This is a genomic window from Paenibacillus sp. FSL R5-0928 (assembly GCF_037970385.1).
In the GTDB taxonomy this organism is placed as follows: Bacteria; Bacillota; Bacilli; order Paenibacillales; family Paenibacillaceae; genus Paenibacillus_AQ; species Paenibacillus_AQ odorifer.
In genome coordinates, this window is the sequence record NZ_CP150225.1 from 3,517,957 (window position 1) to 3,575,627 (window position 57,671).

Sequence of the window (57,671 nt, forward strand, 5' to 3'; positions counted from 1 at the left end):
TCGAATTGACTCTTGGCTGCCTGAGCTGGCAAAGAATATTGCAGATTCCTATGATCCCAGCCGGGAGGCTGCTTATGCTCAAGCGAAAAAATTTATTAGCGAGCAGCTGCAGTCTTATCAGACTATGGGCTGTCCAGGAATCATGACTACGTTGCCAGCTTTTGAAGCCAAAGCTCATGATGTTTACAATCTTAGCAACGTAACTGGACCGGATGAAATCATGATGCTGCTCTTTCATCATATTTGTTCGGAACTGCAAGCAAGAGGAATGTTCTTGCAGTTGTTTCTCGGCGTCGAACGCAGATGGTGTAATACATCAGCTGCGCCAGTTAACGATTCGCTACGGATTGTTAAACTGTACGGTTTATTCGAACGGTATTCCATTCCGTTTGAGCTGGTGGTGGCTTCGGAATTAAATAACCTGGATGTTGTGCAGGCTGCATGGAATTTCCCTAACGTTCATGTAGGCGGGATGTGGTGGTATAACTTCAGACCCAGTACCTATTTGCAGAGCATGCAGTATCGGTTAGAGGCACTCGCCCCGCTCAAGTGTTCGCTCATTGTCTCGGATGCGCGCTGTATCGAATGGACATATGGCAAGCTGCTGATCGTTAAAAAAATACTTGCGCGCTTTTTGCAAAGTCAAATAGCGGAAGGCTGGATCAGCCGGGATGAGGCGCTGGATATTGCTGCGGAATGGCTGCATGGCAGTGCTGCTAAACGTTATAGACTAACGGATGTTAAGCAATAAGCCATGGAGGGAGAAAATGACTTTTTCATTAATGGACCGAATGTTGCCTGCTCCTTTGAACGGAGGATTCCGTATGGAGAATTGGTGGGTGTGGTGCGGATCAGCTGTGCGTGGCGAGGATGGGCGTTTTCATTTATTCGCATCCCGTTGGCCGAAATGGCTGCCGATGCATCCGGGATGGTTACTTCGCTCAGAAATTGTCCGCGCATCTGCCGATAACGCGGAAGGACCCTATACGTACGAAGAAACCGTACTACCCGCAAGGGGAGCGGAATACTGGGACGGACGAAGCACCCATAATCCGCATATCCTTCGGTATGGCGATAAGTTTCTGTTGTATTATATGGGCTCAACTCATCCATTCGCTGAGCCGCAACCTAATGAAACAGTGGAACTTGACGACTATCGGGTGATTGCCGCTCGTGCCAACAAACGTGTTGGCCTAGCTGTAGCCGACAGTGTATTCGGACCATGGACAAGGATGGATGCACCTATTCTGCCTACACGTCCGGGCAGGTTCGACAGCTTCCTCACATCCAATCCGGCTCCTTGTATCCGCGAAGATGGCTCCTTGCTATTGGTATATAAAGCCCGCAAATACGAAGGCAATTCCTATGGACAGATGACGCTTGGCATTGCCGGTTCATCTAAGGACGAAGGGCCATATAGAGTAATTAACAACGCACCTCTGTTTCCACCAGAGCGGTCCCATATTGAAGATCCATTTATCTGGCGGTCCGCGGACGGGTACCAAATGATCGCCAAGGATATGGATGGCCGGATATGTGGAGAAAAGCACGGTGGGATATTTGCATCATCTACGGATGGAACCGACTGGCAGCTGGCTGATTCAACGCAATCGTATTCCCGGCGGGTTCTCTGGGAGGACGGCACTGTGCAGTGGATGGGCAGCTTTGAACGTCCGTTCCTATTATTTCAGGAAGGGGTTCCTACCCATTTATTCGCTGCAGTAGCAGATGGACCGGGAGGGTTCCGAAATGCGAAGCACACTTGGAATATGGTCATTCCACTACGGACAACGTTTTAAGAAATTGAATTTCATAAATATCATCAGTGTTAACAGGAGGAACTAGAATGGGAGAAGTACTACCAACTCAACAAACTCGCGAACTGCTGATTTCGGAGTCTACTCTGGAATGGGCGGATAGCGCATGGCAACAAATTGTAAATAAAGTGGAAAAGAATAGTAAGCGAATTGGTGTTAGTTTTCCGCATGCTTCCGTGAGCGGAGTATACGATAACATGCGTCCATCGTGGTGGACAGCAGGGTTCTGGCCGGGTATTTTGTGGCAGATTGCCGCAGAAGGTAATCATCCGGCACTGCAAGAAATCGCCGAGCAAATTGAAGAGAAATTGGATGAACCTCTTTATGCCCTTACCGTACATCATGATGCTGGTTTTATATGGACACTCTCAGCTTTGGCCAATTACCGAGTGACTGGTAATGAACGCTCCAAGCAGCGCGGGTTGATGGCTGCCGCTCAACTGGCCAGCCGCTTTAACCTGAAAGGGTCATTTATCAGAGCCTGGCATGACACGGAGAAGATAAACCGGGCGGGATGGTCCATCATTGATACTGTAATGAATCTGCCCTTATTATACTGGGCATCGGAAGTTACAGAGGATCCGCGTTTCCGGCATATCGCCGCTGCGCATGCGGAAACGGTAGTGGAGCATTTTTTACGTCCGGATGGATCAAGTTATCATATTCTGCAGTTCAACCCGGAATCAGGAGAAAAAATCGGCGCTATGGCCGGCCAAGGTTATGCGGAAGAATCCGCTTGGGCACGGGGCAGCGCATGGATGATTTACGGTCTTACTTTGTCTTATCACTATACCGGAGAGAACAAGTTTCTATCGGGAGCTAAAAGAGCTGCGCACTTCTTCTTGGCTAATCTTCCGGAGGATCATGTACCTCACTGGGATTTCAGGGCACCTGATGCAGGCGAAAAGCCGCGTGATACCTCTGCTGGTGCATGTGCGGCATGTGGCTTGATCGAGCTGGCAAAGATCGTACCACAGGCAGAAGCCTCTTTTTACCTCCGAGCAGCAGAACAAATCGTTCGCTCACTTTATGAGAATTATGGGGCTTGGGACATTCCGGAAGAGGAGGGATTGATTCTTTCTGGAACATCCAATCTTCCAGGGGGTGTGCATATTGATACGCCACTGATCTATGGCGATTATTTCTTCGTCGAGGCTGTTTCTAAACTCCGCGGAGCCGTTCTTCAGTTATGGTAAGGAACGGAAAAACAACAGAAAACCTTCTCGATGATCCGTATAGTATACAGTCGGTCGACACTCCGATAGATAACGAGCAGGCTCGGCGTATGGAATGGTGGCAGGAAGCCAGGCTCGGCTTGTTTATTCACTGGGGCCCTTATGCCCTGCCTGCGGGTGAATGGAAGGGAAAAGAAATACAAGCTTCTTACAGTGAGCATATTATGCTACGCGCGAAGATCCCAGTTGCTGAATATGAGGAAATGGCCGCGGCGTTCAATCCATCAGCTTTTGATGCAATGAAGTGGGTGCGGACTGCCAAGCGTGCTGGCCTAAAATATATCATCTTTACAGCTAAACATCACGACGGCTTCGCGATGTATGACTCGAGTGTATCCGAATATTCGATCGTCAAGCACACCTCATTAGGCCGTGACCCCCTTCGGGAACTAATGGAGGCATGTCGTGCGGAAGAAATGGTACTCGGAATTTACTACTCCCATGCGATGGATTGGCATGATCCAGACTCTCAAGGGAATACCTGGGATTATCCACTGAATATCGGCGCTTATGATGACGTTCAAACTTGGTTAAATGATACCGATAAACACACCCGCTTTGAACGATATTTGCACAGCAAATCAATCCCTCAAGTCCGTGAGCTGCTGACGGACTACGGAAAAGTTGGTTTAATGTGGTTTGATTGCGGGGGCAAACTGACCCGTGAGCAAGGAGAAGCGTTTTTGGCGGCGGTTCATGCAATTCAGCCAGATTGTTTGGTCAATAGCAGAGTATGGAAAGCACCACTTGGAGATTATTCAAATACATCTGATAATCAACTTACGACTCGTAACCTTGGTAAGTACTGGGAGAATATTATTACGTTAAATGACTCATGGGGGTATAAGAGATCCGATCACCATTGGAAATCCCCTGTAACTATCATCCGCCAGATCATCGATGTTGTAAGCAAAAATGGGAATCTGGTTATCAATATCGGCCCAACAGCGACAGGGGAATGGGATCCGGTATCCGAATCGATTTTGCTTGAAGTAGGAGATTGGTTAAATACCAATGGGGATAGCATTTACGGTGCTGGAGAATCGCCCACAGCCAAACCGTCTTGGGGTAGATGCACTTTGAAAGGAAACACATTATATCTGCATGTTTTCGATCTTAAGAAGAGAAATAAGCTAATCGTTCCCGGTCTGAAGACCGCTGTTCAAAAGGTATTTGCTTTAGATGGAGGGGAGGAGCTGTTTTTCACAAAGCTATCTGAGCAGGATCTGGAAGTCGAACTCCCCAGCTTACCGAACTTTGCCGAAAATTCTAACAACATGCCGCTGGTCATCGCAATTGTCTGTGCAGAACCTGTAGAAGGTAATCCAGTCCGATTATTGGACTTTGGAGAAGATACCTTACTAGAATTGGGGGTATTTGAAAGCGAGATCTTTGGTCCAACCCTCCGTTACGATACAGGAAAAAAAGACCATGATAATTTGTTGGACTGGAAGGATAGAGAGGATACCACAGTTTGGCATGTCCGGACATTAGGTCCGGTAAGATTTCAAGTTAGTATCGCATATCGCAGCGAAGAAGGAGAGAATGGCGGTGGCGGAGTCTACCTCATCAAGGCTGCGGATCAAATTTTGCAAGCTAAAGTTATTTCTACCGTTGAGGTTAATAATTTTCAAAGCTTTCAAGTAGGTGAACTGTATCTCCCCACGGCAGGAGAATATACGATTCAATTGCAGGCAGAGCTTATTACAGGGGGTTATTTGATGCAGCCTAGATGTTTAAAACTACTGCAACTATGATATTTTTATATTGTAATAATGAAAAAGAACTCAAATCACTTGGGTTCTTTTTTTTGTTGATTTAAGGATTGTTGTTGACATATTGCCCTTGGGTAAATATATTGTATATAAGAATAAATGTTTACCAAGGGAAACAAATTGAACCAAAGGAATCATTGTTTCTATTAGGAAATAAATTAACCGGGTGAACAGAACAGTGCTACATATGAACTTAACAGAGATAAGGAGTTTTTTTTATGATTGAAATCAGAAACCTAAACGTAGATTATTTCGGTAATTCTGCACTAGAAAATGTAAATATTGATATTCCCTTTGGGTATTCAATCGGAATTATCGGACCAAATGGTGCCGGGAAATCTACATTTATTAAGTCATTGTTAGAGGTGATAAAGAAGAGAACAGGATCAGTTATGGTGGAGGGAAAAGATATTTCAGAGTACAAACGGAAGATCGCATATGTGCCGCAAAAAAATGACATTGATCTTTCTTTTCCAATCACGGTAAGGGATACAGTGCTGACTGGAACTTACCCAAATTTGCGAATCTTCCAGCGTCCCGGAAAAACAGAGCGGCAAAAAGTCGAGGAATGTATGGCGATGGTGGATATAAGTGATCTTGCGAATAAACAAATTAGCAATCTGTCCGGGGGACAACTCCAAAGAGTTTTTATCGCCAGGGCGCTTGCACAACAAGCAAATGTATTTTTTTTAGATGAACCTTTTGTAGGCATAGATTTAGTCAGTGAGAAAATCATTGTAAAGCTGTTAAAACAACTTCGCGAAGAAGGAAAAACCATACTCATCGTACATCATGATTTGCATGAGGTCGAAGAATATTTTGACAAAGTCATCATTCTCAATAAGAAATTAATTGCTTTTGGTGACGTTAAAGACACCTTTACGCCAGAGAATATCCTCAGCGCCTATGGTGCCTCCTTAGGTAATCTGGTGATCAAAGGGATGGGGGCGACAGATCATGATTGATTATTTCTCAGGGGTATTAAACATTCCAATATATGCACTTAACGCGGGATTATCTGCTATCATTCTTGGAATTGTATCAGGGGTTTTAGGAAGCTTTATTGTGCTCAGAAAGATGTCATTAATGGGAGATGCGTTATCACATGCGGTGTTACCCGGGGTGGCGTTATCTTATATCTTAGGAATCAATATCCTTCTTGGAGCTTCACTGTTTGGACTATTAGCAGCAGTTCTCATTCAATTTATAACAAGTCGCAGCAATATTAAAAGTGACACTTCTATTGGCATTATTCTTAGCTCATTTTTTGCGCTAGGCATTGTCCTAATTACTTTCGCCAAAAGCGGGCTTGATCTAACTCACATTCTATTTGGTAATATTCTGGCCGTCCCACAGTCGGAGTTAATGCAATCCTTTATTATTATGCTTGTTGTTATTGCCATCATTTCATTGCTGTATAAAGAGCTTTTAATGAGTTCGTTTGATCCGGTTGTTTCCAAAGCCTATGGGTTAAAAACAGGGTTCTATCATTATTTATTGATGATGCTCCTATCTGTGGTAACCGTATCTTCGTTATCTCAAGTAGGAATTGTGCTTGTGATTGCAATGCTGGTTATTCCGGCTGCTACATCCTATCTCTGGACGAATAAGCTGTTCCACATGATTATCCTAGCTTCTACAATCGGCGCTGTATCCGGGATTATAGGTGTAATTGTAAGCTTTAAATTCAATTTACCTACAAGTGCCACGATTGTTCTGGTCGGCGTAAGCATGTTCGGAATTTCATTTATAATCTCACCAAAAAATAATTTTTTCAGGAAAGGGTTGAAACAAGGATGAAGACCATAAAAATACTCTCTTTGACAATGTTTATCGTACTTCTTACCGCATGCTCAAAGGTTAGTGTAGGAGATGCAGACCATGATAAGCTGCAGATTGTTGCAACATACTCCATTATCGCTGATATGACCGAAAACATTGTAGGGGAGAAAGCTGAAGTTTACAGTATGGTACCCATCGGAACAGATCCGCATATGTACGATCCATTACCCAAGGATACAAGTAAGGTTTCTAGCGCAGATTTAGTGTTTTATAACGGTTTGAACCTAGAAACAGGTAAGGGGTGGTTTCAAGATCTTCTAGATGTGACTAATAAAAAGGATGTTGCTTTTGCAGTCTCAGATGAAGTATCTCCAATGTACCTAACAGAAAAAGGAAAAGAAACTCAGGTTGACCCTCATGCCTGGCTGGATATTCAGAATTCAATAAAATATGTAGATATTATCACTAAACGTGTAATCGAAAAAGATCCCGACAACAAAGAATTTTATCTTAATAATCAATCAGAATATGTTAAGAAACTGAATGAATTGGATCAATATGCAAAAGAAGCAGTCGAAAAAATTCCACAAGAGAAACGTATCCTTGTTACCAGTGAAGGAGCATTCAAATATTTTTCTAAAGCTTACGGATTTGAATCGGCTTTTATCTGGGAGATCAATACGGATAGTCAAGGAACGCCAGAACAAATGAAAAACATAATTAAGATCATTGATGAAAATCAAGTGCCTGCATTATTTCTGGAAACTAGCGTAAATCCAAAAACAATGGAAACTATCGCAAATGAAACGGGAGTACCGATACATTCTAAGATTTTCACCGATTCTTTAGCTAAGAAAGGCGAAGAGGGCGACACATACATTAAGATGATCAAATGGAATATTGATAAAGTTATAGAAGGTTTATCTCAAACCTAAATGCCTGGCTCCAAGCTTATATCAACCGACAGAAGGTTCAGTTTACAGCTGATTCCTATGTCGGTTTTTTATTGTATAAATGCTTCTATGGAGCCTCGAAATATTACGTTTATGCCTTGGGATAACCTGCTACAGGAAATATCTTCTTGTCTACTTTTCAAAAAAATCTTGGTAAGGTAGAGGCTAACACTTAATAAGAGGTGAAAAGTTGTCATGATTAAGAAACACTGTTTGTTCTGTGATGAGATTGTTTCCATTGAACCAGAAGGCGATAACGATAGATATATAGGCTGTTCTTGTTCACCAGGCGGGTTTTATAGTCTACGTAGAGACAGCTACGAACCCATTAATTCACTCCCGCATCAAAAGAAACGCGATATGCTGCATGTAGTATCGGCTTACATACGTGAGCTGACTGATTGTGATGAAAAGATCACTATATCTGCTGATGATTTAGAGTCCATTGTAAATTCACCCAAAATACCTGTGAGCATTGAAGATAAAGGAAACCGTCTACTGCAATATTTATATAGACATTCTGAAGGCCCGGGGGAAGCGGTTGTCATTCAACCCCTCTCTAGCAGCTATAACTTGACGTATTCTCCCAATCTGCAAGAGCTGGTATATATCATAGACAAGTTGATAAGTGATCAGCTTCTGATCAGGGAAGGCATGACCTTTAAGCTTACTGAAACCGGCTGGAATGAAGCTGCGGAAAGCGCTGGAGGTAAGAAACTAAAACCTTGCCTCGTGCTCGTGTCGGATGAAGAGAATTTGTCTACAACATGGCTGGAGAAGTTATTGCCCAAAATAGAGCAGTGTGGTTTCCTGCCGCGCTTATTAACACATACGAAAACTCAGAACGGTGAAAAATACGAGTTGGATCAAATCGCAGAAAGCAAACTGATTATCGCAGATTTAACGGGGCAATCCCCAGAGGTGTATTTCTCAACGGGATATGCACTTGGTTTAAACATACCCGTATTATGGACCGTAAACAGTATTGAGGCGGATAAACTTTTTGTACAGCTTAAGGATATTCGTCCTATTGTGTGGGATTCAGCAGAAGAACTAGCAATTATACTGCAGCAGAAGTTGAGTTAACCCGCATATTTCTTACCCATAACTCGTCAAACGAAGCTGAAATTCAAACAGGTGTCTTCTTAAATGAGGACGCCTGTTTCGTTTGGTACTGTAAGAACACTATCAAATTTTCTTAGGAAGTGATATTGTAACCGATATAAAAAAATGAGCAAATGTATGTAAATGTATGCTTCAGTTAATATTAGCTCATATTCATACTCTGGATAAGAAAGAGGGATAGAATTGTTTTCAAAACGGCAAAAAGAAATACTTTTATATTTAATTAATTCTAATCAACCTGTCACAGCTGCATGGATTTCTAAAGAACTGAATGTTAGCGATCGAACGATCCGTAATGATTTAAAGGAACTACAAAATATATCTTCCGTATTAGGCCTGAAAATAGAATTGATTCGTGGGAAAGGCTTCGCAGCAAAAATTACTGATATAAATCTATTTCATCAGGAATTTGGTGATTTAACAAGTGATAAGATCAGTTATACTACGATTGACTTTTCTGAACAAGACAATAGGGTCTTTTATTTGTTGAACCGTTTTTTGTTGAAAAATAACTATATCAAATTAGCGACGATTGAAGATGAGATGTTTGTTTCTAAATCCACAATACAAAATGATTTAAAAGAAGTGCGTAAAATACTAGAAAATTACAACCTGAGTATAGTAAACCGCCCCCATTACGGCTTGTATATAGAGGGGGATGAATTTATGAAACGAATATGTTTGTCCAATTATTTATACAAAAGAGAAGAAGAACTCGATCCAACTCACGTGAGCTCTAGTTTATTTGATAAAGATACATACAAAAAAGTAAAGGAAATAATCGTTGATAAAGTAAACAATTACAAAATCGAAATATCTGATATTTCTTTAGATAACCTTGCCATCCATTTAATTATAGCTTGCAAGAGAATTGAAGAGGGCTTTCTAATTGATAATCCTTCAGTACATCTAAAAGAAGATTATCCTTTTGAAAAAATAGTGAGCCAAGAAATTGTTAAAGAAATAGAAGACTTTACCGGACTAGAGTTTCCTGATTCGGAGATCAACTATGTTATTATCCATTTGGTGGGTACGAAGTTGCTTCCAAAAGAAAGTTTGTCAGAGTACAGTAAGCTGGATGAAGTGGGAACCATTGTAAGATGTATACTGAATAGATTAAAAAACGAATCTAATTGGGATTTTAATGGTGACGTTGAATTTATTCAAGCTCTGACCCTTCATATCAGGCCTGCGATGAACAGAATCAGGTATAAAATGAATATTCGAAATCCTTTGTTAAAAGAAATTAAAATAAATTTTCCGGCGGCTTTTGAAGGAGCTCTTATAGCCAGCAAGTGTATTAACAACTTTTTAGATTTAGAAGTTGGGGAACATGAGGTGGCTTTTATTGCTTTACACATTGGTGCTGCTTTAGAAAGAATGAAAAGTAAAAATAAAAAGGTCAAAAAAGTTATTCTTGTATGTGCCTCAGGTGTCGGAAGTGCAAAATTACTCTATTACCGTTTAATCAATCTATTCGAAAACAAGATTCATATTGTAAATACAATTAGCTATTATAAATTAGCAGAAACCGATCTATCCTCGATTGATTTAGTCATCAGTACAATCCCTATCAAGGAAAATATAGGAATACCTGTCCATGTAGTAAAAACCTTTCTAGACGATACGGATCTGGATCAGATCAGGAATCTCTTATCTTCTTCAGAACAGCCGGGAGAAGCTCATATTTATCTTGATCCTTACCGGATATTCGTGAAAAAAGAATTAACAACAAAGGAAAGTGTTATTCATTTTTTAAGTAGTGAGCTGATTAAGCAAGGTCTTGTTCCCGACCATTATGAATCTTTAGTATTAGAAAGGGAGGAACTGGCTCCAACAAGCTTTGGTAATCTGGTGGCCATTCCTCATCCAACTACTCCCGTAACGAAAGAAACCTTTTGGACGTTATGTACGTTAAAGCGGCCTATTCGTTGGAATGATAAGCAGATGGTGCAGTTAATATGTCTGTTAAATATAAAAGAAGGAAATAGTGGCGATCTAGATAGCATGTATAAGAAACTTGGTTCGCTTATTGATGATAAAGAGATCGTTGAGCAAATTCTTGTTAAAGATTCTGCGGAAGAAATCTTAGAGTTACTGAAATGAATCTGCGTTTTTACACTGCAAACGTTTCCTATTGTTTTTGGAAAAAGGTTCGCTTAAAAAGAAAGCTGTTTAGCGATAAACTGAGGTTGTTAGTAAATACAACAGTATTTAAGGGGGAGAACAATAATGAATACAATTATGTTAGCGTGTAATGCAGGGATGAGTACAAGTTTATTAGTAACTAAAATGCAAAAGACCGCTGAGGAAAAAGGAATACAAGCTAATATTTTCGCGAAACCAGTTACTGAAATTGAACTTACGTTACAAGAAAAAAACGTAGACGTCATCCTATTAGGTCCTCAAGTGAAATTTATGAAAAAACAATTAGAAGCTAAACTGGTCGGTAAAAATATTCCGATTGAAGCGATTGATATGCTGCATTACGGTATGATGAACGGCGAAAAAGTACTAGAACAAGCATTAAAGATAATTGAGAGCAAATAAGCAATTAAGTAAATAGAGAGAGACGAAGGGAGCGGTAAGTAATGGTAGATGAAGTGAAAGAGGAATACTATACTGTAGCATTTAACATCATAAGCAACGTTGGCGCAGCTAAAAGCTCAGTAATGGAGGCGCTTTATGCAGCAAAAGAGGGGGATTTTAAAGGAGCGGAAGAAAAGTTAGAAGAATCAAAGCAATTTTTTAGAGAAGGCCATAAAATGCATAAATCATTAATCAAAAGAGAAGCAAATGGAGAACAACTTCAATTCTCACTGATTCTTGTTCATGCTGAAGATCAACTAATGAGTGTAGAAACCATTTCTCTGCTTGTTACAGAAATGATTGAACTATATAAGCGTGCGAAATAAATAAATTAACGCTGCAAAATACCCCTTTCAAGAAAGGAAAGTGTAGCACATATGAAAATAACGGACTTCTTAGAAGAAAAGGTAATGCCTGTTGCGGGGAAAATAGCTGCACAAAGGCACTTATCTGCACTCCGTGATGCGATGGTCTTGACTATCCCATTTATAATTATTGGTTCAGTATTCTTAATACTAGCTTATCTGCCCATTCCAGCCTATTTAGATTATTTAACTGCTCATCCAGGAATCAAAACTGCCTTGTTGTATCCCTACGGTGGCACATTTAACCTAATTGCTTTAATTGCTACTATTGGCGTGGCATACCGATTAGCAGAGAGTTATAAAGTCGATCCGCTATCGTCTGGGATAGTAGCCTTATGTTCGTTCTTTATTATCACACCTAATTCAACCTTTACGGTAGATAATGTGACTACCACAGCGGTGAATGTTGTTTATTTCACTAGCCAAGGATTGTTCGTAGGATTGATCATTGCCGTTTTGACAACAGAAATATTCCGCAAGATTGTCCAAAAGGATATTGTTATCAAAATGCCGGACGGAGTTCCGCCAACAGTTGCGAGATCTTTTACAGCCCTAATTCCGGGGTTTGTAGCAGTCATGAGCGTTGTCGCGATTCGTTTGCTCGTTGAGAACTTCACCTCTTTTGAGAGCGTTCACAAAATTGTGGCACAACTTCTCCAAGAACCTTTAACTGCTGTTGGGACAAGCTTAGTAGGAACTATTATTGTTTTCTTACTTGCCAATTTATTGTGGGCTGTAGGTCTGCACGGTTCTTCTATTATCGGCAGCACCATTATGTTGCCCGTCTGGCTTCAGCTGTCAGCAGCCAATGCCTCTGCACTCTCTGCAGGCATGCCTCTTGAGAATATCGCTACTGCAGAATTCAAATTCTTTATCTGGATAGGTGGCGCAGGTACCACGCTAAGTCTAGTTGTTTTAATGTTCCTGTTCTCCAAAAGTAAGCAGATGAAGCAAATAGGACGAATAGGTATTGGACCAAGCTTATTCAACATTAATGAACCCGTTCTATTCGGACTACCGATTGTATTGAATCCGATTATGTTAGTTCCGTTTCTCATCACTCCAATCGTTACTGTTCTGCTCGCATATCTATCCATGTCTTTAGGAATCGTGGCCAAACCAATCGGAGCATTGCCACCTCCAACAACGCCGATATTTATTTCAGGATATTTAGTAACGCAAAGTATCTCGGGAATTGTCTTGCAGCTGGTTAATTTCGTGGTAGCGATTCTTATCTACTTCCCGTTCTTCAAAGTTTTAGATAACCAGAAATATAAAGAAGAACAGGATAGCCGTAGTAATGAAACTGAAAGCGTTTTAGCGTAGTAGCAAAAAAATAGATTGAGTAAAAAGAAGGAGGTAACAGCATGGGATTTCCACAGGGATTTTTATGGGGTGGTGCAACTGCAGCTAATCAATATGAAGGTGGTTACAATGAAGGAGGTCGAGGATTAGCCGTTTCTGATCTGATGACTGATGGCACAAAAGATTCTCCGCGCAAAATATTTTATCAATTTCCCGATGGCCGCGAAGGAGTAATTGGACAAGGTGCCTGCATACCAATCGGAGCTAAAGGCATTTTAAAAGAAGGATATTATTACCCAAGTCATAATGCGACGGATTTCTACCATCATTACAAGGAAGATATTGCTTTATTTGCGGAGATGGGATTTAAAGTTTATCGATTATCCATTTCTTGGACGAGAATTTTTCCAAATGGTGATGATGAAATAGCTAATGAAAAGGGACTGGAGTTTTATGACAATGTTATAGATGAATTGCTGAAATACGGCATTGAACCTCTGGTAACATTATTGCATTTTGATATGCCTCTTAATCTGGCTGATAAGTATGGGGGCTGGACCAACCGTAAGCTAATTGATTTCTATTTAAGATTCGCCGAAACTATATTTGTGCGTTGGAAAAACAAAGTGAAATATTGGGTCACTATTAATGAAGTGAATGTGCTTGGAGGCTATTGGACTTTGGGGTTAGCTTCAAATAATATCAAGGAAGGAACCCATTCTAATCAAGGCGAAACTCCCCTCGCTGATGCAGGTGACAAATTACAATCTATCCATCATCTTATGGTTGCTTCGGCTTTAGCTAATAAACTGGCACGAACGATTAATCCTGACTTTAAGATGGGAGCTATGTTGGCATTATCAGGGATCTATCCAGCAACATGTCATCCAGATGATGTATTTGGAGCCTATGAATTCAGAAGAAAAGCGTTAATTTTCTCAGATGTAATTTTACGAGGCTATTATCCAAATTATGCCCAAGCCATTTTTGATGAATATAATTTCGAGTTAAAAACAGAGTTTGGTGATGAAGAGATCCTAAGGCAGTATACTTCCGATTTTCTAGCGTTTTCTTATTACCGTACAACTGTATTTGATCGTTTTTCACCTAACACAACAACAACTGGTGGACAACAAGGTTCGCCTAACCCGTATCTTAAAGCAACACCGTGGGGTTGGCCAATCGATGCAAAAGGTCTGCGTTTTGTATTAAATGAGCTATATGATCGCTATCAAAAACCTCTGTTTATTGTTGAAAATGGAATGGGCAACATAGATAAGGTTGAAGAAGATGGTAGTATCAATGATGATGAACGTATCGACTACTTAAAAAATCATATCAAAGAAATAAAAAACGCTATCGAAATTGATCATGTGGATCTGATAGGTTACACACCTTGGGGCTGCATAGACATTGTTTCTGCTGGAACGGGTGAAATGAAAAAGCGTTATGGCTTTATTCACGTTGATCTGGATGATAAAGGAAACGGGTCGTTTAAACGTTCGAAGAAAAAATCATTTTATTGGTATAAAAATGTTATCGCTACTAATGGAGAACAATTAGATTAATTATTAAATCGTAAAACGAAATGATTCATCTGGAGGCATTATCAGGAGCAGTCCTAAGCTGGACTTGCTTTTGGTAATGCTTTTTTACTGGATTGTTGACATGTGACCATTTGGTGTCTTATAATCAATTAGACACCGAATGGTGTCCTATTAGGTAATAATGATGGATACTAGGTGACATTACAGGAAATATTACGGAAAAGGTGGGGGTGGTTGTGAGCGACAATAGTCAAGTGAGGGATGTTTATAACGCTGTTGCGGATCCAACAAGACGAAAACTTCTTCAAATTCTGGCTGATGTTGATGAATTACCTCTGTATGAGATAACGATTCATTTTGAAATGGGTCGTACAGCCGTTTCGAAGCATTTAAATATACTTAAAGATGCTGGTCTTGTAATTGCTCGAAAGGTTGGCAGAGAGACGAGGTATCGGTTGAATGCCAATCCTTTGAAAGAAATTCAAGATTGGGTATCTTTTTATGAAGGATTCTGGAAGCAAAGAATTGATAAATTAAAACTTATATTGGAGGAATAACTATGAAACCAGATGTATCATTAGATTTTCAATTTACAAGTTCGATCGAGAAGGTATGGAATGCTTTAACGGATTCGGATACGCTTGCGAAATGGATCTGGAGTAATGATTTTAAACCCGTCGTTGGTCATAAATTTCAATTCCGTGCTGAGCCAAATGAATGGTGGGATGGAATTGTAGATAGCGAAGTACTCGTCGTGGATGAGCCTCATACGTTATCTTATACTTGGAATAGTGCGGGAGAAAGTACTACTGTTACTTGGACTGTGAGTCAAGATTCAGAGGGGAAGGTTAATCTCCATCTAGATCAATCAGGATTTAGTGAAGAGACGAAAGCCCGCCAAGGAGCCATCGAAGGTGCTAAATATGCTTGGACAAATATGGGTGGTCAGCTCGAAAAGGTATTAGCAGAATTGTAATTCAAGAATAGGGCGCTTTTCTGGAACAGGGAAAGTGCCCTTTTTAATGGAATAAATCATGGCAATACTAGATGAAGAGAATGGAGATGAGATGAGCTTACTATGAAAATAAATCAATTAATTGCGAACAATATTAACAGATTGGAAACGGTACTGCCAGTAGATGAGTCGTTAGGAATTGCTGGTTTGTCTGGATCTGGTAAAACAACTTTTTGTCAAACGATTGGGGAAGAATCAAAAAAACGTCTCGTTTCCTTATTGCCAAAAGCTGAATACCAGTATTTATTCCCCAATATTATGGAGACTAATTTCAGTGCGATCAAAATGGAAGCAATGCCCCTTGTTCTTTTTCTTGGTAGGTCATCCATATCTTCAAATCCTCGGTCAACCATTGGCACACATACAGGTGTGTTTACTGAAATCCGTGTCACTCTTGCTGAACAATATAATCTCTCTCCAGAGGTTTTTTCATTTAATAATGAATTAGGTTGGTGTCCTGATTGTAAGGGGCGTGGAACTACAAAAAATATCGAGTGTAAAAAGTGTCAAGGAAAACGCTACAATCAAGCAGCTGAACAATATAAAATTGAATTATTGGATCAAGCACAGAGTATTTCCGATCTAAACGACTTTAGCATCGAAACCATTTTTAAACTAGCAGAAAAGCTTAAGATAAGTGAGGGTAAACAACAAATCCTGAAAAATATAATCAATATGAATATTGGTTATTTAACATTAAATCGTATTATGGGTACATTGTCAGGCGGAGAATTAACACGACTTTACTTGGCAGAATTCATGGCAACAAGTGAAAATACCGTGATTATCATTGATGAAATCTCCGTGGGTCTCGATCACCAAACCCTATTGAAGATTTTAGCGGAGATTAAACAATTGGGATATAAAAATCAAATTTGGCTCATTGACCATTCTGACACGGTGCTGGACACAGCGGATAAACACTTGTTTTTTGGACCTGGCAGTGGCAAATATGGCGGGAAAATTGTTGAGGAATCACCACGTCCTGAGCCCATCAATAAAGAACTAAATCAGGCAGCACCTGCAGAATATTATCAATTTCATGATCTTTATTGTCGTAATATTCAAATGGCCGAGATTCAGATTCCCCAAAATAGGCTGGTAACTTTTACAGGTGAGTCCGGATGTGGTAAATCTACGCTGGTTAATGAATGTATGGTCAAAGATTTTCTAAAGCGTTATTCCAAAGATAAGCTGGTGATCGTAGGGCAAGATCGAAATCAGTCGATTACCAGTCGCTCGACCGTTGCCACTTTTCTTGATATTAAAAGGAAACTGACAAAATACAGTGAGGATATTGATGATATTTTTGAGCGCTCGATTGAAGATATTATTGTTGAACTGCCAAATGAGGACATTGCTCATAAAAGACTAAGCTTATTGATCAAGCTTGGACTTGGTTATTTGACGTTGGAGCGAAAAACACAGTCCTTATCCACGGGTGAATTTCAATGTGTCCATTTAGTTTCTGAGCTGTTTGCGGGCTCAAGAAATCCACATACACTTTTTATTTTTGACGAGCCTTCCAAAGGTTTATCACAAAATATTTTAAATCAATTCATTGACAGCATTAGGGACATTTTGCAGGATGAATCTGTCTCCATAATCATGATTGAACATAATTCTTATATGTTAGATAACTCTGATTTTATCGTTGATTTTGGCAAAAGACAGCTTGCACCTGTGGAGCATCTTGATGTTCTCAGTCATGATGATTATTATCGTCAACAAAACAGTGCAGATAGCGTGGCGCCTGCGCACATTTCTTCAACACTCCAGCAACAAAATGGAATTGCCTATTTAAAAGAAGATCAGATCGCCTATTTTAAAAATGCAGAGAACATCTATAAAGGTGGCATATTAAAAAGCTTATCCTCCATGGCCCGCCTGATTTATGGTGAATATGAATCGGATACGATTGCACCTGTCATCGCCATTGATCTGGAACGACACTTGTATAGTCAGTTTACTTTCCTTTATGAAATGGGTGGCTTGATCAACCATATTGTGGCAGCGCATCCCACTAATAAGGATACAAAAAGCTTTGATTTCTATCAATCAGACAATCATTGTCCAAGCTGTAAGGGCCGCCGTGTGATTGAAGAATTTGATTTTGATATTGTACTTCAGGACAAGAACGTCCCCTTTTGGGACGGCTCATTACATCCAGATGCGATGGAGATTCTGAAATTCTATCAATTACCAAAAATAAAATTCATCTTTGATGAGTTAAAGAATGAGCTCGGACAAGATATTAGCAAAAGTTATAATGAGATGACAGAAGCTGAAAAACACACCTTTTTATACGGGTATTGGGAAAAGTCTTTCTATGATAAAGCAGCTAAAGCCTCGAGAACTTGGGAAGGCTTTAATACCATTATCGGGAACTATATGGTCATTTCGAAATCAATTATTAAAGAGCATATTAAAGCGTCCAAAAAAATGATTACTTGTCCAATCTGTCAAGGAACGGTGTTAAATCATCATAAAAAGCTTAAATTCGGCGACACTGATATTCGCGAGATTATTGGGATGCCCCTTGATCAAGTCATTAGCACCGTTGGTGAATTACAGGTACTAGAAAAAATGAAAGCCATCGTGGGCGGAGATATGGTTTTGACAGAAGAGGTCTCTCTATTACCCAGGGAATCACAAGTCGCTCTAAAAATGCTTGAACTAGAGTTAGGAAGTTTTGCGCAATATGAAATGGTGTTACAAAATTCCTTGCCATTCTGGGACAGCATTAGCAGCAGTATCGAATCCATCAGCAGGAAAAACCGGATTACGATCTGTGATTTTGCCAATATCCACGAAACAAGAGAAAATATCATAGATAAGTATTTCACTAATGGAAAATATAAAAAGCTGACTTATGTCTATGAAGCGTTTGGTTACAAAAAAATCGTCACCTTAATTAATAAGATTAAAGCAAACCATCCATGTCCATTCTGTAAAGGGAAAAAAGTTATTTCGGAAGATGGACTTCATGATGGCGTATATAAATTAACGATTCCTTGTGTAAGTTGTTATGCGAGTGGCATCAATGATGAAGGGCGTAAGGAAGTCGTTGAAGGTATAGATGTGCAAACTTGGCTAACGGGTAAAATAAGTGACGTTGTTTCTAAAAGCTTAAACATTGAGGCTGTAGCTGATATTCCAATTTTCAATCGTATTCGTGAGTTGAATAAACAAGAGATGATGGCAGTTTACCAATTTCTTGAGCAATAGAGTTTAGTTTTCTCAAAAAGACGATATAGAAAAGTAACGCATCGAGTCCATAGACCCGATGCGTTTTTTTACAATTGATTATAAAGCTTACCATCAACAGGTTCTAACCATTCTGTTTCTCCGGGTGAAATGGCTAAGTGGACAAACCAGCTGTCTTTTGTAGCACCATGCCAATGTTTTACGTTCGCTGGAATATTCACAACATCCCCGGTTTGGAGGAATTGAGCTGGTTTGCCTTCTTCTTGATACCAACCCTCACCACCGGTAACTAATAATACTTGTCCGATTTTATGGGAGTGCCAGTTATTGCGAGCTCCCGGGGCAAAGGTTACGTTCCCAATAGGCGCATTCAAAGGTGTCGCGTCAGTATAAATCATCTGCAAGTATGCATCACCTATAAAATTAGCTTCAACCTTTTGTCCGAGTGGAAAGATAGTACTGTTGCTTAGTTGCTCATTAGCCATAATAAAAACCCTCTTTCGTTTAATTTTTATAAATTTCTTTGGCAATATTAAATGCCGACCAAGCTTTAGGCCACCCTACATAAAACGAAATTAACTGCTTCAAAATGAAGTATAGACCTTAAAGTACACTTTAAGGCAAGCCATAAAAATGGATTCATACTCCGACATTTGGTTTTTTATTAGTTTAAGTATATCCTTTGGATAGAAACAAAATTAGAAATGGAGGTGGGGATCATGCCTTATTCCATTGGAGAATTTGCAGAAATCGTCGGTGTTAACAAGAGCACGCTCAGATATTACGAAATGGAAGGATTACTTACTCCACATCGAAGTGACAATAATTTACGCGAATATACAGATCAGGATATAGGTTGGGTTCAATTTTTACTTCATTTAAAAGATTCAGGAATGACGATGGCAGAATTGAAGCAATATACCGAGTGGCGGGCTATGGGGGACGAGACAATTCCTGAACGGAAAAATTTACTTGAACAGCGTAAGCAACAAGTGGAACAAGAAATTAAGGCATTGCAACAAAACTTAGATATACTGAACCGTAAAATTGTATTTTATAATGATCAACTAACGGGGAATAAATACGAATTCGTCCTTTATCACAATGAAAAGATATCACATCAAGAAGAAAAGTAGATTCCTAACAAGTTAAGAGGCAGATGAACAACCTTTGATAATCAAAAGTTGTTCATCTGCCTCTTGTTCATGATTTTGTCCATTTAGCTGGATTCGTGTCATCCGGGATTACCTGATTGATAATATCTAGATAATGATCAGCTTTGTCTTCCATATATTTGACTTTAAGTTTGGCCTCTTCCAACTGAACTGCAGCAGCGGCTTTATACTCCATTATGATTTGATAACGATCGTGGATGGTAGAATCGCCTAGTAAACACAAGTCTACATAGCTTTGAATGTCTTCTACTGACATCCCACATTGTTTGAGATATTTTACACCTGTTAGCCAATTAATGGAGTCATCATCAAAAAGACGAATGTTATTTTTGTCCCGTTGTATCGTTGGAACTAAACCCTTATCCGTATAATAACGGATGGTATGTTCAGTCAAACCCAGTAGTTTGGCAACTTCCTTCACAGTATACATTGTAATTCCTCCTTGAAAATGGATGCGAAAAGAACTCAGCATCGCTTGACTTCGTGTTACTCGAACCTGTTAGGCTAATTATTGTAATCTTAATCACAGAACATGTAAATAGGAGGATTTCATATGCAAACAGTAACTCTGAACAATGGTGTAGTGATGCCTATCCTTGGTTTTGGTGTCTATCAAATGAATGATGCTAGCGAATGCGAGCAGAGCGTTTATGAAGCTATTATGGCAGGCTATCGCCTGATTGATACTGCAGCAGCTTACCAAAATGAAGAAGCCGTCGGTAGAGCCATCAAACGCAGTGGTGTACCAAGAGAAGAAATATTTATTACTACTAAACTTTGGATTCAGGATGCCGGTTATGAGCGTACTAAGAAAGCCTTTGCCAAATCGCTCGATCGATTACAAGTGGATTATTTAGATTTATATTTAATTCATCAGCCATTTGGTGATATATATGGTTCCTGGCGTGCTATGGAGGAATTGTACCGTGAGGGTAAGATCAAGGCGATTGGAGTCAGCAATTTTCAAATGGATCGTCTAATTGATTTGATTAGCCACAATGAAATTACACCTGCAATCAACCAGATTGAAACACATCCTTTTCAGCAGCAAATCGAAAGTGCGAATTATATGAAAGAGAAGAATGTGCAGATCGAGTCATGGGGACCTTTTGCGGAAGGACGAAACAACCTTTTCAATAATGAAGTATTAGTTTCTATCGCTGAAAAATATCAGAAATCCGTTGCTCAGGTAGTTTTACGTTGGTTAACTCAAAGAGGCGTGATTGCTATTCCAAAGTCTACGCATAAAGAACGGATCATCGAAAATTTTAATATTTTTGACTTCGAATTAAACCAAGAAGATTTAGAGACAATAGCTAAATTAGATACGAAACAGAGTGTTTTCTTCTCGCATAATGATCCCCAAATCGTAGAAGGACTCGCCAAACATAAATTTGACATTTAACATTTGTATAGCACATCCAAGGGGTGCCCTAAAAGCCATGAAAAGGCTAAGGGGCACCCTTATTTTATAAACCAGATCTAACTCCAAAACTTTATTGAGGGGATGATAATCTACTTGAGTAATCATATTGCATGATCCGGTCGAGATATTACATTCTCATTTATCCGTTTATTAATTATATTGAAGCTGTATTCGTTTAAAAAATCCCAGAGTAAAGGAGAAATTACTTTTGAGAAGAGAACTGAGAAAGGTTTTGACTTTTTTGTTGGTTTTAGTGACAGTGGTTGGCACAGGGATTAGCTTTGATGGCAATATTGTAAACGCTTTCGGACCTAATGTCTTATATGTACCACCAGCAGATTCACCATCCTATGGGGCTTTATCACCTAGGGCAATCCAGCTTAAATATAGTGGCATCAACAATAATAAAATGTATGCTACATTTGAACAAACCTCTAATACCACACCTGTTTTCCCTATTTATGAAAGCGTTGACAATGGTGTCACTTGGAATCAGGTTGGAGAAGTGGAGGATAATCAAAACGGTTGGGGAATGTTAAATTGCCCTGAATTGTTTGAACTCCCCCAATCTATAGGTAACATGCCTGCGGGTACTATGCTTCTTGCAGGAAATTCTGTGCCAAGCAACAAAGCAGCTACCAAGTTGGAATTATATAAAAGCAATGATTTAGGTAGAACATGGACATATGTAAGCACCATTGCTGAAGGTGGACGAAACGATATTGGTTACGATCCCATTTGGGAGCCTTTCTTTTTGGTTCACAACAACAAACTCATTGTTTATTATTCAGATGAACGTGATCCTGCTCATGCCCAGAAGTTAGTTCATCAGACTACGTTGGAGGGCACGAACTGGGGACCTGTGGTAGCTGATGTGGCATTTGCAGACAGTAAATTACGTCCAGGAATGCCTACAATCGCTAAGCTGGGCAATGGTAATTACGCAATGACCTATGAGATGGTCGGATACCCGGGCGTGCCCAATTATTTGAAAATTTCAGCAGATCCTGAGAGCTGGAATCCAACTGAAGTAGGAACTCTTGTAGGGTACGGAGGAAGTCCCTATATTTCTGCTTTGGGAGATGGGAGACTCGTATTAAACGTTGCAGGAAAAAAAGAAGTGCTGATCAACTCTTCTAGAGTGGATGCATCCGGCAGCTGGGTTCCATATAATCCACCCGTAGACGCAGGGTATAACCGCCAACTACTGCCGCTTAGCAATGGCCGCTTATTTATCCCACAAGCCGGATTTTTTAGTGGGAAAAACACGGTGAAATACGGTGATATGTCCGTAGGTTACTACAAATTAATTAATGTGAAGAGTGGGAAGGCTTTAGGTGTATTGGAAGGCGGAACTACGAATGGCAATCCGCTCGTGCAATGGAGCAGTGGGACTAATTCCTTGGATCAATATTGGCTCATTTCCACTGCGGAAAGTGGTTATGCTCCTAACGGTTACAAATCCATTGTGAATGCAAAGAGTGGTAAGGTCGCCGGAATATTAGAAGGATCAACAACTGATGGAGCTAAAGCCGTATTATGGACTGAAAACAATTCCAATGACCAGCAGTGGACTTTACAAGCCTCTGGTAACTACTACAAGATTGTTAATCGTAACAGTGGTCAGACGTTAGGTATAGCGCAGGGTTCTACTGAAGAGGGTGCCCAAGTTATGCAGCAGGCTGATGCAGGCAGCACTGATCAGCTGTGGGAGTTGGTTCCAGATGAAGGACATATTATGGTGGACAGTTATCGATTGGTTAATGAGAACAGTGGTAAAGTGTTGGGAATCTATCAAGGTTCGATGGCAGATGGAGGGAAGGCGGTTCAGTGGACCAGCGGAATTTCATCATATGACCAAAATTGGTTTGTAGTCAGCACAGCTGATGGTTATACGAAACTGGTCAATACTAATAGTCGTAAAAACCTGGGCATTTTAGGAGGTTCATTAGCTAACGGTGCTCAAAGTGTTCAATGGAATGATAACGGATCGAATGACCAGCAGTGGACTTTGGAACCCTCAGGTGAGTTTTACAATATTATTAATCGTAACAGTGGAAAAGTTCTGGCAGTAGATCAGGGTTCAACGACAGAGGGTGCAAATATTATTCAAGCAAATAATACAGGTTCTGCTAGCCAGCACTGGAAACTAGTCACGAATAGATAAAATATCATGTATCAAAAAGTCATCAGCCTTAAACTAAGGGTGATGGCTTTTTTATCGAAATAAGCCTTGAATGACTAAATCGTCACCTTCAGTGTCACGGGAATGTCACCTTGGAGAGATATACTATTTCCATCGACATATGGAGGGAATTGTGAAGTTATTATGGGAGTGAAATTACGGAAGATCCTTATTATAGGAACTATTTTGTATACACTGTTGATCTTATATTTTTTGTTTTTTGCTTTCAATAGAGTTGAGCATGCAACAAGCCAGTATGAATACACGTTTATGTTGATTCCTGAAAGTGTTCCGCTTCTTTTTCCTGATCTCTTTGACCTATCCTTTTTTTGGGTTTATGACTTTGGGAACATCGCTGCTTTTATTCCTTTTGGCGTATTATTCCCTTTGCTGTATCGTACACATTTTAAGAAGTTTATTTGTTTGTTTATCTTAACAATTTTTGGGCTGGAAACTCTTCAAGCTTTAACTTTTTTAGGTTCCTTTGATGTAGCCGATGTCATCTCCAATACGTTAGGGGCAATGATCGGATTTTGTGCATATAAGATTGGATTTTCCCCGGAAATCACCAGGAGATCGCTTTTTACTTCGACATTATCTGTTGTTGTGCTATTGGTTGGAATCATGGGAATCTCTGAGATCATTGATTTAACTCTGAAGAAAAGTGAAAGACCTGTGCAGGGATTACAAACGTTGGAAAAGCTTACGGGAAGCATGCCTATCACGCATAATCTTCCCAGTTTCACTATCGCTGGTGAAAATATAATACCAAAAATGAATTTATACAGCAGTGAAGGTGAAGAAATTAAAAAATACACCTATACTTTGGGTGATAAAAAAGAGGTATCGTTATATTTCAGCTTTGGATTCCCGGAAAATGAAAATTCTAGCAGTGAACTAATGATTATAGCTGATGGCAACGTGATCCTTCAATCCAGTGAACAATATAGTTCCCAAGCTGAACTCAACAATACGGCATTAGTTACCGTAAAAGAAATAACCTTTATCCTTAAAGGGAATGTGAAGTTATGGGATGTTGGATTTAGTGAAATGAAGCATTGGTGGGAATGAGGAACTAACCCTTCGCTAATTTTATTAACGGAGGGTTTCTTTTGCTGATCGCCTCATATACATATTCCGATATACAGCCGGGGTGAGGTTCTCGTATTTTTTGAAGGTTTTAATGAAATAGCCCGTGTCGCAAAAGCCCAAATCATCACTGACTTGATTGATCGGGGAATCCGTGGATTCCAGCAGTTGCTTAGCCCATTCAATCTTGAGTCTGGCAATGAAGACGGAGAAATTCTCTCCAGTTTCTTTTGTGAAAATACGGCTGAAATAACTGGGGCTGATATGACAAAGCTTAGCCATTTCTTTGAGGCTGAAATTCTCATTTTTGTGTGTATAAATGTAATTAAAAGCAGGCTGAAGCACAGAATTTACTGAGACGAACTTTTGAACACCATTCTTTAATTTGGTCTCGATCAAAGCCCCGGATAACTCCTGCTGTATGGATTGGATTTTTCGGTACGTACGGTCTGACTCGTCCATAGCTTCAGCAGAGGCGGGTTCTTCTATATTGGTGGTCAGAACCTTTTTGTACAAATCCACGGTAGTATGCTTTTGAATGGCTTCCTCCACGATATAGGTACTTAACTGCAGCAGCAGCTCAACACACTTTGTTACTTCATCGTAGGATAAAACAGGCAGTGCCTGGTAATGCTCTTTGAGTGCTTTAAATTTCATGTTCGTCTCCACATTCGGCGGCCGAGAGACAATCTGCTCCAGTTGTGGCACGTCAGGTTCACGAAGCTTGAGCTGTCCGGCCATAATTGCACCTAGATATTGATTATCTATAATGATGGGAATCGCGATATCTATAATATTGAAATGACATAAATAAATAAACGGTTTGTTCTGGCGAACCGCTTCAATCCCAGCGCGGGCATCACATTTTTGACAATATTGAGAGAGATGGGAGTCCTGGCGCACACCTTGACAGAAAGGCTGACAATAGCTGTGCTTGGTCACGGGAACACCCTTGTAATCAACAGTAAGAATAGCCATTTTGGTTACAAGAGATAAGGAATCCTGGAGATTTTCCCATTTCTTCAAATCAATAATTTCTTCTAGATTGAACCGGGATTTTGACATCACAAAATTCTCCTATGTAAGTTATAGAATCTTAATGAACATTATACAGAATAATTCAACACAATGACATGAAAGTTCGATTTTTCACGATTATGACAAAAAAATACGATAAGAAAACGCTTTAATAAGCTTTTATTGTTTCATGTTTCTTAAATTAGAGCAATCTATAATGATAACTATAAACAACTGAGGAGGAACGAAAAATGAGAAGAGCGTTTATCAGTCCGACGAAATATGTACAAGGTGAGAATGAATTATTGAACTTAGGTTACTTCGTAAAAACATTTGGTGATTCTGCTTTGTTAATTGCCCATCCAGATGATGTAACACGTGTGAAAGACAAACTGGAGGCAACTAAACAGAAATTTAATATAACTCTTGTTGAAAGCGGCTTCCACGGGGAATGCTCAAGACAAGAAGTCGCCAGATTACAAGCGCTAGCCAAGGAGCATCAATGTGCATGTACGATTGGCTTGGGTGGAGGTAAGGCGATTGATACGGCAAAATGTGTAGCTGAAGGAGAAGCACTGATTATCGTTCCAACGATAGCAGCAACTGATGCTCCGACAAGCCACTCAGCGGTGCTCTATACTCCGGAAGGTGAATTTGATGATTATGCTTATTTCAAGCAAAGCCCGAGTGTAGTCATGATTGATACAACTGTTATTGCTAATGCACCTACAAGATTTCTTGTGGCAGGCATGGGAGATGCACTTTCAACCTATTTTGAAGCAAGAGCTACTGCAAATTCGTATTCCAATGTGAATGCAGGTTTACCTTGCGGAGTTCGTGAAGGGGTTTGCGGTGAAGCTAAAGGGACGGTAACAGCGCTGGGACTTGCAAAGCTCTGTTATGAGACATTGCTTGAGAATGGATTCAAGGCGAAGCAGGCTTGCGATCTGAATATCGTAACCCCAGCTTTGGAGAATATAATCGAGACGAATATTCTTTTATCGGGTCTTGGGTTTGAAAGCGGTGGTTTGGCAGCGATTCATGCGATTCATAATGGGTTAACTGCTTTGGAAGGAACTCATCATTATTATCATGGTGAAAAGGTAGCCTTCAGCACGATTGCTCAACTGGTTCTTGAAAACGCAGACCGGACTGAGTTAAAAGAAGTGTTGGACTTCTGTCTTTCGATTGGTCTCCCAGTTTGCTTAGCGGATATTGGTGTTGAGCATGTAACCTATGAGGAACTGCTTGAGGTTGCTAAAAAAGCTTGCATTGCTGAGGAATCTATCCATTCGATGCCGTTCCCAATTACGGAGGATGCGGTTGCATCAGCAATTATGGCAGCCGATCAATTAGGCCGTCAATATAAATCAAGTAAGGAGCTTTAAGATGAAAAAAATCATAAACAAGCCGGAGACTCTGGTTAGGGAAATGTGTAACGGGCTTGTCTTGGCGCATCCCGAGCTGGATTTCGATCCGAAATTTAAAGTGATTTCTAAGAAAGAGATTAATCAAGATAAAGTTACCCTGATCAGTGGTGGCGGAAGCGGGCATGAACCGGCTCATGCCGGGTTCGTAGGAACCGGGATGCTGGATGCAGCTGTATGCGGTGATGTGTTTGCTTCACCATCCCAAATCCAGGTTTATCAAGCGATTCGCCGCACAGCAAGCACCAAAGGTTCGTTGCTTATTATCAAGAATTATAGCGGTGACATCATGAACTTTAAAAATGCGGCCCATCTAGCAACTGAAGATGGTATCGAAGTGGATTATGTCAAAGTAGACGACGACATTGCCGTTGAAGACAGTCTTTATACAGTAGGGAGAAGAGGCGTAGCCGGAACAGTGCTTGTTCATAAGGTGGCCGGAGCAGCAGCAGAAGCTGGATTGTCTTTAGCAGAAGTGAAAGAAGCGGCGCAACATGCAATTGATCATGTGCGCAGCATAGGCTTCGCCTATACCTCTTGTACCGTGCCTGCCAAAGGTACTCCGACATTTCATATTGAAGAGAACGAGATGGAATACGGGGTTGGGATCCATGGAGAACCTGGAATACGCAGGGAGAAAATTGTACCCGCAGATGAATTAGCACAGCGAATGGTTACCTCTTTGCTAGACAACTTCCAAATGAATGATCAGAAGCAGGAGGAAGTAGCCGTATTAATTAATGGATTTGGCGGCACCCCGCTGCAAGAGTTATATTTGCTGAACAATTCTGTCATCCGCGAATTAACTGCTAAGAATAAACAAGTGTTTAAAGTGTTTGTTGGTAACTACATGACCAGCATTGACATGGCAGGTGCATCGGTGACGATAATGAAGCTGGATGAGACGCTGAAGAAATGGTTATCTGCGCCTTGTGATACACCAGCCTTGTCGATTAAAGGCCCCTTTGAGCCTGTGAACTATACTGAAGTAATCCAGGAAGAGAAAGCAGACAGCAATGTATCCTTTAAGAATAATACGGATGCTGCTGCAGCGGTGATTAAGAACAATCGGTTTACTTTGCAAAATATCGTCTATCTGCTCGATCAAATGAGCCAGGTTATTATTGAGAATGAAGTTCCGTTCTGTGAGCTTGACTCCCACGCTGGAGACGGAGATTTCGGGATGAGTGTAGCTAAGGGCTTTAAACAGCTGAAAGTCGAGTGGGAAGATATTTTAGCTCATCATCTCACTAATATCGGTGAGTTTCTTGACGCCTGCTCCATGGTCATTATGGAATATTGCGGCGGAGCATCCGGACCGATCTGGGGATCAGGCTTCCGCGCAGCGAGCAAAAATGTTCAACAGAAGGAAGAGCTGACCATTCAGGAGTTTGCTGATATGATGCAAGCTGTTGTCAAAGGGATTCAAGATACGGGTGAAAGATCTTTTGGCAGAGGGGCTGTTGTCGGAGACAAGACATTGATTGATGCGCTTGTACCGTTTGCAGATGCCTGGACCCAAAGTGCAGAACAAGGCGACGATATCAAAGTGGCGGCTAGTAAAGCAGCGGAAGCAGCTGTCCAAGGTTCTAAAAATACTATAGAAATCGTTGCCCGTATGGGAAGAGCCGGCACAGTAGGGGAACGCAGCATCGGTTATCCGGATGCGGGTGCTCATGCACTTGGGGTTATTTTCACAGAGCTTGCAAAAGCAATGAAATAAGAATCACACATAACCTGAATCCGAGGGATATCTACTCATGGGGTCTACTAATGAATTTTTCGGATTCAGGTTATTTTTTTTGCCCATTTTGTGTTACACATTTTGATTTGATACTTTTTTTGGGGGGGAGACCAGATGAAAAAGTTTCTGTCTACGAGATTAGCATTGAAATTTTTATGTGTCGCTTTATCCATGGTTTTGATCAGTTGTGTGGGAGCTTCTTTCTTGCAAACAGATTTCGGCAAGGTCCAGATTAGTAAGTTTAAGATTCCGTCCGATAATGGTACTTGGATTGAGGGAAACCTGTTCAGGCCTGTCTCAGCAAATGCAGAGCATAAAGTTCCACTCGTCATTACTAGTCACGGTTTTTTAAATAATAAAGAGATGCAGGATAGTACCGCAATCGAACTTTCCCGTCGGGGAATTGCTGTGATTGCAATGGATTTCTTATGGCATGGAGGCTCGAGCTCTCCTGATATGCCATTTTTCCCAACGATAATGTCAGAGAATAATGGGATGATTCCTTTAGTGGAATATGCATCATCCAGTCTTGATTATGTAGACTCTACAAAAATCGGCATTAGTGGTCATTCTATGGGTGGAATGATTACCTGGAGTACACTCCAGTATTATGGCCAACTTTATTTGGCAGAGCTCGAAGCGGCGAAAGATCCCTCTTCGGAAGACGGTGCAGTTATTACGGTAAGTGAACAAGCCAAGGCTGATGCTTCGAATAAAGTTGCATCCGCTTTCATTGTTTCTCAGGTCGAACAGTCTACCGATGAGACTTTTCAAAACATCCATGCCAATGTAGGCATCAATGTAGGCAAATATGATGAGGGCGGCTCCGGATTTGCGAAGGGGAATGCCGATCTTTCGGGCGATGCCCCAGAATCACTAGCTGCTATAAATTCAGTAATGCCGGAGAATCAAAAAATAAACGCTGTGGAAATCGGCAAATATTACGGTAATGCAGCTGATCAAACCTTGCGCGTCGTGTACAATCCAGCGGAGATCCACCCTTGGCAACACTTTTCGGTGGCGAGCACTGGTTATTTAGCAGACTTTTTTACGAAAGCGTTTCAAATCAATAATCCGTTATCTGCCGGCAACCAATTATGGTTATGGAAAGAGATCTTTAACTTTATCGGCTTGTTAGGATCCTTTTTATTTATTGTCCCCTTTGCGGTATTGCTCCTCAAGCTTCCTTGTTTCAATAGTCTAATTCAACCTACTCCTGCCAAGTTACCGGAACCTAAGACCAGAAAAAGCAAAATTCTTTTTTGGAGCTCTTGGATAATGAGTTGGGTAATTTCCGCAATATCATACCTTCCGATCAGTCGCTGGAGTATTATAGCTGGACAGAATATCCTTCAGCCTCGTAGTTTATTTCCACAAACCGCCATGAACTTTATTTTAATCTGGGCGATCTTTAACGGCCTTGTGGGTCTATTGTTATTTTGGTTAACCACTCGTTTATCAGGAAAAAATTATAATGAGCACTCTGAAAGCTGGGGAATAAAAACAAATTTGAAAGAACTGCTGAAGACTTTTGCACTAGCTGTATGTATATTCACTGGATTCTATGCTTTGGTTGCATTTGCAGATTACTTCTTTCAGACAGACTTCCGCTTATGGGTACTGGCAATTAAAGTATTCACTCCGAATCAATTATTAATTGGCTTACGTTATATGCTTTTCTTCTTTATATTTTATGTTGCACAGTCAATTGCCGTGAACTCTACCACCCCAGTTGAAGGGCAGAAAGAATGGAAGGATCTGCTCATTAGCGGGACAGGCGGTGTGCTTGGAATTCTAGTGCTCATTGGGGTACAATACGGAACGTTATTTTCAACAGGCGTAACTTTTTGGCAAAATCAAGATTGGCTCAGAATACTAGTCCTTTTCCCTCTCGTTTTCCAGCTTTTTATTGCAGCTTATATTTCGCGTTACCTCTTTAAGTGCACAGGAAAAATATGGCTGGGAGCCATGGTGAATTGTATGATTATAGTGATGATGGGCGCAGCCAATACATTTACATTTTGAGAGATGCTTTAATCTATTCTTCTACGAAGAATATGCCTACGGCGTAAGAGGTTTAGATAGAAAAAACGTACTGCAGCTAATGCAGTACGTTTTTAGATTAAATAATAAATTCAACGATGTATTGTTGGCAAATGAGTTCATATCCCAGCGATTGATATAGAGAAATGGCTCCTACATTCTCCTCAAAAACATTCAAATATACGTTAGCTGAAATGGCATGTCCTTGGCGTGTTAGCTCTGCACAGACTTTTTTTCCATAACCATTTCTTCTCCAGGCCACATCTGTTCCGATATTTCCTAGTTCAACGTAATCCTCACTATATATGTGGTATCCTCCTACAGCAATCAGCTCGTCTTGTGCCATCACACCATAGAACGGATTCTGTAATTCTTCTTTTGAAAAAGCCATGGTTTGCAGCTCGTTCATCTTTGCTTCAATTCGCTGGAAATGAGCAGGTCCTAAGTGCATAACATGCTTGTACGCTGTTGGTAGAACATCTTCATGAATATGTTTCATTAGAAGCAATTTTTGGGGAGGGCTGTAGAACTCAAGCTGAGAAGCAAAGACCTGCAGCTCTTGTTCGTTAATAATAAAGCTACCCACCGCATGGTTATGTAGATGTAATTCATCTTTCATGAACGCCAACATTGAGCTGAGACAAAAGGATTGCTGAACTGGATATACAGAAAAAGCATTAAACGGAAGGCCACTTAAAAAGGCTAATACTCCAAGCAACTCGCCCTGGTCAGAATACTGACCGTAATGCACTGTGTTTTGTCTGCGAAAAGTAAGGTATGAATAATATAAAAAATGCTGTTCCTTATTAATCGAGCTTAAAATAACATCCAACTCTGCTGCTGTTAATTTTCTATACATATACGACCTGCCTCCATTAACAATTGCTGTTGCTATTTCCTCTTGCCGAATTAGCACAACCTTTTCTAATATATCATAAATCAGAACTTTAATTGCTTTATTGCTGGGTTGAGCCAAGTATGATACTATTGTCCCCTTAGAAACATAAAATGAGATATGAAGGTTTTCTTGAGAGGATGATATATATTAAGGCAATCTTAGTTCGGTACTTCGGAAATCCGCAAGATCGAACCGCCATGTTCAACGCCGCTTCCCTAGTCATCAATGCTTTTATTGGTATAGGCAAATTAATTCTTGGGTTATATCTATTGTCCGGATGGTTCATCACAAATGCACTTTATTATCTGATTCTTTGTATAGCCAAAGGACAGGTGCTTCATAAATATACATTAGCTAAAAAAGTCAGTTCACCACAGCAAAGGTATTCCATGGAGCTTTATGTTTATAAGCGTGGCGGTGTTTTTCTTTGTCTTCTAGGTGTTTCATATCTGTTGGTCTGCCTGCGGATTTATCTAGTCGGGGACGCTTTGGTTTATGAAGGTTACATTGTATATCTGGTAGCACTGATCGCTTTTACAAAACTTGGTTTTGCCATTCATGGAAACATTGTTAACCGTCATCTCAACAATCCCATTATATCAACATTAAAAATGATTAGCTTTACTGATGCCGTAGTCTCCATTGTTGTCACTCAAATGGCTGTGCTTACGATGAAAGGCTCACCTCAGGCATTAAACGCCAGTGCGTTGTTTGGCATGGGGTGTAGTGTTTTATTTTGTCTGGGGGGGATCTGGATGATGCTCCGTAAGACAAAGGCTCCAATGAAGGAAGTAGAATTAATTAAAAATTAGATGATATTATAACTTCCCCTTATCCTTTAGGATGAGGGGATATTTGTATTTTTATGTCATATTATCAGCGTTGAATGCCGAAGCTTATAGAAAATTATATTTTTATGCAACCTAAACACTTCTTTTCCTACTTTATAAGTGAATGCTTAATCAAATCGAACGGAAGTGATGGAGTGGAAGATAGTGAAATCATACAATTGTATTTTGCACGTAATGAAAGGGCAGTAGAAGAAACATCGAAAAAATATAGAAATTATTGTACTCGGATCGCTCATAACATTTTGTCTAATGCTGAAGATTCGGAAGAATGTGTTAACGATACCTTTCTTGGTGCATGGGAAGCAATACCGCCGAAGTCTCCTGCAAAGCTGTCCTCTTTTCTGGGGAGAATCACACGAAATATTGCTTTGAACAAATATGATTATTACATGGCTAAAAAACGGAATAAAAAATTCGATACGATTCTTGATGAATTAAACGATTGTTTATCCTCTTCAGACAACGTTGAAACCCAATACGAGGAAGCACAAATAGCCGAATCTATAAGCAAATTTCTACACAACATTAAGGAAGATCAGCGGAATATTTTTTTGAGGCGTTACTGGTATTCTGATTCTTTGACCGATATTGCCGCACGCTTCTCAATCAGTGAAAGCAAAACCAAATCAATTCTTTTCAGAACACGCAAAAAACTCCAAATATATCTTCAGAAAGAGGGTTATTTCCTTTGAATAATAAAGAGCTCTTCAAAACAATCGGTTACATAGACGAAAATTTGATAGAAAAAGCCAACTCCGCGAGACGCACTAATAAAAAAACTTATGTAAAGTGGGGCTCATTCGCAGCTTGTGCTGCATTGGTGTTAGGTGTGGCCGTTTATAAATTTCCGCAGACGCCGTTGCCTAATTCACCACAAATATCGCAGCAGACAGCAGTCTCGTCTCCCACAGGGGTTCGCAAAATTCTGAATTACAATGGATACCGTTATGCATTCGTAGCAGATGGCGCTCAGTTTAAGTTCATAGGTATGGAGCCTGACAAATCGCTTGGTGCATTAGAGTTTGATCTCAACCAAGAGCCCGGAAAGAAAGACGGGGATAAGAATGCGGAAAAGGATTATGCCGCTACGTTCGCTATTGGTGGAAAGCTGTATGAAATCCCAACATACCCATCCCATTTTCGTATTGCAGTTAAGGATGAGCAATATTATTATCTAGCTGAAATTGTGGCGAAGGTAGACGATTCTGCAATGAGCGCGAAGGAGTATTTAGATCTGGCTAATCTGAAGGAGCATGCAAAAGATATCTATATTCTGAATCATGTGGGGAATGACGTGCAAAAGACTATCACTGATCATCCTATTGTTGAGTCCATTATCGAAGGTTTGTACAGCGCAAAAAAAACAGAGCTAAGCAATAAGGAATATGAAGCTCTTGCAGCGGCGCAATCCCAAGGGAAATCATATCAATTACAGTTCAACCTAAAAGACGGGACTTATATCGCCATATATATCATTCCCGAATTAAAAGTGGTGTCCATGGGCGATGCTTATTATTATTTGCCTGATGCCTTTTTTGATCAAACCAGCTACCTCTTTTCAGGGCTGACACAAGAGGTGCTACCGCTTTACTGAGGAGGCGGAGATAAGTGATCCTTACAAACTGTACATTGCAGGTTATCCAATATCTCGCATATAATGATCTAAATGATAATCGTTATCATTTAATAGAAGAGAAAAGGTGATCTGCTCATGATAAAACATATTATTGGGATTACGGAGTGCAGCTTACCTGCTGAGTGTATAACAGAATGACAAGTTCATCTATTCATAACATCTATAACGGGTATTTCGATGCTTTGTTTGAGGCTCCGTCTATGAGGGGCACTACAGAGAGGAGATATTTTAAACAATCCAGTACCCAAGGATACGTCGATAGAGTGATCACACCCTCCGGGATCGAAATTGTTGATAGTGATTACCGTTTTGCTGATGATCGCCTAGTTCAGGTTCAATCCGAAGCAGCAATGATTGAGTTAAGCTTTTGTCTGCAGGGGAGCGGGGAAGTTCATGTTACAGATACTAGCCATGAGTTAATGCCCGATAGTTGTTCATTGCAGTTCATGCAGGATTTCCAGGCGGAATTTCACTATCGCAGTGCTGAACCTATCCGTTTATTGTCCATAGGTGTACCAGTTACACTATTTGATTCATGGATGGAGGATCAAGGCTCTTCACATGCTCGCAGCTTATCCGGACTGTTAGATTCACGTGCTTTTCGAATGTTCCGTATGCCTATTCTTCCAGAAACCACCCGATTATTGGTGCAATTGAGAGACTGTCCATATCATACCTCCATGCGCCGGTTGTACTTAGAGGGGAAGGCATTAGAACTCTTATCTGTATATTTTGACGTTTTTCTTTTTGAGCAGAAGCATATTAAACGCAGTTTGCATTTATCACGTAGTGACCGAGAAAACATTCGGAAAGCCAGGGATATCATCCTTGACCACATGGCAAACCCACCTTCGCTAATCGAATTGTCCAAGCTGGCAGGCATTAACGAATACAAATTAAAAGTTGGATTTAAGGAAGAGTACGGAACAACTGTATTTGCATATTTACGGAACAAACGTTTAGAAAAAGCTTGGGAAATCATAAGTACCGGGGATATTAGTGTCAGCCAAACAGCGACGATGGTAGGTTACAACAACTTTAGTCATTTTGCCGAAGCTTTTCGGAAGCAATATGGAATTAATCCTTCAGAAGTAATTAAAAAACGATAAAAATTAAATAAATATCCGCCAAACCGTTATTCAATCCCTCTGCCGGTAGTTCTGTCCTATCAGCAGAGTGTATGATCGGACTTGCTAGAAGTGAGAATGATTATCAATAGATTGGAGAGGGTTGGAAAAAATGTTCAGTTTAAAACGGATCTCTTTTGCCGGAATCGCCTTAATCATGATGGTGATGCTGTACGGGTGTGGGAATTCAGGTCAGGAGGCTAAAGGAGATGTTGAATTACCGGTGAATCCGGTTAGAATTGCCGATGTATCCGGCTCAACGGAAGAACTTCTGGTGCTTGGATATAAACCTGTTATTACTGGGAATACAGATATGGCTAATTCATTAGAAATCACTCCTATTCTCAAAAAAGAACTGCCTGATGTAACTCCCGCTGGATGGTTTCAGACGGAAGTCAACTTAGAAGCGATCATTGCAGCAAGCCCTGATTTGATACTGGCAGGACCTACCCAAGAAAAAATCTATGATCAACTAAATATGATTGCTCCAACAGTGAGGGTGCCTTATGGCTTTAACGCTTTTAGAGAGCGATTTGCATTTGTTGCGGAGGTGCTTGATAAGAAAGCGGAAATGGAAGCGTGGTTGAAGGTCTATGATCAACGTGCTCTACTACTACATGATCAAATCACTGAGATAACCAAGGAAGAGACGTTTGCGGTAATCGAAGCTACAGAGAAAGAAATACGCATCTATTCCCGCACAGGTATTGCGGATATGATTTTTAATGATCTAGGATTACCCATCGCTCCAGGTACACCGGAGCCAGATCCATGGGGAGGGAAAGTGACAAGTCTAGAAGCACTGTCCACCTTTAATCCAGACCATATCATTTTATTATCCGATAATGACCAGAATGTTCTTGACCAAAGCAAGGTCTGGAGCAATCTGAAAGCTGTAAAATCGAATAATATATATCGTATGACAAGCAGACAAAATTATAATGAGGCTTTCTTTGCTTTAGGAAAAGAAGCATTGTTGGAGCAAATAGCCGAACAAATCAAGGAACATATCAAACAGTAAAGGATAATTTAATCTTTTCTCGAATAATCTCTGAGTTGCAATGATTATTATTTGAAGGGATGATTAAATTGAAGCAAGGGATATTAGTTTTTCTAAATGGAACTTCAAGTTCCGGAAAGACCTCCATATCGACTGAACTGATAAAACAGAAAGAGATTCCTTTTTATCATTTATCAATTGATGATTTTTTTAATAATTACAATGATTTTATTAATAATAAATTTCCAGATGAACCTACAAGAGAAATAGATCATCAAGTCGTTTCCCAAATATTGGATGATTCCATATTCTCAGTGTACCATTCGACAATTAAATTGTTATCAGAATTTGGTTTTAATGTAATAGTAGATACCGTAATCGACAACGATAAGAGGTTTAATGTGTTTCTTGAGCAATTTTTCGATCACCCTACGTTATTTATAGGTGTAATATGCTCGAAAGAAGAACTCATAAGAAGAGAGCAAACAAGAGGAGATAGAAAGATTGGACTAGCAGCTTCACAGTTTAGCAAAGTATATTGCTTTGATGAATATGACCTCGAAGTAAATACGGAAGAGATGAATTCATTAGAATGTGCTGAAAAGATATTAAGTTTTATTAAGTCCAATAAGGAATACTCGGTATTTAAGAAATTAAGTAAAAGAAATGTTAGTGTTTCCTAGATGGTGTATCCAGATAACACCATATTCAAGCCTTGGGGCTATCACCCCTCGGGCTGCCGAGGGATTTCGGATAAATACGGGATAAATCCCGGCAATCTTGTGAAACAGTTTGCTTCTTCTGTACTGTTGACTTCAAAACAAGAATCGAACCTTTAAAGAATACTAAGATAACAGTTGCAAATAACCCACCAGTCACAACTGGTGGGTTATTACATTTACATATGAAGATAAACACAAATCCCTCAGAATTTATTCTATCTCTCGACTACTGTTTCTCCTTCAATTAACACAGGTTGATAATAAGTATTGTTGGGAAGATCCTTTTTTCCTTGTAATTTTTTAATGACCCAATCCGCTGCATCACGGCCCATAGTTTCTTGGGGATGCGTTAAAGTGGTCAGTTTGATGTTCGCATTTTGGGCAATATAGGAGTTGTCCTGGCCAATAATTGATAATTCCTCTGGTATAGAAATGTTCAGCTGTCTGCAAGCATTGACCACTTCCAAACCAACCTCGTCGTTGTAGCAGACAATCGCAGAGAGGGTATCTCTATTTTTATTTAGGAAATCCTTCAGGTTTGTAGCTAAGGTTTGTTTGGTCTCGGTGTTGAACGAAAATATTTGCTCTGGATAAAACCGCAATTTAGCTTCTTCGAGGGCTTTGATATAACCCTTCATTCGATATTTGCCTTGTAAATCATCCATTTTTGCGATAAGTCCAATTTGAGAGTGGCCTTTGGAAATCAATTCTTTTGTTGCCAGATAACTGGACTGCACATCGTCAAGACAAAGGAAGGGGAGCTCTATTTCCTCATAAAAAGCATTAATCATAATGAGTGGAATATCTTGCTCCTTAAACGACAGATAATACGCAATATTGGGATTATACAGATTACTTTTCGTAGGTTCAATAATTAAACCATCTACGCCGTAGGACAACATCATTTCGAGAGCTTTTTTTTCTTGCGCAACATCGTTATTGGTACTAGCCAATAATAGAGAATAGTTATCCTCATTCATTCGGCTTTCAATCCCCCGGATAATAGAAGGGAAGATGTAGTCAGAGATATACGTCGTAATTACACCGATCGTCTTCTTATGTGAACTCCCGCCGGTCTTTGTGCGATATTGGTTGCTGACATACGTGCCAGAACCTTTTTCGCTGCGGAGGAATCCTTCGTTGGATAGCTCTAAAATGGCTTTTCTAACAGTCTGTCTGCTAACCTCGTACAAGGACTGCAAGGCAGACTCCGTAGGAATTTGTTCGCCTACATTGTAATCTCCTGAAAGGATCTTGCTTTTTATATCCTCTATAATCACTTGATACTTTGGTTTCATGTAATTCCTCTTTCCATACTTGTTCGCTTTTTGATTCGTTCATTTCGTTAAGTTGTATGTACAAATTATAGCATGACTACGAATTAAATATAAAGGGGCTCTTTTTTTATGAAAAAATGTAAATATTTCGTACCTTTAGATCATCATAAACAAACTAAGTACGGAGTTAAATTATTATCATCTCCATATTTGTATGTATATATAACTATTTTATTGACAAATGTACGTACAAAAATTTATACTAAAGCTGTTAATTAAGAAAGCGAATTCTTTTATATTAAAAAAGCGCTGTCAGAGAGGTGACTAACGTGATATCGAATCGATTAAGCATCGAAGAAGCAATCAATAAGGGAGAAACTTCGCTAGGGATTGAATTTGGATCCACGCGTATTAAAGCAGTACTTATTGATCATAGTTTTCAAACGATCGCTTCTGGAAGTTATGAATGGGAAAATCAATTGAAAGACGGCTTTTGGACGTACAGCCTAGAAGATATTATCAAAGGTCTACAAGATGCTTATCGTGAGATGAAGCAAGAAGTTCAACAAAATTACGGAATCACCCTCCAAACCGTTGGTTCAATCGGGTTTTCTGCAATGATGCATGGATATATGGCTTTTGACGAACAGGATCAATTGCTCGTTCCGTTCCGGACTTGGCGTAATGCAACAACTGGTAAGGCAGCCAAAGAATTGACGGATGTATTTAAATTCAATATCCCGGAACGTTGGAGTATTGCTCATCTTTATCAGGCGATCTTAAACAAAGAAGAACATGTGCCGGAGATTCGGTTTGTTACGACGTTGGCAGGATACATTCATTGGTTATTGACCGGCAACAAAGCACTTGGTGTTGGGGATGCTTCAGGTATGTTCCCGATTGATGAATCCATAGGGAATTATAATGAATCCATGATACAACAGTTTGATGAGCTTATTGCTGGCAAAGGTTATTCGCTGAAGACCAGCGATCTTCTTCCTAAGGTGTATGTTGCCGGTGAGCAAGCGGGTCTATTAACCGAAGCAGGAGCCAAAATTCTGGATCCATCATTGCAATTACAAGCTGGGATTCCGCTTAGCCCTCCAGAAGGGGATGCGGGAACCGGTATGGTTGCTACCAATAGTGTAAGAAAACGTACCGGAAATGTCTCCGTAGGAACCTCTGTTTTTGCCATGATCGTATTGGAAAAAGATCTTTCCAAGGTTTATCCGGAAATTGATATGGTGACTACACCAGACGGAAGTCCGGTAGGTATGGTTCATGCTAATAACTGTTCAAGTGACCTTAACGCCTGGCTCGGATTATTCCGTGAGTTCTATGAAGCAATGGGGCAAAACGTAGAAGCTGATAAATTGTACAGCGTACTGCTGAATAAGGCTTTGGAAGCAGACGCAGATGCGGGTGGATTGCTCAGTTACGGTTATTTCTCGGGTGAGAACATTACGGGGTTAGAAGAAGGCCGTCCGCTATTTGTACGTTCGCCTGAGAGCAAATTTAATCTGGCTAACTTTATGCGTGCACATTTGTTCAGCGCCTTTGGTGCTTTGAAAATTGGAATGGACATTTTGACGAAAGAAGAGAATGTAGCCATAGATAGTATTTTAGGACACGGCGGTATATTTAAGACTCCGGTTGTTGGCCAAAGAATGATGGCAGCTTCACTGAATGTTCCTGTTTCCGTAATGTCGACTGCTGGAGAAGGCGGCGCATGGGGAATGGCTATTCTTGCCTCATACATGATGAGCAAAAATCAGGAAGAAAGCTTGGAAGACTTCCTCGATCAAAAAGTGTTCAAAGATGTAAAGGGAGAAGAAATTCATCCCGATGCAACCGACATTAAAGGGTTTGAAACCTTTATCGAACGTTATAAAAAAGGTCTGGCGATTGAGCAATCCGCTGTTGATAATTTAGTCTGAGAATGGAGGGACCAAGATGTTAGAACAACTTAAAGAAGAGGTTTTTCAAGCCAATCTGGAATTGCCGAAACATGGACTTATCAAGTATACATGGGGAAATGTGAGTGCAATTGATCGCGAAAGTGGATTATTCGTAATCAAACCTAGTGGTGTAGATTATGAAACAATGAAAGCCAGCGATATGGTAGTCGTTGATCTGGATGGCAATGTGGTTGAAGGGGAAATGAGACCTTCCTCCGATACACCTACTCACGCAGTACTTTATAAACATTACTCCGAAATTGGCGGAATCGTGCATACACATTCCACTTGGGCAACTATCTGGGCACAAGCAGGACTTGACGTTCCTGTAATGGGAACTACGCACGCTGATACATTCTATGGCTCCATTCCTTGTGCGCGTTTCTTGACGCAAGAGGAAATCGATCGGGGTTACGAAGCGGAAACAGGTAATGTAATCATCGAAACCTTTGAACAACGCGGGATAGATATTATGGCGGTTCCCGGTGTTTTGCTTAAAGGCCACGGACCCTTTACTTGGGGAAAAAATGCAAAATCCGCTGTAATGAACAGCGTAGTGTTGGATGAAGTATCAAAAATGAATTTATTTGCTAGAGAGTTGAACCATTTTGCGGAAGAATTGCCACAACGTATTCTAGATAAACATTACTTGCGCAAACATGGGAAAGACGCTTATTACGGTCAAAAATAATCAAACTACAAAATGATGAAAAGAGGATGAATATGTCAACAGCAGTAGCAAAAGAATTTTGGTTTGTCGTAGGTTCGCAACATCTTTATGGGGAAGAAGCATTGGCTGAAGTTAAAGCGCACGCACAAACGATGACAGATGCTTTGAATAAAAGCGGAGTTTTGCCTTACCCACTAGTATTGCAGGATTTAGCTGTCAGCGCAGATAAAATCACCAACATTATGAAAGAAGTTAACTATCGTGACGAAGTTGCCGGTGTCATCACTTGGATGCATACTTTCTCACCTACAAAAATGTGGATCCGCGGAACAAAAATGCTGCAAAAACCTTTGCTTCATCTAGCTACGCAATATAATGAAAGTATTCCATGGGCAACAATAGATATGGACTTCATGAATCTAAACCAAGCAGCTCATGGTGACCGTGAATATGGTTTTATTAACGCCCGTTTGAACAAACAAAACAAAGTGGTTGTAGGCTATTGGGAACGCCCTGAAGTTCAAAAGCAAATTGCAGAATGGATGGACGTAGCCGTTGCTTATAACGAAAGCTTCAATATCAAAGTTGCTCGTTTTGGTGACAACATGCGTAACGTTGGTGTAACTGAAGGAGATAAAGTTGAAGCCCAAATTCAATTTGGCTGGACGGTTGACTACTTTGGTATTGGTGACCTGGTTCAAGTCATTAATGAAGTTAAAGAAGAAGAAATCGATGGTTTGTTTGCTGAATATGCAGAGCTGTATGAATTCGACTATGGCACTAACAGCAAAGAAGCATGGGAAGCTAGCGTAAGAGTTCAAGCAAGCTATGAAATTGCTATCAAACGTTTCCTTGATCAAGGTGGCTACAATGCCTTCACCTCAAACTTCGAAGATTTACATGGAATGAAACAACTTCCAGGACTTGCTGTTCAACGTTTGATGGCACAAGGATATGGTTTTGCTGGAGAAGGAGACTGGAAGACTGCAGCTCTCGACCGCTTGCTTAAAGTGATGAGCCATAACCAATCCACTGGCTTTATGGAAGATTACACTTATGAATTGACGGTTGGACAAGAATCTATTCTTCAATCCCATATGCTTGAAGTAGATCCAACTTTGGCAAGCAACAAACCAAAAATCATCGTGTCTCCACTAGGTATTGGTGGCAAAGACGATCCAGCCCGTTTAGTATTTGACGGTAAAGCAGGAGACGGTGTAGTGGTTTCCATGGCTGACTTCGGTACGCATTACAAACTTTTGATCAATGAAGTGACTGCTTTTGAACCAACTGTTCCAGCTCCAAACCTTCCAGTAGCTCGTGTGCTTTGGAATGTTAAACCAAACTTCCAAGACGGGGTAAAAGCTTGGATCGAAAATGGTGGCGGTCACCACACCGTTGTTTCTTTAACTCTTACAACAGACCAAATTATTGCTTACGCAAAACTTGTTAACTTGGAATATGTAGTAATTAAATAATAGCAAAGCTTTATTACGATTAATAGGACTCCATTCCTCGACCTTTTCGAGGAATGGAGTCCTATTGTTTTGTTCGATATACTTCAATAAATGCGATAGTTTCCACTTAGGGCTAGTAAACTAAAGAAGTACAGACAGTTATCATAATAACGACGTTGTCCAGTTCGCAAAGGTGTATCCCAAAACAAACGGACAAAATGCTCTGCCTCCGGGCCATCCGAAGCAAGCGAAGCCATGGCGTTGGTTGCCAAAAGGCCTACCGGATGCAGCGCCGGTTCGTCGAATGCCTGTCCCTCAATAGTATACCGCCGGTAATTGGAAACTTCGATATTCCTAAAAAAAGCTTGAATCCGGTTACATTGATCGACCTGCCAGCTGTCCTTTTGGAACCATGCCCAGTCCAGACCGATATTAGCCGCAACCCGGTAAGCATCACTGAAAAAATGGCTGAAATCACCATGAGGCTGGGGTTCTGCCGGAGTGCCGTTAAAATTGGCATATTCGGGAGCGAGACCAGTTATAGGATGGCATGTAGTGTGTAGATATGTGCGGCTGGCTTCCGCCGCTTCTCGCCAAAATATATGGTCACCTTCATCAGCCCACAAAGCGAACAAATCATAGAAATGGGGGAGATGGTAAGATGGATCACTGAAGGTGGATTCCGGTACGAATTTAATCAGTTTCGTTTCCGCGTCCCACATTGAGTCACCAGCGCCTGTTTCAGTTTTATGTACACAAGCACGCAATATTATTCGAGCCTGCTCGGAATAATTATAAGGTGCCGGACCGTTCCCCCAACGTTTTGAGGCAAAAAACAAAGCCATGGCGAAAAACTCTTCCCCGTCCGGTGCGGGTCCTTGTGAAATTCTTGTACCGTCAGGCTTGCAGTGCCAAGCAAAGTAATCGGCATAACGGCCTTCTTTGTGCTGCATAAACGTCTTAGAGAAGTTCCATAAACGATCAAACTCATCTTTTTTATTCATTTGAACAGCCATCATCATCCCGTAGGACATTCCTTCAGACCTAACATCCAGATTACCTGTATCCAGAATATAGCTTTTATCCTCGTCCAGCGGATAGTAGATTCGTACGTTCGGATCTCCGTAAAACAAATCACTCCAAGTTTCTTCGAGTTTAGCGTTGATTTCATCTTCAGAAAAGCCAAACTCCTTAAATAAATTGCGATATTTCCCCGTATAAAAAGCACCTTGTTGTGTCATTGGCATGATATTTCCCCTCCTGTGCACTCCAGCATGCACTCCATTTCAATAAAAACTAAGGATGGATGGTTTGAATGGTGCCATCATCGTTGTATTTCAGCTCCGTATATTTTACAGATCGCTTGTTGTCAGCACCACCAGATAAAGAACTATCATGATAAAATAAATACCACTTCTCTTTAAACTGAACAATAGAATGGTGTGTTGTCCAGCCCAGGACGGGTGTAAGTATTTTTCCTTGATATACAAAAGGCCCAAGCGGATCTTTACTGATAGCGTATACAATATTATGGGTAGTTCCCGTGGAATAAGAAAGATAATAATAACCGTTATATTTATGAACCCATGGACCTTCAAAATATCTTCTCTCTTCATCTCCAGCAAGAATCGCATTTCCTTTCGTATCGATGATGGATATTTCTCTAGGCGCACCTTCAAAGCTCAGCATGTCCTCGCTCAGCTCCGCTACGATAGGTCCAAGAGCTGGTGCCGTTTCAGCCGGTCCCTCGGCATTCGCAACAAATGAGCCGGTTTGCCATTTTTCAAGTTGACCGCCCCAAAGACCCCCAAAGTATATATATGATTTGCCATTATCATCAACGAAAACAGCGGGATCAATGCTATAACTGCCGGGAATGTAGTTCGGTTCAGGTGTAAAGGGTCCGGAAGGTGAAGTTGAGGTGGCAACCCCGATTCGGAAAATATCATCATGGTCTCGGGCTGGGAAAAACAAATAGTAGGTATTGTTTTTGTATGCTGCATCCGGAGCCCACATTTGCTGTTTAGCCCATGAAACATCCTTCACATGAAGTACTTCACCGTGGTCGATACAAGGGGAGCCATCTCCATCAATAGACAGAACATGGTAATCCTCCATATTATATTGGTCACCGTTGTCATTAGAGATCATATCGTGATCCAGGTCATGAGAGGGATAAATATAAATCTTGCCTTCAAATACATGAGCAGAAGGATCCGCAGTATAAATATGAGTTACGAGAGGTTCATTGGGTTGCACTGGCGTTGTCAAGTCATTTCCTCCTATAAAGTTAATCGCTTACAAAGTTAATGGTATAAGAACTTTAGGACTCTGTATATATAGCAACTATAGTTTATACCCCACAAAGTTTAGATGTTGCTTCTTGACCTTGCAGACCCTTTCTCATTTATGCTGCCTCGCAATATTTTCTCTAGATAATCTGGTACAATAGAAATCTCCAAACTTTGACCTTACAAATACATTGAGGTGGGATTAACATAAGGGAATATAAATCATAATTTTACACAAGAATGAATGTTAGAGCGAAAGTCACCAAGTATTCCACATTATATTTTTTAAAAGATGAGGTTAGCTTAATGCAAAAAATTCAAAATTCTAGAATCTACTTTATAGGTATACATGTGCTTTTGTTAATCTTATTGTTCACCTCTTTGTATGCTTATTCCCCCTGGATTCGCATTAAAGTAAAGGAAATTATCATGCCTGCGGATAAAGTATATACAATCGCTCACCGTGGTGCTTCAGGATATGCTCCTGAGAATACAATACCTGCATTCGAACTAGCTATTGATATGAAGACCGATTATATCGAGTTAGACATTCAGTTAACAAAAGATCATGTTCCTGTTGTTATTCATGATGGGACCGTAAATCGCACCACGAATGCTAAAGGGTATGTAAAGGATTTTACTTTAGAGCAGATCTCAAAATTAGACGCGGGTTCATGGTTTAATGAACAATATCCCATGTTCGCTAGAGATAAATATGTAGATTTACGTATTCCGACACTAAAAGAGGTATTTGAAAGGTTCGGAAAAGAAGTGGACTATATGATTGAGATTAAAGATCCCACGTCGAATTCGAACATCGAGGGATTGTTAAATGAAGAAATCTTAAATTATGATCTGTCGGCTCATGTTGCTATACATTCATTTAGTGAAGCGAGTTTACGTAGATTCCATTCCATAAATCCAGCAGTCCCTCTTTATCAAATTGTATGGTATGATTTTCCTGTTTATAAAATATCAGAATCCTATGTGAATAGATTAAAAACTTATGCGGTAGGCATAAGTCCTAACTTTCAAAAAATAAATGCGGCATATGTCGCGCAGGCAAAAAATTCAGGGCTAAAGGTGTTTCCATATACTGTGAATTATCAAGTGAATATGGATAAAGCCGTAATTTGGGGTGTAGATGGTGTACATACAAATTTCCCTGACCGCTTTAGCGAAGTAATTAAGAATAATAAAAGGTAAAGGGATTTTCTGGACATAAATAAAGCTGTCGAGACTTTCTCGACAGCCGAAGAACCTTTATCCGAAGGTTCTTTTTTTACGGAAAAATAAAATATTTTTGATTCTTCGTATTACTGAAGAAGTCTTTTCTCGTGAAATTGTAGATGAAGCTCCCGTACTTGTTCTGCAAGATCCGGTACAGGGCCATCTACGAACGCATCGTGAATAACCTCTTGAATCCTTAAATTACGGACGGGTGATGCTGCAATTCCCATATCATTTAACCACGCCGATAATTGCTTCGAGGAACTGGCATATACAATTCGTCCTAAACGAACCCAACCGTGTGCCGCTGCACACATAGGGCAATGTTCTCCGGAGGTATACACTGTTGCCTGCTTACGTTCTTCCAGTGTCATATTCTGAGCTGCCCAGCGGGCTAAAGCGAATTCGGGATGCTGAGTATGGTCACCGCTACCTACATGGTTGCGGTCTTCCGCCAGCACTTCTCCACTTGCTGATACAAGGACTGAACCAAAGGGTTCGTCCCCAGCTTCTAGTGCAATTCGGGCAAGTTCAATACAACGCTTGAGATGTTTTATATCCGTGTCGTTTATCATGATAGTAGAACCTCCTGGATTTTAATTTATAGATAAGTTTCATGAATAGTAGGCCTGAGCCTGTTTGTTCACCACATTCTTCTATGTTAGCATGTAAAGTATTCGATGAAAAATATATCATGCAATATCAAGCTAGGGAGGATATATAAAAATGAAGCACCCATTTGTATTGAACGCCGTATGGAACGGTGGCCGTAACAGTGACGGAACTATTGAAGCTGGACAGCTTAAGACTCAAATCTCCATTCCGAAGGAAATGGGAGGACCCGGAGTAGGAACGAATCCGGATGAGATGCTTTTGGGAGCAGCAGCAACCTGTTATCTCATTACACTTGCAGCAATGCTGGAGCGGGCAGGGCTCACGACTTCAGAGCTGACGTTAACCTCAGAGGCGACGGTCGATGTAACGAATAACATTTTTACATATGAAGCCATCAAACATTCACCCCTAATCACCCTTACCAAAGATGCGTCACAGGACGATATCGATAAAACCATCCGTATTGCCCATAAAGCAGAAGGCTCCTGCATGATCTCCAGAGCCGTTGCAGGAAATGTAGAAATCACGACAGAGCCAACGGTGCTGACTGCAAGCCTATAAAATTGAGTCCTAGGTAATCAGAGAGGAGACGTTAACTTTGAATGTTGAGTTATATAAGGATTTGATCAAGGATGATCGCGGAAATTATTACGTAGCTGTACAAAAAGAGAGCAATGAGCTGACTTTGGTAAACGCAATGCTAGAGCGGTCTTACCAAGAGCTGTGGGAATTTAATGAAGCTTTCAAAGAGAAGTACGCGGAATACGAGCATCAGTTCATCGGCAAAATGATTATGGATAAGCTGCGGCACGATGTTGTTTTTGCCTCCAAAGAAGACGGCCATGGCCAAATGTATGATCTGGCCGCGGTTGCAGTTGATTACAAGCTTATTTTTATCGATATGATCGAATTTTACCGAAACCCTCGAGTAGGACTTAATCATGACAAGAACATCCATTAAGCTTAGTGTATTAGATCTCGTACCTGTTTTTAATACGGTGGATGCTATTACCGCATTGGGACAAGCAGTGAAGCTGGCTCAGACAGCAGAAAGACTGGGATATTCTCGTTATTGGGTTGCTGAACATCATGATATGCCGGGATTAGCATGTACCTCTACGGAGGTGCTTTTATCGCATATTGGAGCGAAAACAGCACACATTCGCCTTGGCTCAGGGGCTTTATTGCTGCCACATTATAAGCCGCTAAAGGTGGTGGAAGCATTTCATTTGCTGGCCAGTTTGTACCCGGGACGCATCGACCTTGGATTAGGCAGAGCTCCCGGCGGTACTGCTGAAGTAAGTTTAGCACTGAGTGGCAATTTTCTCGAAAATGTTTGGAAAATGCCAGAACTGCTTAAAGGAGTCACTGAATTATTGCAGGGCAACTATTCCTATGAAGGACGTTCAATAACCGCCCGGCCGGTCCCACCCGTATCTCCAGAGCTATGGCTGCTGGGTACAAACAAGAAAAGCGCGGTATATGCTGCCGAGTTTGGAGCAGGTTATGTGTTCGGCCAGTTCATGAGCGATGTAGCAGGGGAGGAGGTTTTGCAAGCTTACCGTGAAACATTTACTCCTTCTTCACTTTCTCCTGAACCGCGGGCCATGGTTGCTGTTGGCGTCATTTGCGCCGAGACTGAGGAAGAGGCAGAGCGATTGGCCTCATCTGGTACGGCATTATTCCAACAAGAAGGTTCTGCCGAAGCGAAGTCTGAGCCCTTGGAACGCAAGCTGCTGGTAGGTACTCCGGAAAGTGTTAAAGGTAAGTTGGAACGGTTATCTCTTTTGTATGGAGTTAATGAATTCATTATCGTTACCATGATTCCAGATTATGAGAAACGATTGCATTCGTTCGAACTGCTTGCCCAAGCGTGCTGGAGTTCTTAATAAAGGAGGTCCATATGTATGAAGTCTCATACCTCTGATCAAATTAAAATCCCACCAGGATTTTGGGCTGGATTAAGTCAATTAGGGATAACTGCACAAGATGTAGCCAGCAAAGCAAATCTTCCACTTAGCCATCTCAGAGAGTCAGAAGTCACCACTGCTCAATATTTCGCAGTCTGGCAGGCATATAACGATCTCATTGGGGATACTGCCGAAGGAATCATTAAGCTTGCAACCGTCTTTGAAACCACACAATATCCGCCGACGGTTTTAGCAACATACCATGCTAAGGACTATCGCGATGCTCTTAACCGAATGGTACGATACAAACAAATGTGCCCTCCTGAAAGCTTGCGTATTACCGAGGAAGGCGAGCTATGTACAATCGAATTGGAATGGCAGCATCCCGGGCATTCTGGTCCACCGCTGCTGCTCGGCCTCACTTTGGCATTTCTTCTAGAACTCGGACGGCGAGGCACAGGTCTACCTTTGACAGCACAGCTTGTCGAGTTTTCACAGCCTATAGGAAATGTAAAGATTCTTGAAGCTTATTTCGGTTGCCGAATTCAGATAGATGCTCAATATAATCGTTTGACGTTGCGTCGAAATGATTTGAATCATCCTTTTATCTCGTACAACGAAGAGTTGCTGGAGATTCTGACTCCCGTTTTGGACCGGACGCTTGCTGAACAGAAGGGCACACGCTCTATAACCGAGAGGGTCAAATGGATCATGAAACGCAGCTTCAGCGGAGGACGCCCTGACATTCAAGCTGTTGCGAAGGTATTAAGTATGAGTGACCGTACCTTGCAACGCAGGCTTACTGAAGAAAACACAAGCTTCAAGCAATTGCTGACACAAGCTAGACATGAGCAAGCACGAGAGTATCTGGCAGATCCTTCGCTTGATATTAAAGAAGTGGCTTTCTTGATTGGATATGAAGACCAGAACTCGTTCTACCGTGCCTTTCGTCTTTGGGAAGGTGATACTCCTTCAAATTGGCGTAATGAACATTTAGGTTTAAACACGATACCCTCTTCATAAAGACAGTATTTTCAGAGTTTTATCATTGGCGTGTTAAACAAGAACTTTGGCGCAATCCGCTAGTTACTGAACAACCCCGGTACGATAATATAATCCTAGCCGGCACACAGGACTGTTCTTAAAATGACAACTACTCAGCACGCCGGGATAAAAGGAGAAATGTAATATGGATATGGGATTAAATAATAAAACAGCTTTAATTACAGGATCAACAAAAGGTATTGGTAAAGCAATCGCCATTGAACTCGCTAAAGAAGGAGTTAATGTACTAATTAATGGACGGAATTATGATCAGGTAGAACAGACTGTAAATGAAATAAAGTCGAATTTCCCGGCTACCTCTCCACAAAATGCTACAGCGGATATTGTGGATATTGCGCAAAGAGAAGCCTTATTCGAAAAATACCCTAATATAGATGTTTTAGTTAATAATATGGGTATCTATGAAATTATGAAATATGAGGACGTTGACGACGAAATATTTGAAAAATACATCCGTACTAATGTCCTTGCTGCGAATGGATTAACAAAATTCTATTTACCTAAAATGTTACAAAAAGATTATGGCCGAATTCTCTTTATTGCTAGTGAAGAAGCCATTATGCCTTCAGGCCAAATGCCTCAATATGCAATGACCAAATCAATGTTATTATCATTGTCAAAAAGCTTATCTAAGTTAACGATAGGAACTGAAGTTACAGTCAATACGATCATGCCAGGACCAACACTATCTGAAAATGTGCATCAAATTATTGATGGGATATACTCCAATGAGGATATGACTTTTTCAGAAAAAGAAAGAAAATTCATGACTACAAATCTTCCTCAATCTGAAATACAACGATTTATTAAACCTTTTGAAATAGGCAGACTAGCAGCATTTGTATGCAGTCCTTATGCCTCTGCATTTAAAGGTTCTCCAATTCGCATGGATGGGGGAATGGTGCCGACTATTTTTTAAGCGTACTCTAAAAGGATATAGATAACGATACAAAAAAGCCACTCCTTATGGAGCGGCTTTTTTGCTTGAAAAGTTATCACTGTCCTCTGGTACAACAAAGGATACCAAGGTGCCTTCTCCAGGCTTACTCTGGATCGAGAGACCTTGACCATATAATTGACTTAACCTCCGATGGGTGTTGGCCAGCCCGATGCCACCTTTGCCTTCCATCAATGGCTTCAGCAGTAAAGAGAGTGTTCCGGAATCCATGCCTTGCCCATCATCCTCCACTTCAATCTTTACAGCCTTGTGCAGACGGATAATACGTATTTGAACAGTTCCACCCTGTTGGCGCTTAAGTATACCGTGCTTAACAGCATTTTCTACCAACGGTTGGATGGATAGAGGAGGGAGTAGGATATCAATATTCGGATCTATCTTCCAGACAACAGATATCCTTTCTGCAAATCGAGTCTGTTCAATATACAGATAAGATTCTACCAATTCCAGTTCATGGGAGAGGTTCACGAGCTCTCCGACATTTAAAAAGTCAAAACTGATTCTTAAGAAAGAAGTAAACGCCCCAATGAGCTCCTGCATTTTTTTAGTATCCAAATCACTGAGTGCGGCAATAGAGTTCAACGTATTGAATAAAAAATGTGGTTGTATCTGTGCTTGTAGATATGCTGCTTCTATCCGTACCCGTTCATTGAAGGATAACTTCATTGCAGTTAAAGCCCGAATACGATATTTAAGCTCCACTGCGTCCACAGGTTTTGTGACATAATCATTGGCACCGGACAAAAATCCAGTATAAATATCCTCAGGCTGGCTACGGGCAGTAAGCAATAGAATCGGAAGCTCATATAAGGAGTAGCGAGTACGAACCTTCTGTGTTAATTCGTATCCCGACATCTGTGGCATCATAACATCGCCAATAAGTAAGTCCCAGTTCCTTTTATCCAACAATTCCAATGCTTCATGGGCTGAGTTCACGGTAGTTATGATATAAGGTTCGGTTTCAAGAATACCCTTTAGTACATTCAGATTGACAGGATCATCATCTACCACCAGAATATTTACCTTAATCTCTGTAAAAAGCGGTGGAATTTTTTCAGAGTGATTACTTGGCTGATGTTCGGAAATTCCCCACTCAGTCATCTGTCTATGAATCTCATCTGCCATATACGAAACTGTAGGTTCCGTCTGTCTTATTATCTGTTCGCTGTAAGAATCGGCAAGAGAGAGTGTGAAACTAAAAGTTGAACCTTTACCAAGCTCTGATTGAATGCGTAGGCTGCTTCCATGCAGTTCTACCAGCTGCCGGCATATGCTTAATCCCAGCCCAATTCCACGCCCGTCATTTATTCCGTGAGGGCCTTGCTCATAGGGTAGAAATATCCTTGCCATAGTCTCTTCAGTCATGCCCACTCCGGTATCTGTCACATAGATAAGAACCTGTCCGTCCTGTTCCTCAGCCTTAACAGCTACAAGTCCTGCTTCGGTGTATTTGAGCGCGTTGTGCACCAGATTTAATAAAACCTGCACCAGTCTTTTCTCGTCCGCAAGAACTGGCGGCATAGCTTCCGGGATATCCATAGATAGCTGTACTGGCTTACCTTCAATCATATATTGAAGCATACTAATCACACCGGGAACTACCGATTGAACCGAAATAGGTTCCTGTTGTAAAATAACACGATGCTCCTGAAGACGGACCACATCCAGTAGATCACCAAGCATATGAGACATACGGCGGCTGATTGTAATCAGCAGCTCCATATCTTGACGGCTACTTTCGTAAAGTCTGTCCTTTTCCTTTGTGACAATATTTTGCGCGATATTCATGATTCCGTGAAGCGGTGTGCGCAGCTCATGTGAGGTATTAGCCAGAAACTGGTCCTTAAGTTTGTCTGCTTTTTTCAGCTGCTCATTCAGTTCCATGTTCTCTTTAGCATTTTGAAAATACTTTTTAAACCAATAAGCTGAGAAGCCCACGATGGCTGCGATAATATCTAAAGGATAATAGACAATTGAATAGTGTCCGTTACTATCCCACAAATTCCATAACAAATTAGAAACGATCGCCGCACCTGATAACAGCAGAAAAACAACATCTTTATCATCTTGCTTTTTGAACAATAAGCGCCCTAAGCTATAGAGCAACCAAATGAAGGGAATATACTGGAATACTTGAATGATTCCCAAATGAATGGATGTGCTGACCCAATAAGCTGGGACGGTAAGTATAAAAACAGAATAAAGACCAAGACTCACTACGTATGCACGTAACCCCTTATTGATTTTGGCAACTGAGGTGAATTTTCTAAAAACAAGAAGAATAAAAAGATTTTGCCATAAAAAAGCAAGCAAACGGATCTTTAATGACCAGGTATAATTAATCGGCACTATTGCAAGAAGTAAGTTGTCATTACGGGCTAAAATGATAACAGCTACGGATAATGTCATTAACCCTACAAGAAACAAGGCTCGTTCTTTAGGATTAAATAAATAAAGAATGCAGGCATAGAGCCCATGCAACAACAGGATGATTGCTGTTAACATTTGAAAACCTACGGTATAAAAGTATGTACGGTCAACTTTTTCCTGAGAACCAAAATAAACAGGCCCTCCAATCCCCCCCTTATAGGGTAGATCAAAGTTTGCTACACGAATAAACACATCAATTACTGTTGTGTTTTTTGTGAAATAGGATACTTTATATGAGGTGGTCTTGGGCACATAAGTATCGGCATCAAGAGATATTGTCCCATTATTGAGCACTGTGCTGCCGTTAATTTCTACACTGGATGCAGTATAGATTTGTTTGATCCAGAATGCTACAGGCTGCTGAAGGGGTTCTACCAAAATTCGCAGACGATACGTACCAAAACCGTATGAAGAAGGGTCATCCGTTCCTATCGCGCGGCTCCAGTCTCCGGGAACTTGAAGCGGGAGGGAAGGTTCTGGTAAAGTTGAACTATCCTTGGACGTTACGAATTGCGAAGGATAGAAGCTCCATTCACCATCCAGCCTGAATAAATTATCCTGCTCCAGATCCTGGCCGCGTAAATCCAGTACACCATTGTTAATCACAGGTACAGTGTTGGAAACCTTAAATATACTCAACCAAATGCAGCGTAGGCCAAAGAGAATGCTGATAAAAAGTAGAATGATAGCTAATTTGTTTAGGATAGTTTTATTTTTCATGAGAACATTATAGCAAATAATTCTAATCTAGAATCTAAAATGAAGATTATTTACATAAGTAGGAGAAGTAATGAGCAATGGACACTGCGTGGGGTTAGGAGGAATGATCTCCCCATGGAAGAAGCACGATGTAACTCCTTGAACACTTGAAAGACTGGAATACACGAATACACGAATACTTCAATACTTGATTGGTGCTTTGCTGTTGGGCGCCTGGATTACCGAATGTGCTATTTTGCTGTTTGTTTGGCGTCTGTGATACCGGATGTGCGACTATGCTGCTTGTTATGCGTTTTGTATTCCCACACTCCCACGCTCTCTCTTCACCATGAGCGATCGGACTCAGTTGCAGCTATTTGGCTGAATTTTGTCTTTTAAGAAGTGTTTCGGACCCCAGAGGCGTTATTCGTTCCAAATATGCGCGATATGAGGGATTTTCGAGCCAATAGCGACTATAGAGTCCGATAGGTTCTCAAATGAGCCGAATTATGGCTAATAGCGACTCTGGAGTCCGATAGACTTCACTCATGCTTCTATTGTCATTTGTCTTAAGCTTGGCTTCTCGTTTATTGGTGAATATGATGTTGAATACCCCGTTGGCACTACCATTCGATGTAATGACTGGAGGTTAACGGTGGATTCTCCTTAATCCTAAAGGGTATATTATTAGATAATTTAATGCAGACAGGAGTGTAGATACGATGATTAAAGGTTTCGGAGGAATATTCTGGAGAACTAAGAATCTTGAAGCTACAAAAAAGTGGTACAGTGAGGTGTTGAAGCTTGACATAGAGAATTGGAATGGGACTGTGATAAAACCTCAAGTGGGAAATGAGACTATCTTTTCTTTCTTTACCGAGGATGATAGTTATTTTCCAACAGAACAACAAGTGATGTTAAATTTCCAAGTGCATGATCTAAACGAGACGATTAAGCATTTTGAACAGATTGGTGTACCTCTTGCAAAGAAAATAGAGATTAGTGAATTTGGAAAGTTTATTTGGATTGAAGACCCAGAAGGTCGACTGATCGAGCTTTGGGAGAAATAAGGAGTTGCACATCTTTGCTATTGAGCTAACAGGTGCGTTAGTTTAATAAAAACTCAGTTCAACATCTAACTGTAAATGAATTAGGGATTAAAGTTGAATTAACTCCTTGGGTAATACTTCTTCAAAGCTTTCAGCTCCTTGGAAGAATTCATTAGCTTCTATCACCTGAGGTGCGGCGCTTGCGTTGCATGCATGGCTAACAGAATACTATTCTCACCCAAATAGGGAGCATACCATCTAGGTGTACTCCCTATTGCATTGAAGGAACTGGAAAATTAGTGCAACATTTCACCTATTAATAAAGTCAATAAAGATGTTATGAAATAAAATCATAAGAGCAGGTGGTAAATTGAATCTTCGTTTAATCACGTTAATATGTTTATTCACATTCGCGTTCTTTATTGCAAATGGACAAGATGCTAAAGCTTTATCCTGTGTCGAGATAGGAAGTCCCCAAGAAGCCCTAGAGGTCTACGGTGGAGCTATTTATGGTGAAGTAAAACAAATAAAGGTTGATTTGAAACAAGTAGGATTTGCGGGGCCAAAAGAGAAAATCAGATATATATTAGTGGATGTTGAACGAAGTTGGAATACTGAAGTTGACTCTCAAATTATTGTGGGAACAGACTACACTTGGGGTTTTGATTTTAAGGAAGGTAATAAATACTTAATATACATTAGCGAAGTGGATGGCGTAACAAGCAGTAGTCCATGCAGTTCAACCATTGAAATGAATAACCTTAACCAAGCAACAGAACTATTCGGTGAAGGACTTCGACCCAAACAGCAAGTACACATAGAATACAAGATGTGGTTAATGTTTGAGCAGGATACTGATTTGTATATCGTAATTGCAATAGTACTAGTAGTGATTTCAGTCATTTACCTGAGAGCAAGAAAGAAAAAGAGCTAAGTGTAATCTTATTGCACTAACGGTTAGGATAGTTCAATAAAATTAAGAAAAAGATAGCTGAACTAATTACTATTTCATTCATAACATGTGAGGTGCGAGTTGAACTTAGTAGATACGATCATAAAAAGATTTAACCTTAATGTATTAAGTATAGATAATGTTCCTGAGTCCTTTAGTTCACAAGTATACAAGCTGAATCTTACTAATGGAGAAACGGTGTATGCGAAGATCCCTTATAACAGGGATAAGCTATATCGCGAATATCGTATGCTTGAACTGTTGAGGGAGGTATTACCGGTTCCAAAGTTGTTAGATTTCTGGAGTGGGGATGACTTAATTTCTGGTGCATTACTTTTATCGGAGATTAAAGGTATACCATGTACAGGTGCTATTGACGATGAATTAGCATTTCAAATTGGGGTACTTCACGCAAGGCTGCATGAAGTTAAAATGCCGGGATATGGTGTGGAAGGATTAGACGGTTTTCAATTTTTTAATCAGAACAATTGGAGACTTTATATAAGAAATAGCTTTGAAAAATTTATAGAACCTTGCAAGGAAGTCCTTGAGAGAGGACTTTTCGAAAAATGTATTAATCACTTTGAGAGTGCTTTTTCAGTTTTGCCTCCTCCTGATGACCCCTGTGTTGTTCATATGGACTTTCGACAAGGTAATATACTAACAAATAATAATGTGGTTGCTGGAATTATTGATTTTGAGAGTGCACGGGGTGGATCCTCTGAAATTGATTTCACAAAAATTAACCGATATGTTTGGGAAGTGAATCCTCAAAGTAGAATTTCGTATAAAAAGGGATATTCAACAATTCGTCCTCTAATGGATTTGGAAACAATACTACCCTTTTATAATTTTTACGATGCTTTTAGTGCTGTTGTCTGGTGTAAAAATAGAGGGATTGAAAAGAATAGGGCGTTCCTAAAGGAAAGTATTTCTGTATTGCAGAAATCCGTAGGTTGCTGAAATTACGGGACACGTTAGTTTGCGAAGGATATTCCTTGTTTTACGGAGGAGATGATAATCTGAAACTATTTATTGATTGGCTAAACCGCAATCGAATACGTCGATGCGAAGCCTGTAACACTGAGCTTAATATTTATTCATATTTCTCCGATGAATCGCAGATTTTGTACTGTGTTGCATGCAATAGGTATTATATTAGGGCGGACAAAAGCTCTCCCATATTTAAGTATGAAGTTTCCGAGGGGCTTTTAAAGATATGGGAAATGGACCCTTATCATTGTTATTATACAGGGATTCCAATTAGCGAAGCATACGAGCCGAAGTGGATTAAATTTCTCCGTAAAATATTAAGATAACAGGAAACGATAGTTAAATAACGAGTTAAGACGACGAGCTACCTGCATTATGGGTAACTTTGTTACGTTAGCGGACATGATAGTGAATAAAGGATAGAATGATAGAGAAGGGCGAAGATTAGATTGGTAGTAGCTGTCGAATTGTAATGTTGCAACGATGAATATAATAGCCCAAGAAGATTTTCGTCCAGCTGGTTGAACTTACTCCAGCTGGTGCAGAAATATTGGGTGCTATCTACGAACAATATCCTGAGTGGAACCAGCATCTAATAACTAAACTTGTACTTGTACCAGAGCAATGGGATAAGATAGCAGACTCTATTGACAATTTCATGCTAACTTTTGAAAAAAACAGAAAATCGAAATGGGGAGTGTGTTTATGGAAAATATATACAACAAATTACATACCGCAGAAATACTGAGCCGTATCGAGAATTTAAGTCCAAATTCTAAACCACAATGGGGAAAGATGAATGTTGCTCAAATGTTGGCTCACTGTTCAGCGTTTCAAGACATCGCAATCGGAAGTTCCTTTCCCCCAAGACATTGGCTAGGAATATTAATAGGAAGGTTTGTAAAATCTATTTTTTACAATGACAAGCCGGTACCACACAATATGTCAACAATTCCGACCATACTTATTTTAGATGACAGAGATTTTGGGAAAGAAAAAGAAATACTGAAACAAAAGATTTTAATTTTTCAAAGTAACGGTCCGGAAAAATGTTCATCCCAT

51 protein-coding genes (2 of these 51 only partly in view) are annotated in these 57,671 nt (G+C 40.4%); 42 read left to right on the top strand and 9 right to left on the bottom strand.

Going from position 1 to position 57,671, the window contains the following annotated elements:
• The 16 genes from MKZ16_RS15825 to MKZ16_RS15900 all read left to right on the top strand — a co-directional run.
• Nucleotides 1-751, top strand: partial view of a glucuronate isomerase gene (locus tag MKZ16_RS15825; RefSeq protein ID WP_076105678.1) — the 3' portion only. Its footprint begins 449 nt before the window's first position; the window shows 751 of its 1,200 coding nt (coding positions 450-1,200); its start codon lies beyond the left edge, outside the window; its stop codon occupies nt 749-751.
• Nucleotides 752-767: 16 nt separating this feature from the next.
• Nucleotides 768-1,799 (top strand): glycoside hydrolase family protein, encoded by a 1,032-nt coding sequence (locus MKZ16_RS15830; protein WP_174890040.1) that lies wholly within the window; start codon nt 768-770, stop codon nt 1,797-1,799.
• 47 nt (nt 1,800-1,846) lie between these two features.
• A complete protein-coding gene (locus MKZ16_RS15835) occupies nt 1,847-3,013 on the top strand; it encodes a glycoside hydrolase family 88 protein (protein ID WP_052097034.1) in 1,167 nt (388 codons plus the stop codon).
• The gene (locus MKZ16_RS15840; RefSeq protein WP_076105679.1) at nt 3,007-4,809 is read left to right on the top strand and encodes an alpha-L-fucosidase; all 1,803 of its coding nucleotides are present in this window, start codon (nt 3,007-3,009) and stop codon (nt 4,807-4,809) included. Before MKZ16_RS15835 ends, MKZ16_RS15840 begins: the two co-directional genes overlap by 7 nt.
• A 239-nt stretch (nt 4,810-5,048) precedes the next feature.
• The gene (locus MKZ16_RS15845; RefSeq protein ID WP_305953742.1) at nt 5,049-5,792 is read left to right on the top strand and encodes a metal ABC transporter ATP-binding protein; all 744 of its coding nucleotides are present in this window, start codon (nt 5,049-5,051) and stop codon (nt 5,790-5,792) included.
• Nucleotides 5,785-6,627 (top strand): metal ABC transporter permease, encoded by an 843-nt coding sequence (locus MKZ16_RS15850; RefSeq protein ID WP_076099248.1) that lies wholly within the window; start codon nt 5,785-5,787, stop codon nt 6,625-6,627. The genes MKZ16_RS15845 and MKZ16_RS15850 overlap by 8 nt, the downstream gene beginning before the upstream one ends.
• Nucleotides 6,624-7,544, top strand: coding sequence for a metal ABC transporter substrate-binding protein (locus MKZ16_RS15855; RefSeq protein ID WP_076105681.1), 921 nt, complete (start codon nt 6,624-6,626; stop codon nt 7,542-7,544). The genes MKZ16_RS15850 and MKZ16_RS15855 overlap by 4 nt, the downstream gene beginning before the upstream one ends.
• Before the next feature lie 213 nt (nt 7,545-7,757).
• The gene (locus MKZ16_RS15860) at nt 7,758-8,648 is read left to right on the top strand and encodes a hypothetical protein (RefSeq protein WP_076105682.1); all 891 of its coding nucleotides are present in this window, start codon (nt 7,758-7,760) and stop codon (nt 8,646-8,648) included.
• A 222-nt stretch (nt 8,649-8,870) separates the two neighbouring features.
• The gene (locus MKZ16_RS15865; RefSeq protein ID WP_256715516.1) at nt 8,871-10,793 is read left to right on the top strand and encodes a BglG family transcription antiterminator; all 1,923 of its coding nucleotides are present in this window, start codon (nt 8,871-8,873) and stop codon (nt 10,791-10,793) included.
• Between the two features lie 126 nt (nt 10,794-10,919).
• Nucleotides 10,920-11,237 carry a PTS sugar transporter subunit IIB gene (locus MKZ16_RS15870; protein ID WP_076105684.1) on the top strand — a complete coding sequence of 106 codons (318 nt, stop codon included), beginning with the start codon at nt 10,920-10,922 and terminating at the stop codon, nt 11,235-11,237.
• A 41-nt stretch (nt 11,238-11,278) separates the two neighbouring features.
• On the top strand, nt 11,279-11,602 hold the full coding sequence (locus MKZ16_RS15875; RefSeq protein ID WP_076105685.1) for a PTS lactose/cellobiose transporter subunit IIA: 324 nt from the start codon (nt 11,279-11,281) through the stop codon (nt 11,600-11,602).
• 51 nt (nt 11,603-11,653) lie between these two features.
• The gene (celB, locus tag MKZ16_RS15880) at nt 11,654-12,967 is read left to right on the top strand and encodes a PTS cellobiose transporter subunit IIC (protein ID WP_076105686.1); all 1,314 of its coding nucleotides are present in this window, start codon (nt 11,654-11,656) and stop codon (nt 12,965-12,967) included.
• Between the two features lie 41 nt (nt 12,968-13,008).
• Nucleotides 13,009-14,514, top strand: coding sequence for a family 1 glycosylhydrolase (locus tag MKZ16_RS15885; protein WP_076105687.1), 1,506 nt, complete (start codon nt 13,009-13,011; stop codon nt 14,512-14,514).
• A 215-nt stretch (nt 14,515-14,729) separates the two neighbouring features.
• Nucleotides 14,730-15,050 carry a metalloregulator ArsR/SmtB family transcription factor gene (locus MKZ16_RS15890; RefSeq protein ID WP_076105688.1) on the top strand — a complete coding sequence of 107 codons (321 nt, stop codon included), beginning with the start codon at nt 14,730-14,732 and terminating at the stop codon, nt 15,048-15,050.
• Between the two features lie 2 nt (nt 15,051-15,052).
• Nucleotides 15,053-15,469, top strand: a complete 417-nt coding sequence (locus MKZ16_RS15895; protein WP_036677852.1) for an SRPBCC domain-containing protein — start codon at nt 15,053-15,055, stop codon at nt 15,467-15,469.
• Nucleotides 15,470-15,571: 102 nt separating this feature from the next.
• Nucleotides 15,572-18,736: an ATP-binding cassette domain-containing protein gene (locus MKZ16_RS15900; RefSeq protein ID WP_076105689.1), complete on the top strand. Its 3,165-nt coding sequence runs from the start codon at nt 15,572-15,574 to the stop codon at nt 18,734-18,736.
• Nucleotides 18,737-18,804: 68 nt separating this feature from the next.
• On the opposite strand, the gene MKZ16_RS15905 is transcribed toward MKZ16_RS15900, so the two are convergent.
• Nucleotides 18,805-19,200, bottom strand: coding sequence for a cupin domain-containing protein (locus MKZ16_RS15905; RefSeq protein WP_036677849.1), 396 nt, complete (start codon nt 19,198-19,200; stop codon nt 18,805-18,807).
• Nucleotides 19,201-19,434: 234 nt separating this feature from the next.
• Here MKZ16_RS15905 and MKZ16_RS15910 point away from each other — a divergent pair, with 234 nt between their 5' ends.
• Entirely contained in the window at nt 19,435-19,851 is a 417-nt protein-coding gene (locus MKZ16_RS15910; RefSeq protein ID WP_076105690.1) for a MerR family transcriptional regulator, read from the top strand.
• A 67-nt stretch (nt 19,852-19,918) separates the two neighbouring features.
• Here MKZ16_RS15910 and MKZ16_RS15915 read toward each other — a convergent pair whose 3' ends face one another.
• A complete protein-coding gene (locus MKZ16_RS15915; RefSeq protein ID WP_076105691.1) occupies nt 19,919-20,320 on the bottom strand; it encodes a MerR family transcriptional regulator in 402 nt (133 codons plus the stop codon).
• A 123-nt stretch (nt 20,321-20,443) separates the two neighbouring features.
• Between MKZ16_RS15915 and MKZ16_RS15920 the strand changes: the two genes are divergently transcribed.
• The 3 genes from MKZ16_RS15920 (at nt 20,444) to MKZ16_RS15930 (ending at nt 24,572) form a co-directional block, all read left to right on the top strand.
• Nucleotides 20,444-21,295 (top strand): aldo/keto reductase, encoded by an 852-nt coding sequence (locus tag MKZ16_RS15920; RefSeq protein WP_076105692.1) that lies wholly within the window; start codon nt 20,444-20,446, stop codon nt 21,293-21,295.
• Nucleotides 21,296-21,524: 229 nt separating this feature from the next.
• Complete coding sequence (locus tag MKZ16_RS15925) at nt 21,525-23,483, top strand: RICIN domain-containing protein (protein WP_076105693.1); 1,959 nt, start codon at nt 21,525-21,527, stop codon at nt 23,481-23,483.
• 162 nt (nt 23,484-23,645) lie between these two features.
• A complete protein-coding gene (locus MKZ16_RS15930) occupies nt 23,646-24,572 on the top strand; it encodes a VanZ family protein (protein WP_076105694.1) in 927 nt (308 codons plus the stop codon).
• A gap of 24 nt (nt 24,573-24,596) precedes the next feature.
• On the opposite strand, the gene MKZ16_RS15935 is transcribed toward MKZ16_RS15930, so the two are convergent.
• Entirely contained in the window at nt 24,597-25,655 is a 1,059-nt protein-coding gene (locus MKZ16_RS15935) for a PocR ligand-binding domain-containing protein (protein ID WP_076105695.1), read from the bottom strand.
• Nucleotides 25,656-25,858: 203 nt separating this feature from the next.
• On the opposite strand from MKZ16_RS15935, the gene MKZ16_RS15940 reads away from it, so the two are divergent.
• From MKZ16_RS15940 to MKZ16_RS15950, 3 genes are all read left to right on the top strand, one after another.
• The gene (locus MKZ16_RS15940; protein ID WP_038571035.1) at nt 25,859-26,995 is read left to right on the top strand and encodes a glycerol dehydrogenase; all 1,137 of its coding nucleotides are present in this window, start codon (nt 25,859-25,861) and stop codon (nt 26,993-26,995) included.
• A 1-nt stretch (nt 26,996) separates the two neighbouring features.
• A complete protein-coding gene (gene dhaK, locus MKZ16_RS15945) occupies nt 26,997-28,757 on the top strand; it encodes a dihydroxyacetone kinase subunit DhaK (protein ID WP_076105696.1) in 1,761 nt (586 codons plus the stop codon).
• 135 nt (nt 28,758-28,892) lie between these two features.
• Nucleotides 28,893-30,803, top strand: a complete 1,911-nt coding sequence (locus MKZ16_RS15950; protein WP_076105697.1) for an alpha/beta fold hydrolase — start codon at nt 28,893-28,895, stop codon at nt 30,801-30,803.
• A 97-nt stretch (nt 30,804-30,900) separates the two neighbouring features.
• Here MKZ16_RS15950 and MKZ16_RS15955 read toward each other — a convergent pair whose 3' ends face one another.
• Nucleotides 30,901-31,680, bottom strand: coding sequence for a GNAT family N-acetyltransferase (locus tag MKZ16_RS15955; protein WP_076105812.1), 780 nt, complete (start codon nt 31,678-31,680; stop codon nt 30,901-30,903).
• Nucleotides 31,681-31,856: 176 nt separating this feature from the next.
• Here MKZ16_RS15955 and MKZ16_RS15960 point away from each other — a divergent pair, with 176 nt between their 5' ends.
• From MKZ16_RS15960 to MKZ16_RS15985, 6 genes are all read left to right on the top strand, one after another.
• On the top strand, nt 31,857-32,531 hold the full coding sequence (locus MKZ16_RS15960) for a hypothetical protein (RefSeq protein ID WP_232061357.1): 675 nt from the start codon (nt 31,857-31,859) through the stop codon (nt 32,529-32,531).
• A gap of 74 nt (nt 32,532-32,605) precedes the next feature.
• Nucleotides 32,606-33,262: a sigma-70 family RNA polymerase sigma factor gene (locus MKZ16_RS15965; RefSeq protein ID WP_339815897.1), complete on the top strand. Its 657-nt coding sequence runs from the start codon at nt 32,606-32,608 to the stop codon at nt 33,260-33,262.
• Nucleotides 33,259-34,164, top strand: a complete 906-nt coding sequence (locus MKZ16_RS15970) for a hypothetical protein (protein WP_256715517.1) — start codon at nt 33,259-33,261, stop codon at nt 34,162-34,164. Before MKZ16_RS15965 ends, MKZ16_RS15970 begins: the two co-directional genes overlap by 4 nt.
• Before the next feature lie 176 nt (nt 34,165-34,340).
• Complete coding sequence (locus MKZ16_RS15975; RefSeq protein ID WP_076105698.1) at nt 34,341-35,315, top strand: AraC family transcriptional regulator; 975 nt, start codon at nt 34,341-34,343, stop codon at nt 35,313-35,315.
• Nucleotides 35,316-35,445: 130 nt separating this feature from the next.
• Entirely contained in the window at nt 35,446-36,354 is a 909-nt protein-coding gene (locus MKZ16_RS15980) for an ABC transporter substrate-binding protein (protein WP_076105699.1), read from the top strand.
• 68 nt (nt 36,355-36,422) lie between these two features.
• A complete protein-coding gene (locus MKZ16_RS15985; RefSeq protein WP_076105700.1) occupies nt 36,423-37,016 on the top strand; it encodes an AAA family ATPase in 594 nt (197 codons plus the stop codon).
• A 254-nt stretch (nt 37,017-37,270) separates the two neighbouring features.
• Here MKZ16_RS15985 and MKZ16_RS15990 read toward each other — a convergent pair whose 3' ends face one another.
• The gene (locus MKZ16_RS15990; protein ID WP_036677364.1) at nt 37,271-38,353 is read right to left on the bottom strand and encodes a GntR family transcriptional regulator; all 1,083 of its coding nucleotides are present in this window, start codon (nt 38,351-38,353) and stop codon (nt 37,271-37,273) included.
• 308 nt (nt 38,354-38,661) lie between these two features.
• On the opposite strand from MKZ16_RS15990, the gene MKZ16_RS15995 reads away from it, so the two are divergent.
• The 3 genes from MKZ16_RS15995 to araA are packed head-to-tail and all read left to right on the top strand — an operon-like array spanning nt 38,662 to nt 42,438.
• On the top strand, nt 38,662-40,269 hold the full coding sequence (locus MKZ16_RS15995; protein WP_076105701.1) for an FGGY-family carbohydrate kinase: 1,608 nt from the start codon (nt 38,662-38,664) through the stop codon (nt 40,267-40,269).
• A gap of 16 nt (nt 40,270-40,285) precedes the next feature.
• Nucleotides 40,286-40,981, top strand: a complete 696-nt coding sequence (locus tag MKZ16_RS16000; RefSeq protein WP_036677359.1) for an L-ribulose-5-phosphate 4-epimerase — start codon at nt 40,286-40,288, stop codon at nt 40,979-40,981.
• Nucleotides 40,982-41,013: 32 nt separating this feature from the next.
• Nucleotides 41,014-42,438 carry an L-arabinose isomerase gene (gene araA, locus MKZ16_RS16005; RefSeq protein WP_076105702.1) on the top strand — a complete coding sequence of 475 codons (1,425 nt, stop codon included), beginning with the start codon at nt 41,014-41,016 and terminating at the stop codon, nt 42,436-42,438.
• 83 nt (nt 42,439-42,521) lie between these two features.
• Here the strand turns inward: araA and MKZ16_RS16010 are convergent, their stop codons facing one another.
• Both MKZ16_RS16010 and MKZ16_RS16015 read right to left on the bottom strand, forming a co-directional pair.
• Entirely contained in the window at nt 42,522-43,664 is a 1,143-nt protein-coding gene (locus MKZ16_RS16010; protein ID WP_076105703.1) for a glycosyl hydrolase family 8, read from the bottom strand.
• 49 nt (nt 43,665-43,713) lie between these two features.
• The gene (locus MKZ16_RS16015) at nt 43,714-44,688 is read right to left on the bottom strand and encodes a glycoside hydrolase family 43 protein (protein WP_076105704.1); all 975 of its coding nucleotides are present in this window, start codon (nt 44,686-44,688) and stop codon (nt 43,714-43,716) included.
• 260 nt (nt 44,689-44,948) lie between these two features.
• Between MKZ16_RS16015 and MKZ16_RS16020 the strand changes: the two genes are divergently transcribed.
• Nucleotides 44,949-45,914: a glycerophosphodiester phosphodiesterase gene (locus tag MKZ16_RS16020; RefSeq protein WP_081386592.1), complete on the top strand. Its 966-nt coding sequence runs from the start codon at nt 44,949-44,951 to the stop codon at nt 45,912-45,914.
• Nucleotides 45,915-46,024: 110 nt separating this feature from the next.
• Here MKZ16_RS16020 and MKZ16_RS16025 read toward each other — a convergent pair whose 3' ends face one another.
• Nucleotides 46,025-46,513: a nucleoside deaminase gene (locus tag MKZ16_RS16025; RefSeq protein WP_076105706.1), complete on the bottom strand. Its 489-nt coding sequence runs from the start codon at nt 46,511-46,513 to the stop codon at nt 46,025-46,027.
• Between the two features lie 151 nt (nt 46,514-46,664).
• On the opposite strand from MKZ16_RS16025, the gene MKZ16_RS16030 reads away from it, so the two are divergent.
• The 5 genes from MKZ16_RS16030 (at nt 46,665) to MKZ16_RS16050 (ending at nt 50,447) form a co-directional block, all read left to right on the top strand.
• Nucleotides 46,665-47,114 (top strand): OsmC family protein, encoded by a 450-nt coding sequence (locus MKZ16_RS16030; protein WP_076105707.1) that lies wholly within the window; start codon nt 46,665-46,667, stop codon nt 47,112-47,114.
• A 37-nt stretch (nt 47,115-47,151) separates the two neighbouring features.
• On the top strand, nt 47,152-47,514 hold the full coding sequence (locus MKZ16_RS16035; RefSeq protein ID WP_076105708.1) for a hypothetical protein: 363 nt from the start codon (nt 47,152-47,154) through the stop codon (nt 47,512-47,514).
• On the top strand, nt 47,495-48,442 hold the full coding sequence (locus MKZ16_RS16040; RefSeq protein ID WP_076105709.1) for an LLM class flavin-dependent oxidoreductase: 948 nt from the start codon (nt 47,495-47,497) through the stop codon (nt 48,440-48,442). Before MKZ16_RS16035 ends, MKZ16_RS16040 begins: the two co-directional genes overlap by 20 nt.
• Nucleotides 48,443-48,460: 18 nt before the next feature.
• The gene (locus MKZ16_RS16045; RefSeq protein ID WP_038571075.1) at nt 48,461-49,486 is read left to right on the top strand and encodes an AraC family transcriptional regulator; all 1,026 of its coding nucleotides are present in this window, start codon (nt 48,461-48,463) and stop codon (nt 49,484-49,486) included.
• A 166-nt stretch (nt 49,487-49,652) separates the two neighbouring features.
• A complete protein-coding gene (locus tag MKZ16_RS16050) occupies nt 49,653-50,447 on the top strand; it encodes an SDR family oxidoreductase (protein WP_076105710.1) in 795 nt (264 codons plus the stop codon).
• A 45-nt stretch (nt 50,448-50,492) separates the two neighbouring features.
• Here MKZ16_RS16050 and MKZ16_RS16055 read toward each other — a convergent pair whose 3' ends face one another.
• A complete protein-coding gene (locus MKZ16_RS16055) occupies nt 50,493-53,636 on the bottom strand; it encodes an ATP-binding protein (protein WP_076105711.1) in 3,144 nt (1,047 codons plus the stop codon).
• Between the two features lie 701 nt (nt 53,637-54,337).
• Between MKZ16_RS16055 and MKZ16_RS16060 the strand changes: the two genes are divergently transcribed.
• From MKZ16_RS16060 to MKZ16_RS16075, 4 genes are all read left to right on the top strand, one after another.
• A complete protein-coding gene (locus tag MKZ16_RS16060; protein ID WP_036677331.1) occupies nt 54,338-54,685 on the top strand; it encodes a VOC family protein in 348 nt (115 codons plus the stop codon).
• A 349-nt stretch (nt 54,686-55,034) separates the two neighbouring features.
• Nucleotides 55,035-55,598, top strand: a complete 564-nt coding sequence (locus MKZ16_RS16065; RefSeq protein ID WP_076105712.1) for a hypothetical protein — start codon at nt 55,035-55,037, stop codon at nt 55,596-55,598.
• Nucleotides 55,599-55,697: 99 nt separating this feature from the next.
• Complete coding sequence (locus MKZ16_RS16070) at nt 55,698-56,579, top strand: aminoglycoside phosphotransferase family protein (RefSeq protein WP_076105713.1); 882 nt, start codon at nt 55,698-55,700, stop codon at nt 56,577-56,579.
• 735 nt (nt 56,580-57,314) lie between these two features.
• Nucleotides 57,315-57,671: the 5' portion of a DUF1569 domain-containing protein gene (locus MKZ16_RS16075; RefSeq protein WP_076105714.1), read on the top strand. It continues 93 nt past the right edge of the window; the window shows 357 of its 450 coding nt (coding positions 1-357); it begins with the start codon at nt 57,315-57,317; its stop codon lies off the right edge, out of view.

Excerpts from the sequence above, each read along its gene's own strand:
- MKZ16_RS16025 (WP_076105706.1), bottom strand. The coding sequence starts at position 46,513 with ATGATAAACGACACGGATATAAAACATCTCAAGCGTTGTATTGAACTT.
- MKZ16_RS15980 (WP_076105699.1), top strand. The coding sequence starts at position 35,446 with ATGTTCAGTTTAAAACGGATCTCTTTTGCCGGAATCGCCTTAATCATG.
- MKZ16_RS16050 (WP_076105710.1), top strand. The coding sequence starts at position 49,653 with ATGGATATGGGATTAAATAATAAAACAGCTTTAATTACAGGATCAACA.
- MKZ16_RS15960 (WP_232061357.1), top strand. The coding sequence starts at position 31,857 with ATGATATATATTAAGGCAATCTTAGTTCGGTACTTCGGAAATCCGCAA.
- MKZ16_RS15935 (WP_076105695.1), bottom strand. The coding sequence starts at position 25,655 with ATGTCAAAATCCCGGTTCAATCTAGAAGAAATTATTGATTTGAAGAAA.
- dhaK (WP_076105696.1), top strand. The coding sequence starts at position 26,997 with ATGAAAAAAATCATAAACAAGCCGGAGACTCTGGTTAGGGAAATGTGT.
- MKZ16_RS15835 (WP_052097034.1), top strand. The coding sequence starts at position 1,847 with ATGGGAGAAGTACTACCAACTCAACAAACTCGCGAACTGCTGATTTCG.
- MKZ16_RS15895 (WP_036677852.1), top strand. The coding sequence starts at position 15,053 with ATGAAACCAGATGTATCATTAGATTTTCAATTTACAAGTTCGATCGAG.
- MKZ16_RS15885 (WP_076105687.1), top strand. The coding sequence starts at position 13,009 with ATGGGATTTCCACAGGGATTTTTATGGGGTGGTGCAACTGCAGCTAAT.
- MKZ16_RS16010 (WP_076105703.1), bottom strand. The coding sequence starts at position 43,664 with ATGCCAATGACACAACAAGGTGCTTTTTATACGGGGAAATATCGCAAT.
- MKZ16_RS15940 (WP_038571035.1), top strand. The coding sequence starts at position 25,859 with ATGAGAAGAGCGTTTATCAGTCCGACGAAATATGTACAAGGTGAGAAT.
- MKZ16_RS16020 (WP_081386592.1), top strand. The coding sequence starts at position 44,949 with ATGAATGTTAGAGCGAAAGTCACCAAGTATTCCACATTATATTTTTTA.
- araA (WP_076105702.1), top strand. The coding sequence starts at position 41,014 with ATGTCAACAGCAGTAGCAAAAGAATTTTGGTTTGTCGTAGGTTCGCAA.
- MKZ16_RS15875 (WP_076105685.1), top strand. The coding sequence starts at position 11,279 with ATGGTAGATGAAGTGAAAGAGGAATACTATACTGTAGCATTTAACATC.
- MKZ16_RS16060 (WP_036677331.1), top strand. The coding sequence starts at position 54,338 with ATGATTAAAGGTTTCGGAGGAATATTCTGGAGAACTAAGAATCTTGAA.
- MKZ16_RS15975 (WP_076105698.1), top strand. The coding sequence starts at position 34,341 with ATGACAAGTTCATCTATTCATAACATCTATAACGGGTATTTCGATGCT.
- MKZ16_RS15930 (WP_076105694.1), top strand. The coding sequence starts at position 23,646 with ATGGGAGTGAAATTACGGAAGATCCTTATTATAGGAACTATTTTGTAT.
- celB (WP_076105686.1), top strand. The coding sequence starts at position 11,654 with ATGAAAATAACGGACTTCTTAGAAGAAAAGGTAATGCCTGTTGCGGGG.
- MKZ16_RS15850 (WP_076099248.1), top strand. The coding sequence starts at position 5,785 with ATGATTGATTATTTCTCAGGGGTATTAAACATTCCAATATATGCACTT.
- MKZ16_RS16030 (WP_076105707.1), top strand. The coding sequence starts at position 46,665 with ATGAAGCACCCATTTGTATTGAACGCCGTATGGAACGGTGGCCGTAAC.
- MKZ16_RS15955 (WP_076105812.1), bottom strand. The coding sequence starts at position 31,680 with ATGTATAGAAAATTAACAGCAGCAGAGTTGGATGTTATTTTAAGCTCG.
- MKZ16_RS16040 (WP_076105709.1), top strand. The coding sequence starts at position 47,495 with ATGACAAGAACATCCATTAAGCTTAGTGTATTAGATCTCGTACCTGTT.
- MKZ16_RS15830 (WP_174890040.1), top strand. The coding sequence starts at position 768 with ATGACTTTTTCATTAATGGACCGAATGTTGCCTGCTCCTTTGAACGGA.
- MKZ16_RS15870 (WP_076105684.1), top strand. The coding sequence starts at position 10,920 with ATGAATACAATTATGTTAGCGTGTAATGCAGGGATGAGTACAAGTTTA.
- MKZ16_RS15915 (WP_076105691.1), bottom strand. The coding sequence starts at position 20,320 with ATGTATACTGTGAAGGAAGTTGCCAAACTACTGGGTTTGACTGAACAT.
- MKZ16_RS15855 (WP_076105681.1), top strand. The coding sequence starts at position 6,624 with ATGAAGACCATAAAAATACTCTCTTTGACAATGTTTATCGTACTTCTT.
- MKZ16_RS15920 (WP_076105692.1), top strand. The coding sequence starts at position 20,444 with ATGCAAACAGTAACTCTGAACAATGGTGTAGTGATGCCTATCCTTGGT.
- MKZ16_RS15990 (WP_036677364.1), bottom strand. The coding sequence starts at position 38,353 with ATGAAACCAAAGTATCAAGTGATTATAGAGGATATAAAAAGCAAGATC.
- MKZ16_RS15900 (WP_076105689.1), top strand. The coding sequence starts at position 15,572 with ATGAAAATAAATCAATTAATTGCGAACAATATTAACAGATTGGAAACG.
- MKZ16_RS15965 (WP_339815897.1), top strand. The coding sequence starts at position 32,606 with ATGCCGAAGCTTATAGAAAATTATATTTTTATGCAACCTAAACACTTC.
- MKZ16_RS15840 (WP_076105679.1), top strand. The coding sequence starts at position 3,007 with ATGGTAAGGAACGGAAAAACAACAGAAAACCTTCTCGATGATCCGTAT.
- MKZ16_RS15905 (WP_036677849.1), bottom strand. The coding sequence starts at position 19,200 with ATGGCTAATGAGCAACTAAGCAACAGTACTATCTTTCCACTCGGACAA.
- MKZ16_RS16045 (WP_038571075.1), top strand. The coding sequence starts at position 48,461 with ATGAAGTCTCATACCTCTGATCAAATTAAAATCCCACCAGGATTTTGG.
- MKZ16_RS15910 (WP_076105690.1), top strand. The coding sequence starts at position 19,435 with ATGCCTTATTCCATTGGAGAATTTGCAGAAATCGTCGGTGTTAACAAG.
- MKZ16_RS16055 (WP_076105711.1), bottom strand. The coding sequence starts at position 53,636 with ATGAAAAATAAAACTATCCTAAACAAATTAGCTATCATTCTACTTTTT.
- MKZ16_RS16000 (WP_036677359.1), top strand. The coding sequence starts at position 40,286 with ATGTTAGAACAACTTAAAGAAGAGGTTTTTCAAGCCAATCTGGAATTG.
- MKZ16_RS15860 (WP_076105682.1), top strand. The coding sequence starts at position 7,758 with ATGATTAAGAAACACTGTTTGTTCTGTGATGAGATTGTTTCCATTGAA.
- MKZ16_RS15950 (WP_076105697.1), top strand. The coding sequence starts at position 28,893 with ATGAAAAAGTTTCTGTCTACGAGATTAGCATTGAAATTTTTATGTGTC.